The sequence below is a fragment of the Tessaracoccus antarcticus genome, assembly GCF_003688855.1.
Classification (GTDB): domain Bacteria; phylum Actinomycetota; class Actinomycetes; order Propionibacteriales; family Propionibacteriaceae; genus Arachnia; species Arachnia antarctica.
Genome location: NZ_REFW01000001.1, coordinates 628,594 through 686,264, shown reverse-complemented (window position 1 = coordinate 686,264; position 57,671 = coordinate 628,594). Strand labels below are relative to the sequence as shown.

Annotated in this window: 51 protein-coding genes (2 of these 51 only partly in view); 25 read left to right on the top strand and 26 right to left on the bottom strand. The window is 67.3% G+C overall.

What is annotated here, in order from left to right; genetic code table 11:
* The 3 genes from EAX62_RS02895 to EAX62_RS02885 form a co-directional block, all read left to right on the top strand.
* Window positions 1-880 carry the 3' portion of an ROK family transcriptional regulator gene (locus tag EAX62_RS02895; RefSeq protein ID WP_121900141.1) on the top strand. 314 nt of this gene lie to the left of the window's left edge, so 880 of the gene's 1,194 nt are visible here — the last part of the coding sequence; the start codon falls outside the window, past its left edge; it ends in the stop codon at window positions 878-880.
* Window positions 861-2,387 (top strand): sulfatase-like hydrolase/transferase, encoded by a 1,527-nt coding sequence (locus tag EAX62_RS02890; protein WP_121900976.1) that lies wholly within the window; start codon window positions 861-863, stop codon window positions 2,385-2,387. Before EAX62_RS02895 ends, EAX62_RS02890 begins: the two co-directional genes overlap by 20 nt.
* 305 nt (window positions 2,388-2,692) lie before the next feature.
* Window positions 2,693-3,940: an anaerobic sulfatase maturase gene (locus EAX62_RS02885; RefSeq protein WP_121900140.1), complete on the top strand. Its 1,248-nt coding sequence runs from the start codon at window positions 2,693-2,695 to the stop codon at window positions 3,938-3,940.
* Between the two features lie 138 nt (window positions 3,941-4,078).
* Here the strand turns inward: EAX62_RS02885 and EAX62_RS02880 are convergent, their stop codons facing one another.
* Window positions 4,079-5,086 carry a LacI family DNA-binding transcriptional regulator gene (locus EAX62_RS02880; protein WP_199711083.1) on the bottom strand — a complete coding sequence of 336 codons (1,008 nt, stop codon included), beginning with the start codon at window positions 5,084-5,086 and terminating at the stop codon, window positions 4,079-4,081.
* 132 nt (window positions 5,087-5,218) lie between these two features.
* On the opposite strand from EAX62_RS02880, the gene EAX62_RS17055 reads away from it, so the two are divergent.
* The 9 genes from EAX62_RS17055 to EAX62_RS02835 all read left to right on the top strand — a co-directional run bounded on the left by EAX62_RS17055 (window position 5,219) and on the right by EAX62_RS02835 (window position 18,687).
* Window positions 5,219-6,004: a beta-galactosidase gene (locus EAX62_RS17055; protein WP_121900139.1), complete on the top strand. Its 786-nt coding sequence runs from the start codon at window positions 5,219-5,221 to the stop codon at window positions 6,002-6,004.
* Window positions 6,001-7,941 (top strand): Ig-like domain-containing protein, encoded by a 1,941-nt coding sequence (locus EAX62_RS02870; RefSeq protein ID WP_121900138.1) that lies wholly within the window; start codon window positions 6,001-6,003, stop codon window positions 7,939-7,941. The genes EAX62_RS17055 and EAX62_RS02870 overlap by 4 nt, the downstream gene beginning before the upstream one ends.
* 311 nt (window positions 7,942-8,252) lie before the next feature.
* Window positions 8,253-11,573: a beta-N-acetylglucosaminidase domain-containing protein gene (locus tag EAX62_RS02865; RefSeq protein ID WP_121900137.1), complete on the top strand. Its 3,321-nt coding sequence runs from the start codon at window positions 8,253-8,255 to the stop codon at window positions 11,571-11,573.
* Between the two features lie 247 nt (window positions 11,574-11,820).
* The gene (locus EAX62_RS02860; protein ID WP_121900136.1) at window positions 11,821-13,122 is read left to right on the top strand and encodes an ABC transporter substrate-binding protein; all 1,302 of its coding nucleotides are present in this window, start codon (window positions 11,821-11,823) and stop codon (window positions 13,120-13,122) included.
* Window positions 13,119-14,015: a carbohydrate ABC transporter permease gene (locus EAX62_RS02855; RefSeq protein WP_199711082.1), complete on the top strand. Its 897-nt coding sequence runs from the start codon at window positions 13,119-13,121 to the stop codon at window positions 14,013-14,015. The genes EAX62_RS02860 and EAX62_RS02855 overlap by 4 nt, the downstream gene beginning before the upstream one ends.
* Before the next feature lie 8 nt (window positions 14,016-14,023).
* Window positions 14,024-14,860 (top strand): carbohydrate ABC transporter permease, encoded by an 837-nt coding sequence (locus EAX62_RS02850; protein ID WP_199711081.1) that lies wholly within the window; start codon window positions 14,024-14,026, stop codon window positions 14,858-14,860.
* A 120-nt stretch (window positions 14,861-14,980) separates the two neighbouring features.
* On the top strand, window positions 14,981-16,138 hold the full coding sequence (locus tag EAX62_RS02845) for a TIGR04053 family radical SAM/SPASM domain-containing protein (protein ID WP_121900135.1): 1,158 nt from the start codon (window positions 14,981-14,983) through the stop codon (window positions 16,136-16,138).
* Window positions 16,139-16,190: 52 nt separating this feature from the next.
* Entirely contained in the window at window positions 16,191-16,829 is a 639-nt protein-coding gene (locus tag EAX62_RS02840; RefSeq protein ID WP_121900134.1) for a hypothetical protein, read from the top strand.
* A gap of 61 nt (window positions 16,830-16,890) precedes the next feature.
* Window positions 16,891-18,687, top strand: coding sequence for an ABC transporter ATP-binding protein (locus EAX62_RS02835; RefSeq protein ID WP_121900133.1), 1,797 nt, complete (start codon window positions 16,891-16,893; stop codon window positions 18,685-18,687).
* A gap of 76 nt (window positions 18,688-18,763) precedes the next feature.
* Here the strand turns inward: EAX62_RS02835 and EAX62_RS02830 are convergent, their stop codons facing one another.
* On the bottom strand, window positions 18,764-19,222 hold the full coding sequence (locus EAX62_RS02830) for a TY-Chap domain-containing protein (protein WP_147453984.1): 459 nt from the start codon (window positions 19,220-19,222) through the stop codon (window positions 18,764-18,766).
* A 140-nt stretch (window positions 19,223-19,362) separates the two neighbouring features.
* On the opposite strand from EAX62_RS02830, the gene galE reads away from it, so the two are divergent.
* Window positions 19,363-20,352, top strand: a complete 990-nt coding sequence (gene galE / locus EAX62_RS02825; protein ID WP_121900131.1) for a UDP-glucose 4-epimerase GalE — start codon at window positions 19,363-19,365, stop codon at window positions 20,350-20,352.
* Between the two features lie 93 nt (window positions 20,353-20,445).
* On the opposite strand, the gene EAX62_RS02820 is transcribed toward galE, so the two are convergent.
* The 5 genes from EAX62_RS02820 to EAX62_RS17280 form a co-directional block, all read right to left on the bottom strand.
* Entirely contained in the window at window positions 20,446-22,131 is a 1,686-nt protein-coding gene (locus tag EAX62_RS02820; RefSeq protein WP_121900130.1) for a ribonuclease J, read from the bottom strand.
* A 119-nt stretch (window positions 22,132-22,250) separates the two neighbouring features.
* Window positions 22,251-23,840: a peptide chain release factor 3 gene (locus EAX62_RS02815; RefSeq protein ID WP_233557783.1), complete on the bottom strand. Its 1,590-nt coding sequence runs from the start codon at window positions 23,838-23,840 to the stop codon at window positions 22,251-22,253.
* Window positions 23,837-24,271, bottom strand: coding sequence for a MerR family transcriptional regulator (locus EAX62_RS17285; RefSeq protein ID WP_199711080.1), 435 nt, complete (start codon window positions 24,269-24,271; stop codon window positions 23,837-23,839). Before EAX62_RS17285 ends, EAX62_RS02815 begins: the two co-directional genes overlap by 4 nt.
* A gap of 199 nt (window positions 24,272-24,470) precedes the next feature.
* Window positions 24,471-25,004: a metallophosphoesterase family protein gene (locus EAX62_RS02805; RefSeq protein ID WP_267897961.1), complete on the bottom strand. Its 534-nt coding sequence runs from the start codon at window positions 25,002-25,004 to the stop codon at window positions 24,471-24,473.
* Entirely contained in the window at window positions 25,004-25,129 is a 126-nt protein-coding gene (locus tag EAX62_RS17280; protein ID WP_267897960.1) for a hypothetical protein, read from the bottom strand. The genes EAX62_RS02805 and EAX62_RS17280 overlap by 1 nt, the downstream gene beginning before the upstream one ends.
* A gap of 125 nt (window positions 25,130-25,254) precedes the next feature.
* Between EAX62_RS17280 and EAX62_RS02800 the strand changes: the two genes are divergently transcribed.
* The 3 genes from EAX62_RS02800 (at window position 25,255) to EAX62_RS02790 (ending at window position 28,033) form a co-directional block, all read left to right on the top strand.
* Window positions 25,255-26,463, top strand: a complete 1,209-nt coding sequence (locus EAX62_RS02800; protein WP_121900127.1) for a sensor histidine kinase — start codon at window positions 25,255-25,257, stop codon at window positions 26,461-26,463.
* The gene (locus EAX62_RS02795; protein WP_121900126.1) at window positions 26,460-27,113 is read left to right on the top strand and encodes a response regulator; all 654 of its coding nucleotides are present in this window, start codon (window positions 26,460-26,462) and stop codon (window positions 27,111-27,113) included. Before EAX62_RS02800 ends, EAX62_RS02795 begins: the two co-directional genes overlap by 4 nt.
* A gap of 191 nt (window positions 27,114-27,304) precedes the next feature.
* Window positions 27,305-28,033, top strand: a complete 729-nt coding sequence (locus EAX62_RS02790; RefSeq protein WP_147453983.1) for an AAA family ATPase — start codon at window positions 27,305-27,307, stop codon at window positions 28,031-28,033.
* Here the strand turns inward: EAX62_RS02790 and EAX62_RS02785 are convergent.
* The 4 genes from EAX62_RS02785 to EAX62_RS16830 form a co-directional block, all read right to left on the bottom strand.
* Window positions 28,001-29,023 carry an asparaginase gene (locus EAX62_RS02785; RefSeq protein ID WP_199711079.1) on the bottom strand — a complete coding sequence of 341 codons (1,023 nt, stop codon included), beginning with the start codon at window positions 29,021-29,023 and terminating at the stop codon, window positions 28,001-28,003. The two genes, EAX62_RS02790 and EAX62_RS02785, sit on opposite strands and share 33 nt — an antisense overlap.
* Window positions 29,024-29,129: 106 nt before the next feature.
* Window positions 29,130-29,546, bottom strand: a complete 417-nt coding sequence (locus EAX62_RS02780) for a CoA-binding protein (protein WP_121900124.1) — start codon at window positions 29,544-29,546, stop codon at window positions 29,130-29,132.
* 106 nt (window positions 29,547-29,652) lie between these two features.
* Window positions 29,653-30,045 carry a VOC family protein gene (locus EAX62_RS02775; RefSeq protein ID WP_121900123.1) on the bottom strand — a complete coding sequence of 131 codons (393 nt, stop codon included), beginning with the start codon at window positions 30,043-30,045 and terminating at the stop codon, window positions 29,653-29,655.
* Between the two features lie 2 nt (window positions 30,046-30,047).
* Window positions 30,048-30,323, bottom strand: a complete 276-nt coding sequence (locus EAX62_RS16830) for an ArsR/SmtB family transcription factor (protein ID WP_199711078.1) — start codon at window positions 30,321-30,323, stop codon at window positions 30,048-30,050.
* Window positions 30,324-30,417: 94 nt separating this feature from the next.
* On the opposite strand from EAX62_RS16830, the gene EAX62_RS02765 reads away from it, so the two are divergent.
* Entirely contained in the window at window positions 30,418-30,867 is a 450-nt protein-coding gene (locus EAX62_RS02765; protein ID WP_147453982.1) for a CPBP family intramembrane glutamic endopeptidase, read from the top strand.
* Window positions 30,868-30,933: 66 nt separating this feature from the next.
* Here the strand turns inward: EAX62_RS02765 and EAX62_RS02760 are convergent, their stop codons facing one another.
* Window positions 30,934-32,256 (bottom strand): MFS transporter, encoded by a 1,323-nt coding sequence (locus EAX62_RS02760; protein ID WP_121900121.1) that lies wholly within the window; start codon window positions 32,254-32,256, stop codon window positions 30,934-30,936.
* Between the two features lie 12 nt (window positions 32,257-32,268).
* The gene (locus EAX62_RS02755) at window positions 32,269-33,456 is read right to left on the bottom strand and encodes a TerC family protein (protein WP_121900120.1); all 1,188 of its coding nucleotides are present in this window, start codon (window positions 33,454-33,456) and stop codon (window positions 32,269-32,271) included.
* Window positions 33,457-33,590: 134 nt separating this feature from the next.
* Between EAX62_RS02755 and EAX62_RS02750 the strand changes: the two genes are divergently transcribed.
* Both EAX62_RS02750 and EAX62_RS16635 read left to right on the top strand, forming a co-directional pair.
* Window positions 33,591-35,531 (top strand): penicillin-binding transpeptidase domain-containing protein, encoded by a 1,941-nt coding sequence (locus tag EAX62_RS02750; RefSeq protein ID WP_158600480.1) that lies wholly within the window; start codon window positions 33,591-33,593, stop codon window positions 35,529-35,531.
* Window positions 35,532-35,599: 68 nt separating this feature from the next.
* Window positions 35,600-36,235 (top strand): class I SAM-dependent DNA methyltransferase, encoded by a 636-nt coding sequence (locus tag EAX62_RS16635; protein WP_158600478.1) that lies wholly within the window; start codon window positions 35,600-35,602, stop codon window positions 36,233-36,235.
* Between the two features lie 101 nt (window positions 36,236-36,336).
* Here the strand turns inward: EAX62_RS16635 and EAX62_RS02740 are convergent, their stop codons facing one another.
* Window positions 36,337-37,476, bottom strand: a complete 1,140-nt coding sequence (locus tag EAX62_RS02740) for a M23 family metallopeptidase (protein ID WP_121900117.1) — start codon at window positions 37,474-37,476, stop codon at window positions 36,337-36,339.
* A gap of 142 nt (window positions 37,477-37,618) precedes the next feature.
* Entirely contained in the window at window positions 37,619-38,536 is a 918-nt protein-coding gene (locus EAX62_RS02735) for a rhomboid family intramembrane serine protease (RefSeq protein ID WP_233557781.1), read from the bottom strand.
* A 38-nt stretch (window positions 38,537-38,574) separates the two neighbouring features.
* Here EAX62_RS02735 and EAX62_RS02730 point away from each other — a divergent pair, with 38 nt between their 5' ends.
* The gene (locus EAX62_RS02730) at window positions 38,575-39,807 is read left to right on the top strand and encodes a YibE/F family protein (protein WP_121900116.1); all 1,233 of its coding nucleotides are present in this window, start codon (window positions 38,575-38,577) and stop codon (window positions 39,805-39,807) included.
* A gap of 44 nt (window positions 39,808-39,851) precedes the next feature.
* Here the strand turns inward: EAX62_RS02730 and EAX62_RS02725 are convergent, their stop codons facing one another.
* From EAX62_RS02725 to EAX62_RS02715, 3 genes are read right to left on the bottom strand one after another with little or no spacing between them, the layout of a single operon-like run.
* Window positions 39,852-40,421 carry a NifU family protein gene (locus EAX62_RS02725; RefSeq protein WP_121900115.1) on the bottom strand — a complete coding sequence of 190 codons (570 nt, stop codon included), beginning with the start codon at window positions 40,419-40,421 and terminating at the stop codon, window positions 39,852-39,854.
* Window positions 40,418-42,298: a ferrous iron transporter B gene (feoB, locus tag EAX62_RS02720; protein ID WP_199711166.1), complete on the bottom strand. Its 1,881-nt coding sequence runs from the start codon at window positions 42,296-42,298 to the stop codon at window positions 40,418-40,420. Before feoB ends, EAX62_RS02725 begins: the two co-directional genes overlap by 4 nt.
* A gap of 56 nt (window positions 42,299-42,354) precedes the next feature.
* A complete protein-coding gene (locus tag EAX62_RS02715; RefSeq protein ID WP_121900113.1) occupies window positions 42,355-42,642 on the bottom strand; it encodes a FeoA family protein in 288 nt (95 codons plus the stop codon).
* A 104-nt stretch (window positions 42,643-42,746) separates the two neighbouring features.
* Between EAX62_RS02715 and EAX62_RS02710 the strand changes: the two genes are divergently transcribed.
* Window positions 42,747-44,258 (top strand): molybdopterin-dependent oxidoreductase, encoded by a 1,512-nt coding sequence (locus EAX62_RS02710; RefSeq protein ID WP_121900112.1) that lies wholly within the window; start codon window positions 42,747-42,749, stop codon window positions 44,256-44,258.
* A gap of 114 nt (window positions 44,259-44,372) precedes the next feature.
* Here EAX62_RS02710 and EAX62_RS02705 read toward each other — a convergent pair whose 3' ends face one another.
* Window positions 44,373-45,788, bottom strand: a complete 1,416-nt coding sequence (locus EAX62_RS02705) for an MFS transporter (protein WP_199711077.1) — start codon at window positions 45,786-45,788, stop codon at window positions 44,373-44,375.
* A 102-nt stretch (window positions 45,789-45,890) separates the two neighbouring features.
* Here EAX62_RS02705 and EAX62_RS02700 point away from each other — a divergent pair, with 102 nt between their 5' ends.
* Entirely contained in the window at window positions 45,891-46,958 is a 1,068-nt protein-coding gene (locus EAX62_RS02700) for a sodium:calcium antiporter (protein ID WP_121900111.1), read from the top strand.
* On the opposite strand, the gene EAX62_RS02695 is transcribed toward EAX62_RS02700, so the two are convergent.
* The 6 genes from EAX62_RS02695 to folE all read right to left on the bottom strand — a co-directional run bounded on the left by EAX62_RS02695 (window position 46,916) and on the right by folE (window position 52,657).
* Entirely contained in the window at window positions 46,916-48,253 is a 1,338-nt protein-coding gene (locus tag EAX62_RS02695; protein ID WP_121900110.1) for a purine-cytosine permease family protein, read from the bottom strand. The genes EAX62_RS02700 and EAX62_RS02695 overlap by 43 nt on opposite strands.
* Before the next feature lie 135 nt (window positions 48,254-48,388).
* Window positions 48,389-49,120, bottom strand: a complete 732-nt coding sequence (locus EAX62_RS02690) for a helix-turn-helix transcriptional regulator (RefSeq protein WP_121900967.1) — start codon at window positions 49,118-49,120, stop codon at window positions 48,389-48,391.
* 61 nt (window positions 49,121-49,181) lie between these two features.
* Window positions 49,182-49,940: a pyrimidine reductase family protein gene (locus tag EAX62_RS02685; protein WP_121900109.1), complete on the bottom strand. Its 759-nt coding sequence runs from the start codon at window positions 49,938-49,940 to the stop codon at window positions 49,182-49,184.
* Window positions 49,941-49,947: 7 nt separating this feature from the next.
* Entirely contained in the window at window positions 49,948-50,829 is an 882-nt protein-coding gene (gene folP, locus EAX62_RS02680) for a dihydropteroate synthase (RefSeq protein ID WP_233557780.1), read from the bottom strand.
* A gap of 43 nt (window positions 50,830-50,872) precedes the next feature.
* On the bottom strand, window positions 50,873-52,012 hold the full coding sequence (locus EAX62_RS02675) for an NAD(P)/FAD-dependent oxidoreductase (protein WP_121900107.1): 1,140 nt from the start codon (window positions 52,010-52,012) through the stop codon (window positions 50,873-50,875).
* Window positions 52,013-52,075: 63 nt separating this feature from the next.
* Window positions 52,076-52,657, bottom strand: coding sequence for a GTP cyclohydrolase I FolE (gene folE / locus EAX62_RS02670; protein ID WP_267897972.1), 582 nt, complete (start codon window positions 52,655-52,657; stop codon window positions 52,076-52,078).
* Window positions 52,658-52,928: 271 nt separating this feature from the next.
* Between folE and EAX62_RS02665 the strand changes: the two genes are divergently transcribed.
* Window positions 52,929-53,825, top strand: coding sequence for a hypothetical protein (locus EAX62_RS02665; RefSeq protein WP_147453981.1), 897 nt, complete (start codon window positions 52,929-52,931; stop codon window positions 53,823-53,825).
* A 115-nt stretch (window positions 53,826-53,940) separates the two neighbouring features.
* On the opposite strand, the gene mgrA is transcribed toward EAX62_RS02665, so the two are convergent.
* Entirely contained in the window at window positions 53,941-54,978 is a 1,038-nt protein-coding gene (mgrA, locus tag EAX62_RS02660; protein WP_121900105.1) for an L-glyceraldehyde 3-phosphate reductase, read from the bottom strand.
* A 41-nt stretch (window positions 54,979-55,019) separates the two neighbouring features.
* Here mgrA and uvrA point away from each other — a divergent pair, with 41 nt between their 5' ends.
* Complete coding sequence (gene uvrA, locus EAX62_RS02655) at window positions 55,020-57,485, top strand: excinuclease ABC subunit UvrA (protein ID WP_121900104.1); 2,466 nt, start codon at window positions 55,020-55,022, stop codon at window positions 57,483-57,485.
* A gap of 173 nt (window positions 57,486-57,658) precedes the next feature.
* On the top strand, window positions 57,659-57,671 hold the beginning of the coding sequence (locus EAX62_RS02650) for a multicopper oxidase domain-containing protein (protein WP_199711075.1). Its footprint extends 5,849 nt past the window's final position; 13 of the gene's 5,862 nt are visible here — the first part of the coding sequence; it begins with the start codon at window positions 57,659-57,661; the stop codon falls past the right edge of the window.

The window sequence follows — 57,671 nt, the reverse complement described above, 5'->3', positions numbered from 1 at the left end:
CTGGTCCTCGACAACCGCCGTCGACGACCCCCTGGACTGGGACGCCTCCGTGGCCATACTCATGGAACTCGTGGGCAGGGCAACGGCTCCCCCGCGTGCCGGGACCAACAAGCTCCGCCACGCCCTCGTGGGACTGCCCGGGCTCATGCCGTCGTCCCCGCATCACGTGGGCACCGACGAGCGCGACCGCCGCATCGCCGACGTGCGCTCCCGCCTCACCGAGAGTCTGGGCGTGCCGGTGGGAGTGACCGGCAACACAAGGCTGGCCGCGGTGGCCGAGTTCCGGGGCCGCGGCCTCGCCCAGGAGACCCTCATCTACTGCCATCTCTCCCGCGGCGTGGGCGCTGCCATCGTGCTGGGAGGCCACCTGCTGCGCGGTGCCACCAACAGCGCTGGCGAGTTCGGGCACATGCGCACCACCGACGACGGACCCCCCTGCCACTGCGGCTCCCACGGATGCCTCGAGACTCTCGTGGGGACCGATCGCGTTCTGGCGCAGGCGCGCGATGTTCGCCCCGACCTGCAGGACTTCGACGACCTCTGCCGGCGGACGGCCACCGACCCGGCACTGCGGCGTCTGGCCGAGGACACGGCCCGGACCCTGGGGCGCGCCGTCGGCAACATGTGCAACATCATCAACCCCGAGCACGTGGTGCTCGGCGGCGATCTGGTCCGGCTCACGGACGACTGGGATGTCCTGGTCGCGGCGGGACTGGATGACACGGCGCTGGGACAGGTACAGGAAGGCATGAGCCTCTCCACGTCCCTGCACGGCCGACAGGCCGCTTCCCACGGCGCCGGACTGCTTGCTCTCGACCACATCCTGGGTCGGGCGAATCTCCTGGAAAGCGATGGATCCCATGACCCCACCCACCACTGAGCGTCCCCGCAACGTGCTGGTCATCATGACCGACCAACACCGCGTCGACACCATTGGTGCCCTGCTGGCGCCGGGCGCCAAGGGCGTGCACACGCCCAACATCGACCGGTTGGCGGCCGAGGGCTTCGCGTTCACCCAGGCCATGACCCCCACCCCCATCTGCACCCCTGCGCGCACGAGCCTGCTCACGGGTGCCGCCCCGTTCCGGCACAAGGTACTGGCCAACCACGAGTGGAACATCGGCTACCAGACCGAGCTGGACCCCAGCAGCTGGACCTACACCCAGGCCCTGCGGGACGCCGGCTACAACGTCGGGCTCGTCGGGAAGTACCACGTGGGCGAGGCCAACCCGCCCTCGGTCTTCGGCATGGACGACGACTCGTTCGAAGGCGCCACCAACCCCGTGGGCAATCCGCGCTACACGCAGTGGCTCGCGGACAATGGGCTGCCACCCGTGCGCATCACGGACGCGATCCGCGGAACCCTCCCCGGCAACCGACCCGGTCACGTGCTGGCGGGCAGGCTGCAGCAACCTCTGGAGGCCACCTTTGAGCGCTTCCTCACCGACATCGCCATCGGGAAGGTGCGCGAGTACGCCGCCGAGTGGCACAGCAACGCCACCCCCTTCTGTCTTCACATGCACTACTTCGGCCCGCACCTGCCGTACGTCATCCCCGACGAGTACTTCGACCTCATCGATCCCGACGACATCGAGCTGCCGGCGTCGTTCGGCGAGACATTCCTGAACAAGCCCCCGGTGCAGCAGAACTACTCCACCTACTGGTCGGCTGACTCCTTCGACGCCGCCGAGTGGCGCAAGCTCATCGCCATCTATCGCGGCTACGTCGCCATGATCGACCTGGAGGTGGGCCGCCTTCTGGACGCCCTCGAGGAGCAGGGGGTCCGGGAGGAGACGAGCATTTTCTTCACGGCCGACCACGGCGAGTTCACGGGCGCGCACCGCCTCAACGACAAGGGCCCCGCCGCCTACGACGACATCCTCAACATCCCCATGCTCGCCCACGTCCCCGGGGTGTCCCACCACGGCCAGTCGGACGCCTTCGTGTCGCTGCTCGACGTGCCCGCCACCATCATGGAGCTCGCAGGCCTCGATCAGTCGCTGGTGGTCGACGGCCGTTCGCTGCTCCACCTGGCGTGGGATGCACAGACGGAGCCGTGGCGTCGAGACATTGTCACGGAGTTCCACGGGCACCACTTCCCGCTGCAGCAGCGGGTGCTCATCACGCCGGAGTGGAAGCTCGTGGTCAGCCCGGAGTCGGTGAACGAGCTCTACGACAGGGTCAACGACACCAACGAACTGGTCAATCGCCACGGCGACCCCGACGTCGACGACGTCCGCAAGCGCCTTGCCACCTGCCTGCACACCATCCTGGCTGACCGGGGCGACAAGGCGTTCGCCAACTGGATGCTCGCCACCACGGATTTCGACGTGCCCATGACGGCCATCTCCCACCAGGACTACGACGCGGTGGAGGGCAACGACTGACCCCGGGGGTCCTGGGCTCGTGCATTCGCGGGTCATGTAGTGGTTCACCACCGGTGTGGCATTGCCCGCCACACAGCTGACGGCGAGGATGTTGAACTCCGGGCTGGACGCCGAGAACAGCACGCCATGGCGTCGTCGATACCGGTGCCCAACATCCAGGATCACGTCGATGGTTGTCATGGTGGAGTCACTCTCAGTGACGGCTGGGATTCCCTCGCGTGGGCGTTGCCCCACCCCGTCACAGGGGCCCCCGTGCCCGTGGTTACAGTGACACTACAACCGGCCACGAGTGGATGCGAGGACCGATGCGTCGCGACCTGCCGTTCTCCGTGGTGACGAAACCCACGGGCGCGGCCTGCAACCTCGACTGCACCTACTGCTTCTTCCTGTCCAAGGAACTGTTGTACGACGCCGACGGCCAGCGCATGTCCGAGGCGACACTGCGCGCCCTCATCGCCAATCAACTGGACTCGCAGCCCGACGGCGACGTGATGCTGGTGTGGCAGGGCGGAGAGCCCACGATGCGTGGTCTCGCCTTCTACAGGGAGGCGGTACGGCTCGGCAACGAACTCACGCGACCGCAGCAGGTTGTGCAGCACTCGATGCAGACCAATGGCACGCTGCTCGACGACGACTGGTGTGAGTTCCTGGCCGCCGAGAACTTCCTCGTGGGCCTGTCGGTGGATGGCCCGGAGAACCTGCACGACGCCTACCGCGTCAACAAGGCGGGCCGGGGAACCCACACGCGGGTGGTGCGCGGGTGGGAGTTGCTTCGCAAGCACTCCGTCGACACCAATGTTCTGTGCACCGTGAACGCGGCCAATGCCGAGCACGGCGCAGAGGTCTACCGGTGGTTCCGGGATGAATTGGGCGCCACGTTCCTGCAGTTCATCCCCATCGTGGAGCGTGTCCCCGCGGCCGACCTCGCCACGGCAGAGCAGGGCTGGATCGGACCCGACGGTGCACGGCTGCTCTACCGGCAGGCCGGGAATGCCGTGACGTCCCGCTCGGTGACCGGTGAGCAGTGGGGACGGTTCCTGTGCGAGGTGTTCGACGAGTGGCGCGCCCGCGACGTCGGCCGGGTGTTCGTGCAGCATTTCGACACCATGCTGGCCGCCCGCTTCGGCCAGTACTCGCTGTGCGTGCACGCCCCCGAGTGCGGCACCGCGCTGGCGGTGGAGCACAACGGCGACATCTATTCCTGCGACCACTACGTGGAGCCCGGCTTCGAACTCGGCAACATCCACACCGACCGGCTGGCCGAGGTCCTCGTCAGCGACCAACAAGGCAAGTTTGGCCGCTCCAAGCGCACGGCGTTGACGGCGCAGTGTCGTCGCTGCCCCGTCCGGTGGGCCTGCCACGGTGGCTGTCCCAAGGATCGCTTTGCCACCTCCCTCGACGGCGAGGCGGGGCAGAATTTCCTGTGCGAGGGCTACTACGGTTTCTTCACGCACGCCACCGAAGGGATGGAGCAGATGGCAGCTCTGCTGCAGGCCGGACGCGCGCCAGCAGAGGTGATGGCGACCCACGCCATGACCGCTCAGCGCTCCTGAGCGATTCCAGAGGCGCAACTCCCGTGACAGGGCGACCAGCGCTGGAGTTCACACTGCGCTGACGGCGAGGCGACGCCCCAACGGACAGGGGGCTGCCGCGCCAGAGGCGGAGCAGCCCCGTTCAAAGGTGTGGAGGGGTCAACGCCACGGTGGTGCGGTCGATTGACGCACCACCAGGCTGGTGGGCACCAGGTCCACGCCCGGGGGCACGCTGTCGCCCTCGATCCTCCTGATGAGCATCTCCACGCACCGACGGCCCACCTCGTCGAAGTTCTGGTGCACCGTTGTCAGCGGGACGGGGAAGTTGGCCGCCAGGGCAATGTCATCGAAACCCACGACGGAGACGTCCTGCGGGACCCGAATGCCCCGCTCCCCGAGGGCACGCATCAGGCCCAGCGCCATTTCGTCGTTCGCGACGAACACGGCGGTCGCCACGCCATCGTCAGCGATGTGGACACCGGCCCGGTATCCGGATTCCGCACTCCAGTCCCCGATGATGGGCTCCGGCACGGGGCGTCCGTGGGCCACCAGGTACTCCCGCCAGGAGTCAGCGCGTGCAGCAGCGGAGAACGAGTTCTCCGGACCACCCACGTGGTGCACCGTCGAATGCCCCAGGCCCAGAAGGTGATCCATGACGGCACGCGTTCCGCTGGCCTGGTCGGAATCGACCACGGGGAAGCGGTAGGCGGCATTGGAGTCAACGATCACGAGCCGGTCGTACGGAAGCCGGGTCAGGTGCAGTTCATCCGCCGCCTCGATCTCCAGCAGGAGGATGGCCCCATCCACGGCAGCCTCGGACATCCGATGGAAGATGTTGCCCAGGTTCTCGTCGCTGGCTTCGTCAAGTGTCATGACGGTCATGGAATACCCGTGCTGGTTGGCAGATCTGACAATCCCCTCCAGCGTGAGGTAGTTGCCGGTGGACGTCAGGCCCGAGAGGACGACCCCGAGGGACTGGAACGATCCCCGCTTCAGGGCACGGGCTGCCGAGTTGGGCCGGTACCTGAGGTCTTCCATGGCATCCAACACCCTCTGGCGCGTGCCGTCCACGACACCGGGGTGCTCGTTGGCCACCCGTGACACCGTCTGCGGAGACACGCCCGCATAGCGCGCGACGTCGGCCATGGAGACCGATTGCTTTGACATGGGGCTAGTACACCACACGCCACGCAGCACATGATTGCGCAACCGCGTGCCCGTGGGGCATGATGTCCTCCTGCGATGGTTGCGTAATCATACGAGGCTGTCAGAAGGCTGGGAACTCGACGAGGAGTGGTTGTGACGTTTGAAGTGGCCGACGACGGCTTCCGGCTGGACGGGGACCCGTTCCAGGTGATCTCCGGGTCGTTGCACTACTTTCGCGTCCACCCGGATCTGTGGGAGGACCGCCTCATCAAGGCTCGCCAGCTGGGGCTCAACACCATTGACACCTACGTCGGCGTGCGCGGTCGCGGCACCAGCGGTTCGGGCGGCCTCGACACCACCCCGTACGCCCTGAAGATGCAGGACGACGGCGCCTGGCAGTTCCTGCGCCGGGGTGCCGTCGTGGCCAACGGTTCAGCCGCCACAACCGGCTGGGACCCGGCTGCCTGGCACCGGCTCTCCGTCCGTGCCGCCGGCGCCCACATCACCGGATCCATCGATGGCGACGAGGTCTTCTCCTACACCGACCCCAACCCGTACCTGGCCGGTTTCGTGGATCTCGCCAGCGGATTCCACTACACGCAGTTCGACAACCTGCGCGTGGAACAGGTCGAGGGTCACCTCCCCCACTACGGCGAGCACCTCGACAACATGGAGATGAACGACCTGGCCGCGGACCCCGCACCCAAGCTCGTCTTCGACGGTACGTGGTCACACCGCAACGGATTGGGCAGCACGAGTTCCAGCGCTCACGCTCGACGAGCACGTCCGCCGGCGCCAGTGTCAGCTATACCTTCACCGGCTCCGGTCTGGACCTCATCGCCGGCAACGGCTACGCACAGGCCACGTTCGACATCCACGTCGACGGCGACCTCCTGGCCGCCAACGTCTCCACCCAACCCACCGACTGGTTCCAGATGAGCCACTCGCTGAGGGGGCTGGAGTGGGGCAAGCACACCGTCCGGTTCACACAGACCTCCGGCAGCCTGGACATCGACGCTGTCGGCGTCGCAAGCACCCCTGCGCTGGCACCCGCCTCCGCCGGACCGATCGTCGCACCGTTGGCCAACGCGAGGGCAACACAGCGTTCCGACGCCTTCACCGATGACAGCTGGGCGTTGCTGCAACGCCTCATCACCCAGGCGGACCGCGCCGTCACGAACCCCGCGGCCTACCGTCTTGACGGTGAGGGCGTCGAGCAGATCGTGGAAAGGCTGCAGAGGGCGACCAATCCGGAGTTGTCGCGGATCATCAGCCTGGAGAGCCCCCACCTCGCCACATGGCAGGGTGAGGCTCCGGAGCTGCCGGCCACTGTGACGGCGACGCTGGACGACGGCTCCACCCTCCCGGTGGACGTCGAATGGAACGCCGTGGACGATTCCGCCTTCGGCAACGCCTGGTCCGTCGTCGAGATCACGGGCACCCACGGACCGCTGGCCGCCTCGGCCCGCGTCGAGGTCGTGCCGCGCGGCACGGTCGCCTTCGGTGACGTGAACGCCTCCGCCGCCGGTGACCTCGGCCGCAACTCTCCCGCGTGGGTCGCCATCAACGGCCTCGTGGGCGGTCTCGTCAACGAGGCACCGGACCAGGTCCGGGAAGGCGATGCCACGTGGGGCCACTGGGCGCAGACCGCGCAGGGCACCAAGAACATCGCCCCCAAGGGCATCGTGACCGGCCCCTATGACAAGACCACCACCACAGGCATCTCCACGGCCAACGCTGTGGGCGCCCAGGTGGAGTACACCTTCGACCTGGCGGCGGGCGACTACACCATCACCGCAGCCAGCCACACGTGGTGGCCGGGGAATGCCCGTAGTGCCGCTGCGTCCATCGTCCACGACGGACAGAGCACGCCGCTGCGGAGCATCACCCTCGGCGCCTCACACCCTACGGAGGTCATCAGCGGGGACATCACGCTGGCGAAGGACGGTCGTGTGACGTTCATCCTGAAGGCGACCAACGGCCAGTCCCCTCTGTTGTCGTGGGCGGCGGCCGTTCGACACGACGCTCCGGCGACGTACTCGGTGGCCTACGACCTCAACGGCGGCGAGGGCGCCGTGCCCGCACCGCGGACCGGTGCGGCGTGGACGGACGACGGCTTCTTCGCGGATGCGAGCGGGTTGACCAGACCCGGTCACACCTTCGAGGGCTGGAACACGGCTTCCGACGGTGGCGGAATCCCCGCCACGGCCACGACTGCCTACTCGGAACTCGCGGGCGGCGACGTCGGCCAGTTGAGCATCACCCTCTACGCCCAGTGGAAGGACTCCGGGCCCACAGCAGAACCCTCCCCGGAACCCTCCGAGGAGCCGTCCGTCGAACCCTCCCCGGAACCGTCCGTCGAACCCTCCGCGGGACCCTCGCCGAAGCCCACCCAGGGCCCCACGCAGGTGCCGACGGTGACAGTCACGGCACCACCGTCGGTTCGGCCGACACCTGTGGGTGACGTGTACTCCACGCCCGGGTTCCATGTGGTCAACGGGCGCAAGTGGTACACGGCCTGCGAACCGTACTCGCGGACGGTCCGCTGCCGCACCGAGATCTGGGCCACCCAGGTCACGTCCGTCAACGGGGTGTTCGTCACGAGCAACGGTTGGGTGTTCAACAACCTCACCTACCTGCCGCTCATGACCCGCGCGCAGTGGAGCGCCAACCCTCTCGGCCACGCCACGTCGTGGACGGCCGCTGATGGTCGCAGGTGGAAGACGGAGTGCGACACCGTCGCCACCGGTTCCAACGGTTGCCGGTCCTGGGCATGGACCACGTTCGTCGCCTCACGACAGAACAGCAACGGGACGTGGACCCACTTCCACTCGCAGGGGTGGGTGTTCAACAACATCGTGCGTTTCGCACGCTGATCCGCCCCGCCCCGCACTGCTCGGCCCGGCCATCCTCCAGGGTGGCCGGGCCGAGCCCCTTTTCACCGTGCGCAACTCCATGACGCCTTGTGCCTGACCACCTCCAGCAAGCGCCCGCCATCGGCAGTTGCACACCAGTGTCGGCGGATGTGGACGACGTCCACGTCGGTGTGACCCGGCGCGGCGGGTCCGGTTGTGCTGTCGCACCCGTCGACAAACCGGTGACACATTCTGCACACTTCGACGCCCCCGCCCACGATGGTCACCCCCGCGGGGGAGGATGCAGGCACCTTTCCCCCCAAGGAGCCCCCATGAAGAGATCCCTTTGCCTGGCTGTGAGTGCGGCGATGATGGTGGCCGGGTTGGTCACCGGACCGCTTGCCGCCCAGGCCGTCGAACCGGCCAGAGTTCTGCCCACACCCCAGGAAGTCGTCGACACCGGGACGGCGGTCGACCTGTCCGGCGCCGTCACCGTCGTTGCGAAGGGTGACGTGGACGAGCCGTCGAAGCGTGCCCTCGCCGAGGTCCTGACCGACGCGGGTGCCACCGCCACCTGGGCCACCACCGCCCCGGCCACCGGGACAGTCATCCAGTTCGGCACCAGCGACACCGCCACGCAGGCCGTCGCCACCACCCTTGGCGTGGAGAACGCCTCCACCCTGAAGGCCGACGGCTACGTCGTGGCCAACGGGACGAACGGCGGCCGTGACGTGGTCCTGGTGGAGGGCCACGACGCTCCCGGACTGTTCTACGCCGTCCAGACGGTGCGTCAGCTCCTGAACGGCGACGGCGTCATGGCCGCCGCCACCATCCGCGACTGGCCCCTCATGCCCATCCGTGGCGCCATCGAGGGTTTCTACGGAATCCCCTGGTCGCACCAGGCGCGTCTGGACCAGCTCGACTTCTACGGGCTCCACAAAATGAACACCTACATCTACACGCCCAAGGACGACGCGTACCTGCGCACCCAGTGGCGGCAGCTGTACCCCGCTGAGGAACTCGCGCAGCTGAAAGAACTCGTGGACGAGGCCAGGGCCAACCACGTCGAGTTCGTGTTCGCGCTCTCCCCCGGCAACGACATCTGCTACTCCAAGCAGGCCGACTTCGACGCCACCGTCGCCAAGTTCGAGCAACTGCGCGGCATCGGCGTCACCACGTTCTACATCGCGCTGGACGACATCGACCCGTACCTGAAGTGCGCCGAGGACCTTGCCCAGTTCACCTCCTCCGGCTTCCGGAAGCTGGCCGACGGTCAGGCCTTCTACCTCAACAAGGTGGTCAACCAGTACGTGAAGGTGCACGGACTCAAGCCGCTGCAGACGGTCCCCACCAACTACGCCGGCTCCGCACCCGACCCCTACAAGGAACAGTTCGGCCAGCAGGTGGACAAGTCGGTCATCATCCAGTGGACCGGTGAGGGCGTCTTCTCCGACCAGATCACCATGGCCTCCGCCGAACGGGCCAAGACCACCTACGTCACCGACCACCTCTACATCTGGGACAACTTCCCGGTCAACGACGGCCAGCCCGACAGGCTCTTCCTGAACCCGTTCACGGGCCGCGCCCCCACCCTGCACCAGGTCCTCGACGGGTTCACCTCGAACCCCATGGTGCAGTCCTACGCCTCCATGATCGCGCTGGCCGGGTACGGCGACTACACGTGGAGCGGCCCCGGCTACGATGCGGCCGCCACGCAGGCAGCCATCATCGACGAACTGGCCGGTGACGACGCCACGGTCCGCGAAGCACTCGCGGTGTTCGTGGACCTGAACCAGGACTGGCGCCCCTACCGGCCCACCTCACCGCAGGCCCCCGCGCTGAGCGCCGACATCGTCGCCTTCTGGGCCGCCGTCGACGCCGGCGACACCGCCGGCATGAAGCCCCTGCGTGACCGCCTGGCCACCATCCAGGCGCTGCCCACCACGTTGCAGGGCATGGCCACCACCGGGTTCTACGCCGACTCCAAGCCGTGGATCGATGCCGCCTCCGAGTGGGCTGGCGCTGCCGCCACAGCGGTGGACGCCGTCGTGGCCATGAAGGCCGAGGACATGCCCGCCGCCGCCAGCGCCATCCTGGAGTCCGTGTCGCTGCGCGCATCCGCCCGCACCACCATGCGGGTCTCCATGCTGCGGGGCGACACCGTGACACCCAACCAGCTTGTGCCCCGCGTGGGCGACGGCCAGTTCGACGTGTTCCTGTCCCGCGCCTACACCGCCTTCGAGGCGTCGCTCGGCGCCGAACCCGTCGGCGCAGGCGCAGCACTGCCCGCCACGGCGTCCCGTTCCGCCGACCTCGGGCAGTACCAGAACAACGCCGTCACCAACATGACTGACGCCAACGTGTCCACCCTGTGGTGGTCCAACGCAGCCCCCACCACCGACTCGTGGGTCCAGGTGGACCTCGGTGCCACCCAGGCTGTGGGCAGCATCGCCGTCCACCAGGCCGACAGGGACGACGCCGCCGGTGACATGTTCTACCGTGCCGAGCTGCAGTACTCCCTCGACGGGACCGCATGGATCTCCGCAGGCATGTACGACGACACCGTCGTCATCCGCGCCGACTTCGCCGCCCCGGTCCAGGCGCGCTACGTCCGCGTACGCGCCACCGCCCCCAACCCGGGCGGCCAGTGGGTCAAGATCCGCGAGTTCGTGGTGACGGGACCCGTGACCGGGTTCGACACCAACATCGCCGTGGACGCCGGCTCCGCCCCCAGCGGCGCCTTCGACGTGGACGTCGAGACGGCACTGAGGGGTACAGCCGAGGCGGGCAACCACATCACCCGCCTACTGGACGCGCCCCAGACGGGTGGGTCGGTACTCCTCATGGGCACCGCCGCCGGCGCCGTCGAGGTGAAGACGGCCGACGGCTGGGTGAAGATTGGCGACACCGTCGCCGACTCCTCGCTTGGAGCCGTGAACGTCCCCGAGGGGGTCAGCTTCACGGGTGCGCGCATCCTGCTGCAGGCCGGTGAGGTGTCCGTGACGGAGTTCCTCGTGTCCACCCTGACGGCACCCGAGGTCACACCCACGGCCACCGCGACGGCAACAGCGACCACGACCGCCACCGTGACCGCCACAGCGACAGCGACAGCGACAGCGACAGCCACCGTGACGGCCACAACAACGGCCACCGCGACAGCGACAAACACCGTGACCGTCACCCCGAGCGCGACGGCCTCCACGAAGCCCAGCGCCACCCCCACGGTGAAGCCGGTCGACGGGACCACTCTCTACACGACGCCGGGCTTCCACAAGGTCAACGGCCGCGACTGGTACACCACCTGTGAGCCCTACTCCCAGACCACCCGCTGCCGCACCGAGATCTGGTCCACCCAGGTCAGCCTCGTGAACGGTGTTCACATCCAGGAAACGGGCTGGCACTTCAACAACCTGACCTACCTCCCCGAGATGACGAGGGCTGCCTGGGGCAACAACCCGCTCGCGAACCCCGGCACCTTCACCTCCGACGGCCGGGCCTGGCGCACCGAGTGCAACACCCCCGCCACCGGCAGGAACGGGTGCCGCAGCTTCATCTGGGCGCCCGTCACCTCGGCCACCAAGAAGGCCGACGGCACCTGGGCCTACAGCACAACGAAGGGGTGGGTGTTCAACAACATCGTCCGCTTCAGGTAGACGCACCCACCCACCCTCACCCACCAGACGGGGCCCGGCACACCGCCGGGCCCCGTCCTGCATCCACCCGGTCAGCGCCGCGTGCCCCGCCGGCGACAGTGAGGCCCGTCACGCCTCAAAGATCTTCGATGATCGAACAACATGGGGTCCGGGTGCTCCCGTGCCCGTGTTACTTTTCGATCGTCGAGCACAGCGCAGGGTGCTCCCCATCCATGTTGATCGTGAATCCTCCTAGGTCAGGTCCCACATGTCTCCCACCCGACGCACCTTCCTCACCCTCGCAGGAGTTGCCGCAGCACCCGCCGGATTGGCTGGCTGCGGCTTCACCAAGAAGACCCCGGCCCCCCAGGACACCGAGGCCCAAACCCTGACGTTCACGACGTGGGGCACCGACAACGAACTCGCGGGCCTTCGCAAGGTCATCGAACGCTTCGAATCCGCGAACGAGGGGACCAGCGTGGAACTCAACGCCGTGCCCTACGAGCAGATGTTCACCAACATTGACGCCCAGCTGCAGTCGAACACGGCACCCGACATCTTCCGCGTGCCCTACTACACGTTCGGCAGCTACGCCGGGCAGGGTCAGCTCCTCGACCTGAAGCCCCTGCTCAGCGAAGGCTTCGCGGACCGCTTCACCCCCCAGGCGTGGGCTGCCGTCCAGAACAAGGACTCGCCGTTCGGCGTGCCCCACCACACCGACACCTCGGCCATCCTCTACAACAAGGACATGTTCGACGCCGCCGGGATCACGTCGGTCCCGACCACGCTCGAGGAGGCATGGACCTGGGACGAGCTGGAACAGGTGGCGCTGCAGCTGCGGAAGTCCCTGCCGGACAGCAAATACCCCATGGCCTACAACTGGCAGGGCAACGGGGTCACACGCTGGCTGAGTTGGCTCTTCCAGGCCGACGGCCGTTTCCTGGAGGAGGACCTCGTCACGCCGGCCATCGATTCGGAGGCCGGGCGCGCCGCCGTGGAGTTCACGTCGAGCTTCTTCAGACGCAACCTCGTGCCGCAGAACGACTCGGTGAAGTCCACCACGTACGCGAGCGACATCTGGTACTCCGAGACGGTCGCCATGACCTGGGCCGGCGCATTCCTCATCCCGGACGCGGCCCAGACGCTGAAGTTCAACTGGGGCGCCACTTTTGCCCCCCGCAAGGTGCGCGGCGGCAGCGACTTCGGCGGCAACGCCCTGGTGGCGACCGCCGGGACAAAGGTCCCCGAGCTCGCCGCGTCGTTCCTGGAGTTCGTGACGGAGGAGGAGTCCATGCGGGGGTTCTGCGAGGCCGCCTCGTTGCTACCCACCCGCAATGACCTCGTGGAGTCGGGCATCACCTTCACCGAGCGCCCGGAGCTGTCCGAGGTGTTCATCGGCCAGGCCAGCATCGTCCAGGCGTCCGACTCCGGCCAGGTGGCCTCCCCCAACATGGCCGCCATCATCACCGTGCTCAAGGACCAGCTGGAGCAGGCCTTCGTCGGTGGTCAGAGCGTCGAGGACACCATCAAAGGCCTCTCGGAGGGGATCGCGAAGGCAACGTCCGCATGAGCACCGCCGCGGTCCGTGTGCGGGGGCCCCGCGGGGAGACGCTGGCCGCCTACGCATTCCTGTCGCCGACTTTCATTCTGCTGGGGGTGTTCGTCCTGGTCCCCATGGTGGGAGCGCTCATCATCAGTCTCCAGCGCACCAACGGGTTCGGAGCCGGCACCTTCGCGGGCCTCGCCAACTACGACACCCTCCTCCACGACCCCTTGTTCTGGCGCTCAACGCTGAACACCGTGCTGTTCACCGCCATCGTCACGCCACTGTCCATGGCTCTCGGGTTGGGTGCAGCCGTGCTGCTGAACTCCGTGCTGCCGGCGCGGGGGGTGTTTCGCTCCATCCTGATCGTGCCCATGGCGGTCTCCGGTATCGCGACAGCGCTGATGGCCACCCTGATCTTCGACGAGAACAGCGGCATCCTGGACAAGCTGTTCCGCTTCCTGGGGCTGCCTGATGTGGCGTGGCAGTCCGGCGGGGCCGCCGCATTCGTGTCCGTGGTGCTGGTGACCCTGTGGTGGCGCGTCGGCTTCAACATGCTGATCTACCTCGCCGGCCTGCAGGGCATCGGCGAGGACGTCCACGAAGCCGCCCGGCTCGACGGCGCCACGGGTTGGCAGCGCTTCCGCTACATGACGATTCCCCTGGTGGGACCCTCCACGTTCTTCCTGCTCATCATGAACGTCATCTACTCCTTCCAGGTCTTTGACATCATCTTCGTGTTGACCGGCGGCGGCCCGCGCAACGCCACCTCCGTGCTCGTGACCTACGCCTACGACACCGGGTTCGTGACCCGGGACCAGGGCTACGCCGCAGCGATCGGCATGGTGCTGCTGCTCATCATGTTGAGCTTCACGGCCCTCCAGTGGCGCACCAACAAGTCGCGGGACCTCGCGGGATGAGCACCCACATGCGCACACGGGTCCGCAACCGGTCCCGGCGCGGGATGGCCCTGCGGATCGCCCTGGCCGTCATCGTGTCCGCGGTACTGGTCTTCCCCCTGTACTGGATGGTGGTGGTGGCCCTCTCCACCCGCGCCGAACTGCTGGGCGGAGCGCTGAGGCTGTGGCCGAGGGAGCTGACGCTCGCCAACTTCCAGCGGGTCCTGGATTCCTTCCCCGTCGCCACCTGGTTCAGCAACTCGCTCGCCATCTCGTTGGTGACGGCCATCATCGTCGTCGTGTTCAACCTGCTGGCCGGCTACGCCTTCGCGCACCTCCGGTTCCGCGGAGCCACGCCCCTGTTCCTGCTGGCGCTGTCCACCCTCATGATCCCGGTACAGGTCATCATGGTGTCACTGTTCCGCCTGGTCACCTCCATGGGCCTCTACGGCACGTACTGGGCCGTCATCCTGCCGACGGCGGCGTCGGCGTTCGGTATCTTCCTGGCACGCCAGTTCATGCTGGCCATCCCCCGTGAACTCATCGAGGCCGCCCGCATGGACGGCGCCGGCCACATCGGGGTGTTCGTCCGCATCGTGCTGCCCCTGTCCAAGCCGCTCATCGCCGTGCTCTTCTTCATGAGCCTGCTGTCGTCGTGGAACGACTTCGCGTGGCCACTGATCGCCCTGAAACAGAACGACCTCTTCACCCTCCCCATCGGCCTGCTGTACCTGCAGGGCCAGTTCGGTTCCGACTACGGCGCCACCATGGCCTTTGCCCTCATCAACGTCGCGCCCATGGTGGTGCTGTTCCTCATCTTCCAGCGCCACTTCGTCCAGGGATTCGCCCGCACCGGTATCCGCTGAACCCCACGCCCGTCCGGGGCCGACGCGTGGCCGGCCGGGTAGCCCCTGGGACACCCCGCAGTGAGGAGTGTGGAGGACGGTCGATAGCTTGGCAGGCAGTCCCCTCCCAAAGGAACGCACATGAGCACCACGGCTCGCAGCCACCCCGTCGTCCGTCAACTGCACCACGACGTCAACGACCGGCCCCACGTGGTGGTGTGGGAGGTGACGCGGGCCTGTCAGCTTGCCTGCAGGCACTGTCGCGCCGACGCGCAGCCCCTGCCGCACCCGCGTCAGCTGACCACGGCACAGGGCAAGGATCTCCTCGACGACATCGCCGCCTCCGGCATGCCCCGCCCCATGGTGATCCTGTCGGGGGGCGACGCGTTCGAGCGGCCCGACCTCGCTGAGCTCATCGCCCACGGCACCTCCCGTGGCCTGGCCATGTCGCTGTCGCCGTCGGTGACGCCCCTGTTGACCGACGCGAAACTCGCAGAGGTGCGTGAGGCGGGCGTGAAGGCGTTCTCCCTCTCCCTCGACGGAGCCACCGCCGCCACCCACGATGCCTTCCGCGGGTTCCCCGGCACCTTCGACGCCACGCTGGAGGCAGCCACGCTGGTTCGCAAGCACGGGTTCCGGTTCCATGTGAACACCACCATCACCGCAGGCAACGTCCACGAGATGCCAGCGCTGCTGGAGACGGTCATGGGCATGGGCGCGCACATGTGGTACCTGCTGTTCCTGGTGCCGATGGGTCGCGGAACCGACATGCAGCCGCTGGACCCCGACGCCATGGAGGACGTTCTCAACTGGCTGCACGACGTCTCCGACCGCGTCGCCGTCAAGGTCACCGAAGCACCCGCCTACCGTCGGCTGGCCCTGCAGCGTGAGGCGGCCCGCGTGGATCGCACCCCCATGCCCACCACGGGGGAACTTCATGCGCAACTCACCGCTGACACCCTGGCCCGGCTCGGGGAGTGCACAGACCGCCGCGTCCCCAGGCCACCCATCGGGGTCGACGCCGGGCGCGGGTTCGCATTCATCGACCACATCGGCGAGGTGTTCCCCAGTGGCTTCCTGCCCCTGCCGTGCGGATCAGTGCACGAGTCACCGTTCAGTGAGATCTATCGGACGTCGCCGACCATGCAGCGGCTGCGCCGCACCGCGGAGTTCACCGGCAAGTGCGGGACATGCCAGTACAACGCCATCTGCGGCGGCTCCCGGGCCCGGACCCACGCCATGACCGGTGACGCCTTCTCCTCCGATCCCAGCTGCCCCTTTGAGCCATCTCTGGCCTGAGGAACCCCGAGTGCCCATACTGGGGCCAGCACTTCACTCGGCAGGAGATTCCATGCGCACCACTCGCATTCGCACCACCCGTCGGGCGGCCAACGTGGCCGGTGACGTCCTCCTCGTGGTCTGGATCATTCTCTGGTTCCTCGCAGCACGCTCGCTCCGGGAGGCAGCAGGCTCGCTGAGCCAATCCCTCGAACGTCTCGGGAACGCCACCGGCACGGCAGCCGACCGCATCAACGAGGCATCACGGTCTCTCGGCGAGGTGCCACTTGTGGGCGAGCAGCTCGCGGCACCGTTCCCGGGGATCGCGGCATCCCTGCAGAATCTGGCGGACCAGATCACCACCCAGGTGGCATCACTGGGGTTCAGCTCGCAGTGGCTGGTGCCTCTGGTGTTCCTGGTGCCGACGGTGGTCGCCGCGCTCTGGTACATCCCGTGGCGCATCCGACGGGTGCAGGAGACGGCCGCTGCCCGCGGTCTGCTGCTGAGGAACCCCAGCCTCGACCTCTTCGCACTGCGCGCCGTGACCACCGCCCACCTGCGGGGTGTCGCGCGGATCTCCTCCGACCCCGCTGCCGCGTGGAGGGCGCAGGACCCCGTCATCATCAACCGCCTCGCCACTCTGGAGCTGAGGCGGGTGGGCGTGGAGATGGCACCTGCGGTCGCCGGACCACGCACCCCCACCGAGCGCTAGTCGGACACCCTTTTCCCGAGGGTGGACAATGGGGGGTCGCACCCCCGTTCGGAAGCAGGCAATGAAGAGCATCATCAAGATCATGGGCACCGCCCGCGAGCTGTGGCCGTTGTACGTCGGCATCGTCGTGGCCGCTGTCGTGACCTCCGTCGCCGCGCTCATGGCCCCGTTCGTGATCGCCGAAGCCACGAACCAAGTGGTGTCCATCACCACCAAGGGCGAGGGCCAGGTCTCGACGCTGTTGTGGCTGGCGCTGGCGCTGCTGGGCATCATGCTGACCAATTCGTTGGTGTCCAACATCGGCGGCTACATGGGCGACCTGATGAGCACCCGCCTGCGCGTGATCCTGTCGGCCAACTATTTCCACAAGCTGCTCCGCCTGCCGCAGCGCTACTACGACTCCGAGCTGACCGGCACACTCATCTCCCGGCTGAACCGTTCGCTGACGTCCATCACGGACTTCCTGAAGATGTTCGCCAACGGGTTCTTCACCACCCTCATCACCGTCGTGGCGGTGCTGGTGATCTCCGGCATCCACTCACCGTGGCTGGCGTTGATGCTCATCGTCATCTACCCCACCTTCGTGGGGCTGACCGCCCTCACGTCGCGCAAGTGGCAGGTCTGGGAGCGAAAGAAGAACCACCTGTATGACGTCGCCGGGGGTCGCTTCGCCGAGGTCATCGGACAGATGCGCGTCGTGAAGTCGTTTGTCACCGAACGCTCCGAACTGGATGCCTTCACGGCCAAGTACGAAGACACCGTCACCCTGACGAGGGAACAGTCGAAGTTCTGGCACACGATGGACGTGGCGCGGCGCGGGGCCCTCGACGTCGTCTTCTTCGGGCTCTACGCCGTGATCTTCGTCCAGACGGCCCAGGGCACGTTCGACATCGGCACCATGGTGCTCCTCATCCAGTTGGTCAACCTGGCCAAGCAGCCTGTGGAGTCCATGAGCTACCTCGTGGACAGCTGGCAGCGCGCCATCACGGGCAGCCACGAGTACTTCCAGGTGATGGGTGAGCTGGATGAGCCCAACAACCCGCTGGAAGCCAACGCGTCGGCGACGGTGCAGTGGGTGGAGACCGACCCCGTCATCAACTTCGACGACGTCAGCTTCGGCTACGACGACGACGCACTGGTCCTCCGCAACATCAACCTCGCCATCCACCGCGGCGAGAAGGTCGCTTTCGTGGGCGAGTCGGGGGGCGGCAAGACCACGCTCGTGAACCTGCTCATGAAGCTGTATGCCCCCACCTGCGGCACCATCGAGGTGCACGGCCAGTCCGTCACCGAGGTACCCACCGAGGCGCTGCGCCGCGAGATTGGCGTGGTGTTCCAGGACGCGTCCCTGTTCTCCGGCACCATTCGGGAGAACCTGGCCTACGGGCGGCCGGGCGCCACGGATGAGGAACTCACGCGGGCCGTGCGTCGCGCCAACGCGTTGCCGTTCATCAAGAAGCTGCCGGCGGGCTTCGACACCGAGATCGGCGAGCGTGGCATCAAGCTTTCCGGGGGCCAGAAGCAGCGCATCTCCGTGGCCCGCGCGCTGCTGAAGGATGCCCCCATCCTGGTGCTGGATGAGGCCACCTCAGCCCTGGACACCAAGTCCGAACGTCTCGTCCAGGCCGGGTTGGAGGAGCTGATGCAGGGGCGGACGACGCTGATCATCGCGCACCGGTTGTCGACCATTTCCTCGGTGGACCGGATCGTCACGTTGCGTGACGGCCGGGTCGATGAGATCGGCACCCCAGGAGAGTTGGCGCTCTCAGGCGGCATCTACGCGGAGCTCCTGGCGCTGCAGGGCTCGACCTCAAAGATCGACCGTGCCAAGCTCCTGAGCTACGAGATCACCCACTGAGGGCATCCGCTCCGTGAGTGGCGGCGCGACGAGGGATCCGGCATCTCGATGGGGCGCTGGCCCCGAAGCGACCGATTCAGTCGGCCTTGTCCTTGCCCTTGGGTAGGCCGAGGTCGGCCCATTGGAGGTCCTTGTCCTCGCCTGACTTCCAGAACTGCCACCCGACCTTGGGCGGCGACTCCTGCCACGACAGGTACGTGAACCCTTCCGGCTGCTGGACCCCGAAGGACAGGCGCAGAGCATTGATGGACTCCCGCACCAGCGCCTGCTGGGCATCCCTGTCCGAGCCGGCGGGGATGTCTCGACGCCACAACCCGGACCACGTGTCGACGAGTTCCCACCCACGGTCCCGCAGCCTGGGTTCGTCTTCGGGTGAGTCACGGCAGACCTCGGCGCGCAGCACGCGGCCGGCACCGCCTTCGAGGGCTGCGAACTGCATGAGGCAGGCGTTGCTGCGGATGGCGAGATACGCATTGTCGGGCAGTTTCCCGAGGACCTCGGTGATTGCGGGTTCGAGCTGTTTCCAGTCGGCCATGTCCAGCACTCCTCAGTGGTCGTCGATGACTCGCCTCCATCTTGTCAGACCGCGCAACTGGATCGTCCTCTTCACGGGTCCACCCGGCCCCCGCGCAAGGTCGGTCCTAGGATGGAGGCTCAGTCTTTCGAGAGGACAGCATGAAGGTACTCATCACTGGCGGAGCCGGATACATCGGCAGCACCGTGGCTTCGGCCTGCGAGGACGCGGGTCATGACGTGGTCATCCTCGACGACTTCTCCACGGGCCGTCGAGAGTTCGTCGGCGAGCGCACCCTGTACGAGGGTGACATCGCGGACAACGAATTGCTGGATCGCCTCTTCAGCGAGCACACAGTCGATGCCGTGGTGCACTGCGCCGCGAAGATCATCGTCCCGGAATCCGTGGATGAGCCCCTGTCCTACTACGAGAACAACGTCGCCAAGACGCTGACGTTGCTGCAGGCCATGCAGCGGGGCGGTGTCCAACGCTTCCTGTTCAGCTCCTCGGCATCCATCTACGCCCCCGACGAGCACTTCATCGTCACTGAGGCCTCCCCGCTGGAGCCCGGCTCCCCGTATGCCCGCACCAAGTACATGGTGGAGATGGTGATGGAGGACTTTGCGGCCGCCAGCGACGTCCGCATGCTCAGCCTGCGCTACTTCAACCCCATCGGCACCGACCCCAAGATGCGCTCCGGTCAGCAACTCGAGAAGCCCAGCCACGTGCTGGCCAAGCTCCTCGAGGCCTGGGTCAACAAGGAGACCTTCACGGTGACCGGTGTGAACTGGCCCACGCGCGACGGCTCCGGCATCCGCGACTTCATCCACGTCTGGGACCTGGCCCGCGCCCACGTCGCCGCCCTGGAGAACTTCGACAAGGCGACCGCTGACACCAACTACGACAAGTTCAACATCGGCACCGGCAATGGCGTGACCGTCAAGGAACTGGCCGCCGCGTTCGAGGAGATCAGCGGCGACCCGCTGCAGGTGGAGTTCGGCGACTCACGCCCCGGTGACGTCGCCGGCGTCTACACGGTCAGCAAGAAGGCCCATGATGTCCTCGGCTGGGAGGCACAGCTGTCGGAGACCGACGCGGTCCGCGACGCCATCGCCTGGCTGCCCATCCGCAAGGCCATGCTCGGCTACTGAGGCTCGTCGGCACTGCCGACATGCCCTGGAGTGCCGCACCAACGCTCGTCAGGAGGGCCCGCGGGCGCGGGCCCTCCTGACGATGTGACCAACTCAGGCGTCGACGACGATGGCGATGACCACAGGTGCGCGGCGGTGGGTGCGCTCGATGTAGTGAGCCACGGCTCCGCCGATGGTCGCCTCAAGCTGCTCGACGTCGAGCTTGCGCCCAGTGACCTTCTTCAGCGCCCTGGTGACCTCGCCGGCCGCACCGTCGAAGGTGTGGTCGTCGAGCACGAAACCCTTGCTCAGGAACTCCAGCGGCTCAGCCAGGGTGTTGGTGGAGGGGTTGACCAGAGCGAGTACCGTCACGACGCCGCCTTCTCGCAGCAACCGACGTTCCTGCAGCGTGTCCTCGGTGGCGCGGCCGACAGTCTTTCCGTCGACGTAGACCAGATCCGACTGGACCCTGCCGGAGATGCTGGCCCGACCATCGACCAGGTCGATCGTCATGCCGTCCTTGGCCACGATCACGCGGTCAGGGGCAACCCCCGTGCGGATCGCCAGTTCGGCGTTGGCGTGCAGGTGCTTGGACTCGCCGTGGATCGGCAGGACGTTGCGCGGCTTGACGATGTTGTAGCAGTACACGAGTTCACCGGCGCTGGCATGGCCGGAGACGTGGACCTTGGCGTTGCCCTTGTGGACGACCTTGGCGCCGAGATCGGTGAGCTTGTTGATGATCGAGTAGATGGCACTCTCGTTGCCCGGGATCAGGGAGCTGGCCAGCAGCACCGTGTCGCCTTCGGACACCCGGATCTGGTGGTCACCGTTCGCCATCCGCGACAGCGCCGCCAGCGGCTCACCCTGGGACCCGGTGCAGATGAGCGTCACCTTCTGGTCAGGCATGGACCCCAGCTTCTTGAAGTCCACCACCAGGCCGCGGGGGATGTTCAGGTAGCCGAGATCACTGGCGATGCCCATGTTGCGCACCATCGAGCGTCCGACGAATGCGACCTTGCGGCCGTGCGTGTGTGCGGCGTCAAGGATCTGCTGGATCCGGTGCACGTGGCTGGCGAAGCTCGAGACGATGATCCGCCGCGGAGCCGTGGCGAACACCTGGTCGATCGCAGGCATGAGCTCCCGCTCAGAGGTGGTGAAACCCGGAACCTCAGCGTTGGTGGAGTCGGTCATGAAGAGGTCGACCCCCTCCTCTCCGAACCGCGCGAAGGCGCGCAGGTCGGTGATCCGGTCGTCCAGCGGGAACTGGTCCATCTTGAAGTCGCCGGTGTTGAGGACCAGACCGGCCTCGGTGCGGATTGCCACAGCCAGACCATCCGGGATCGAGTGGTTGACCGCCGCGAACTCGAGACCGAACGGCCCCGCCTGGTGGAGGTCACCCGCTGCGACCTGAACGGTCACAGGACGGATGCGATGCTCCTTGAGCTTGGCCTCGATGAACGCCAGGGTCAGCTGGGATCCGATCACCGGGATGTCGGCGCGTTCCTTGAGCAGGTACGGGACACCACCGATGTGATCCTCGTGACCGTGGGTCAGCACAATGGCCTCGATCTGGTCGAGACGTCCGAGCAGCGACGAGAAGTCCGGCAGGATCACATCGATACCCGGCTGGTGATCCTCCGGGAACAGCACCCCGCAGTCCACCACCAGGAGCTTGCCGGCGTGCTCGAAGACGGTCATGTTGCGCCCGATCTCGCCGAGACCGCCGAGTGGGGTGATGCGCAGCGCACCGCGGCGCAGCGGCGGCGGGGCGGAGAGTTTCTGATGATGGGTTGTGGGCATGAGCGTTGAGCCTCCGTGGTGCGGGCCGTTGGGCCCTGGGTTGAATAGTGGTGTGGTCTGTTATGGGTCAATGATGGGATCATGCGCGACGCGGGGAGGTCCGATCCTTGTGGGGCGGATCATCGCGAGACGGCAGATAGTCGTTCGAACACGAGTCCCGGCGCCTCACGCTGCAATGTCTTGAGCCTCCACACATCCCGTACGAGAGCAAGCATTGTGCCATCTGAGCGGCGGGTCAGTTCGATGCCATGGCGGCCGGCCAGCAGCTGGGCATCGGCGTCGGTGGTTCGCCGGGCCAGGGTGAAGCTCAGCGGCTCCATGTGGATCGGGGCGTTGAACTCGTGTTCCATCCGGAAGGCCGCGACCTCGAACTGCAGGGGTCCCACCGCCGCCAGGATGGGAACGGAGTCGCCGCGGGCCTCGGAGGTGAGGACCTGGACAACACCCTCCTTCTCCAGTTGGGCGATCCCTCGGCGGAACTGTTTGGAACGGCCCAGATCGGTCACCCGCGCGGTGACGAAGTGCTCCGGGTCGAAGACGGGCATCGGTGGGAACGTCACCGCCGGTCCGGGGGCATACAGCGTGTCTCCCACCGCCAGGTTGGTGGCGTTGACAAGCCCCACGATGTCGCCGGGGTAGGCGGTTTCGATGGTCTCTCGTGCCTGGCCGAAGACCGACAGCGCGTACTTGGTGGCGAAGGGCCGACCAGAGGTTGCGTGGGTGACGATCATGCCGCGCTGGAACTCACCGGAGCAGACCCGGACGTAGGCGACGTGGTCACGATGGTGGGGGTCCATACCCGCTTGCATCTTGAACACGAAGCCGCTGAAGGGGGCAGCGATGGCGCGCTCGGTTCCATCGTTGTCGACGCGGGCCGACGGTGGCGGCGCGAGTTCGGAGATGACATCCAGGAGCTGTTGCACACCGATGTTCGACAGAGCGGCGCCGAAAAGCAACGGGGTCGTGGTACCGGCACGGAAAGAATCGAGGTCGAGGGGCTCGAGCAATCCGAGGGAGTCGAGTGCCTCGTCGAGATCGGGGCCCACCACCGTCCGGGCCGCGTCCAGGCTGAGGTGCTGCTCATCGGCCAGCGTTGCGCCACCTGATGCGCGCGAGTAGAGCGTCACGTCCTTCGTGCGTGCATCCAGGAGTCCCTGGAAGTGACCCGCTTCCCCGATCGGCCAGGTCACGGGGGTGGCGCGGAGGTTGATCCGTTGTTCGAGTTCGTCACACAGGGCCAGCGCATCGAGGCCCGGCCGGTCCCACTTGTTGATGAAGGTGATGACCGGGACACCGCGGCGCCGGCACACCTCGAAGAGTTTCAGGGTCTGCGGTTCCAGACCCTTGCCTGCATCCAGGAGCATGACGGCAGCGTCCACCGCGGTCAGCACCCGGAAGGTGTCCTCGGAGAAGTCGGCGTGACCCGGAGTGTCCAGGAGGTTGATGACAACGTCCTCGAAAGCGAACTGGAGCGCTGCCGAAGTGATCGAGATGCCCCGCTTCTGCTCCATCTCCAACCAGTCCGAGACCACTCGCGCGCGCCCGTGCTTGCCATGCACGGCCCCGGCCTCGCTGATCACGTGGGCGTGCAGGGCCAACGCCTCGGTCAGTGTGGACTTCCCAGCATCCGGGTGGGAGATCACCGCAATGCTCCGCCGCCGCGAACTCTGCCCCACGACCGCCGTCGCGGCCTTCGTCGGCGTGCTCAACGTGACTGCGCCACGACGCGGGCCTGACGCCGGATCTCCCGACGAAGGCTGCTGGCGAAGCCCTCAGCGGACTCGAGCTGGGAACGCAGGCTCACGCATTGCACTTCGGTGGCACGTCGGAATGTGGCCAGACGCTCCAGCAGGGCCTCGCGTTCCTCGACGTGCGGTGCGTCCGACTCAAGCGCATCGAGCACCCCGAGCAGTTCGCCCATCTCCTCAAGGCTGAAGTCGAGCGGCTTCATCCGCTTGACCAGCTCCAGCCGAGCCACGTCCACCTCGCTGTACAACCTGAACCCGCCCTGGGAGCGGGTCGATGGTGTGACCAGCCCGACTTCCTCGTAGTAGCGGATGGTGCGCAGGGACAGGCCGGTGCGCTCGGCCACCTCGCCGATCTGTTGGTGATTGAGCCCCATGGGCACCCTCCTCTTCATCGGTGTCGAGTCTACCGCCACGGGAGGATGAACATTTCCCCGGCGTGCAGGCCCCGCACGAAAGCCGGTCTGGAATACTCCCGTCACGTCAGACTCACTCCCCACAGGCGTGGATCTACCGAGCACGCGGCCGTCATCCACGCCTGCATGGGGGCCGGGCGACGACCTGCCGGATGGTGTCTGGGACGCCTCCCTGAGCTCAGGAAGGGGTGCCTGTTCGCGACGTGGCACGGGGCGGCCGGGGGATGACATGGATGCGGTGGGACACCACGCTGCCTGAGTCCAGTTCCAACCAGCCGTAGCTGCCCATCGGTTCACGTCGGGGATCGGTGGGCGAGCCGGGGTTGAACAGGTGTGTGCCGGCCTCCACCATGTCCACCGGCGTGTGCGAGTGGCCGAACACGACCATGTCAGAGTCGGGAAACTGGAGGCCCATCCGGCGACCACGACCCTGCTTGGGTCCGGCGATGTGGATCATCGCCACCCGCACACCCTCCAGTTCCAGTTCCTGCTCCAGCGGTGCACCCCAGGCCGCGATGTCGTCGCCGTCGTTGTTGCCCAGCACGGCATGGACTGGCGCGAAGGTGGTGAGCTCGTCGAGGACGTCGGTGGTGCAGACGTCGCCCGCGTGGAGGATGAGGTCGCAGTGTTCCAGCGGCTTCCTGAGCGTCTCAGGCACCCCCCTCCACCTCCGCGGCGCGTGCGTGTCCGACAGCACCAGCACCTTCAGCATCAGAGCGGGTCCGTGGCCTCAGCCCAGAGTTCCCGGCGTTGTTTGGCCCTCCGACGATCCATGAAACTGAAGACGACGGAGGTCGTGGCCACCACTGTGAGCAACCAGAAGAACTTGCGCATCATGTCCGCAACAGTACCGACGGGCGTAGGGGTGGGTCACCCGTGGAACCCCTGATCAGACCCTGGTCCGCCCATGAAGGCCCCCGGTCTGATCCTTCTCCCCGGGCCCGACCTCTAGGCTTGCGGGCATGGTAGGCACCGGCTTGTCGAAGGACCGCCGCCGGATGGGCGTCGACGCGCTCGTGGCGGTGGGCGCGTTTGCGATGCTTGTCGCGCCCATGTGGTGGCTGCGTCCGGCGGACCTGCTGCCCACCATCCTGTGGCCCGGTCTCATGGTGGCGTCGCTGGCGTTCCGCCGCGTGGTGCCGTGGCTTTCGGTGCTGCTGTGCACCGTCGCCGGGACCGGGATGGTGCTGCAACTCGACGGGCCCAGCCCCGCCATCGTGACGGTGCTGGTCATCGTGTACTCCGTCGCACGCTGGTGCGAAGGGCCACTCGGTTGGGCGGTCCTGGCGGTGGGGGCGATCGGCTCGGTGGCGGGTCCCCTGTCGTGGCTGGGGAACATCCCGCTGCAACAGCGGTTCGCCGCCGGGGCGCTGCTGATGACGCTGTGCCTGGCGTTGGTGGCCGTGGCGTACCTCGTGGGGCGCAGGTTGCAGGAAATGCACCGGTCCGACCTCCTGGACCGTGCCCTGGCGGAGGAGCGGTTCACCGCCAGCACCACACGGCTGGAGCAGGCATCCCAGTTGGCCGACGACCGTGCCCGCACCGACGTCGCACGAGAACTGCACGACGTGGTGGCCCATTCCCTCTCCGTGATCGTGGTGCAGGCTGAAGGCGCCAAGGCCATGGCCGCCAAGTATCCGGAACGCTCCGCCGAGGCACTGGACGTCATCGCCCACACCGGGCGCACATCCATCGGGGAGATGCGCCGGATCGTGGCCCTGCTGCGCGGCGAGGAACATGCAGCGTTCGAACCGACGCCCTCGCTGCGCCAGATCCCCGACATGGTGGCGGCAGCGGGTGATCGCATCACCCTGGAGATCCCCGACGACTACCCCGTGGTTCCCGACTCCCTCGGGTTGGCCGTTTTCCGGGTGGTGCAGGAGAGCGTCACGAACTTCCTCAAGCACGCAGGACCGACGGCGCAGGCCCAGGTGACGCTGCGGTTCGAGCCGGATTGCATCGCCATCCGCTCTGTCGACGACGGCGTGGCCGGCACCACCACCATCGACCCCTCGGGCACCGGGGTGCGGGGGATGCGTGAGAGGGTGACGACCATGGGCGGCACGTTCTCTGCCGGTCCTCGGATGGGCGGTGGCTGGCAGGTGTCGGCGCAACTACCCATGCCCGCCCAGTTGGGTCGCAGCTGGCTGCGACAGAAGGAGCAAGCATGATCCGCGTTGTCCTTGCCGACGACCAGGCCCTGGTGCGCAGCGGGCTGCGCATGCTCATCGACGCCGCCGACGACATGGAGGTGATCGGCGAGGTCGGGAACGGGGCGGACGCCGTCGCCATGGTCAGGACCCGCCAGGTGGACGTGGTCCTCATGGATGTGCGGATGCCCGTGATGGATGGCACTGAGGCCACCCGCCTCATCAGCGAGCTCGACGTCGACACCAAGGTGCTGGTGCTCACCACTTTCGACCTCGATGAATACGTCTTCGCGGCGCTGCGCAACGGGGCGTCGGGGTTCATGTTGAAGGATGCGCTGCCCGAGGACCTGCTGGGCGCGGTCCGCATGGTCGCGGGCGGTGCCGCCGTCGTCGCGCCGACCGCCACCCGCCGACTGCTGGACCACGTGGCCGCATCCCTGCCCGACGGCAGCACACCGTGCGCGGACCGTCTTGACGCCCTCACGGAGCGTGAGAAAGAAGTGTTGCTCGAGGTGGCGGCCGGGGCCAACAACACCGAGATCGGCCAGCGCCTGTACATGGCGGAGGGCACCGTGAAGACCCACATCGGCAGGCTGCTCTCCAAGCTGGAGGCCCGCGACCGCGTCGGTCTGGTTCTGGTGGCCCACGAGTGCGGACTCCTGGGTCGCTGAGTCATCCATGGTGTGCATCGCCCCTCCCCGGCGTGGACCACGGACCCGACGAAGCCTCCCCTGAACCACCCTCCTGAACCCAGCTGACACCGGTGGCGCGCAGGCTCCGAGGAACCGGCGGGAAACCCTTCACGGATGCCGTGCACGAGGCCTACCCTGAGGTGATCACACCTGCGAGGGGATGGCAACAGATGAGGAGTTTCGGGATCGAAGTGCGCTGGGACGGCGAGGTCGTCAGCGGGCTGTCCCTCGTGGGGCCACTGCGCGACACCGTTGACGTCGTGACGTTCCGGGAGAATGCGGGTAGCTCGCGGACGGTGCCCGGCCGCTCCACCACCGACGTCGCACGGTTCGAGCGCGATCTGGGGGACGATCTTGCGCTGGACCTCTGGGCCCGGGGCCCCGTCCTGCGCAAGGACGTCGGGCTGACATTCACCGACCCGTCCGACGGCCTCTCCATCTCTTACACGCTGCACAGTTGCTGGGTGTGTGGCTACGGCGTGGTCCCCGACCCGGGCACGGGTGCCGTCGTTGAGTCCCTCAGCCTCAGCGTGGGGCGTTGGGAGCGTGTCATCCCGCCGGCCTCGCTCCGCGCCGAACATCTTGCCGTGCAACGTTCCGCCGAGGTGCGTCGCGTCAACATCGGTGCCCTGATGTCGAAGTATCAGGACCAGACGCCGTCCGTCCTCGACCGCATACTCGCCGAGGCCACACGGAAGGGCGACGTCCTCTTCCTGGACGAAGCCGACGCCCTGTTCGCGAAACGCTCCACCGTGCAGGACTCCCACGACCGATTCGCGCCCGACCGGGTGGACCAGGTGTTGCAACTCCTCTCCGCACACGCCGGCCCCATCGTCGTGGCTGAGAATTCCTCCGCCGACGTGGCCTCAGGCGCGGGGGAAGCAGTCCCGCCCGCGTGAGTTGAACTCGGCACTGATCCCGTCCGCCCCGCGATCGGCGGACAGCAGCACGTGCAGCAGCAAGCGGGCCTTCCGGGGTGACAGGTCTCCCGCCATGACGGCGCCGCGTTCAATGAGGTCTGCCTCCGAGCCCGGGTAGCCGTAGATCGCGGTGGCGGTGCCGCCGCTGGCGGTGCGTGACGCCACCACCACGCTCACCCCGTCCGCGATGGCGGCGGAGACCGCGTCGGCGGCGGACGCTGACATGTGACCCACCCCTGACCCTGCGATGACGATGCCCCTGTATCCGGCCTGGTGCGCCGTCGAGATGAGCCGGCCGTCCTCACCAAAAGCCGCTTCCAACAACGCCACGTCGATGGGGCCGGCTGTGGGGACGGGGAGCGCTGCGGGGCGCTGCGTCGCGGGGCTCCACTGTCGGCGGAGCGTTCCCTCGACGATGCGCCCCACCGGACTGAAGCCCGGCGACTCGAACGCCTGCATGGTCATGGACGACGACTTCGTCACCCTCGCCGCCAGGTGGACGGTGTCGTTCAGGCAGGTCAGCACACCGATTCCGCGGGCCAGGGAGGAGCTGGCCGTGATGGCGGCTGCCAACAGGTTCGCGGGTCCGTCGGCGCCGGGCATCATGGCCGAACGCATGGCCCCGGTCACCACGATGGGGGCCTCCTCGTCCCACAGCAGGTCAAGGAGGTAGGCCGTCTCCTCCAGGTTGTCGGTCCCGTGCGTCAGCATCACGCCAACAGCCCCGGCCGCGACGGAGCGTCGCGCGAAGTCGAGCGCACTGAGTACCTCCGCCACAGTGATCGACGGCGACGGGATGTTGCAGATGTTTTCCACCCACAGATCCGCCACATCGGCGAGCCCCGGGGCCGCGGCCACGAGGTCGTGTGCGTCAAGGCCCGGCCGCACGGGGGCATTGGGTGCGGCAGGGGTCATGGCGATGGTGCCGCCCATGGCTCCGATGGCGATGACGGGCAGGGTGGTGGACACGAGGACTCCTCAGGATCGAGCGGAAACAGGCAGCGTCCCGGTCCGTTTCGCGAGCGTACTGTCCGGCTCCGCACGGTGGACACCTCTGGCGCGGCTGATCGGGCCCTCAGACGATACCCAACCGAGGTGCCTCGATGGCGGGGCAGGTGTCCATGACCACGTCCAGCCCCGCCTTCCGGGCCCGCGCGGCTGCGTCCTCGTCGATCACACCGAGCTGCAGCCACACCGCCTTCGCGCCCACGGCGATCGCCTGGTCCACCACGTCACCGGCAAGCTCCGAACGGACGAATACGTCGACGACGTCGATGGGACCCGTTACCTCCGCGAGCGTGGCGAACCCCGGGGCGCCGTGCACGGACTCGGCCTTGGGATGCACCGCAACAATGTCCATGCCGAGCTTCTGGAGGTAGCCCGCAATGCTGTACGCGGTCCGATCGGGATTCTGGGACAGCCCCACCACGGCCCAGCGCCCGCGGGTGCTCAGCAGTCGGCGGATGAGGTCCTGATCGTTCGTGTGTGCCATGGCACCAGAGGGTACTCCCGCAGTTGGCTCGGGCGGCTGGGTCGGCCTGGTCACTGCGTGCCGCTTGGCGTCGATGACCGACGGCGGTGCGGGACCCCCTGCGTGCTCATTGGGGGCTGACGAGCTGGATCAGGTTGCCGCACGTGTCGTCCAGCACAGCCGTCACCATTCCACCCATGGAGGTGGGTGCCTGGGTGAAGCGCACACCACGCTGCTCGAGTTCGGCGTGGGCGGCGGTGACGTCGTCGACGGCGAACGACGTACAGGGGATGCCGTCGGCCACCAGTGCGGACTTGAACGCCTTGGCCGCGGGGTGCTCGTCGGGTTCCAGGAGCAGTTCCACAGCGTTGCCGTCCGTCGTGTCGCCCACCGTCAGCCAGCGGTGGCTCCCGAGGGGGACATCCGTTCTGGGGACGAATCCCAGCTGCTCGGTGTAGAAGGCCAGGGCCTTCGCCTGATCGTCGACGAAAACGCTGGTGATGTGCAGCCGTGCGCGCATGATCACTCCTTTTTGGTGAGCCACCGCGTCGCGAGCTCGCGGAGCGGTTCGATGTTCAGGTGGTGGACTTTGGTTCGTCCGTCGCGGTGCGAGCGGATGAGTTCTGCAGCCTCCAGGACACCAAGGTGTTGAGAAATGGCCTGCCGGGTGGATGTGTTGCCGTGTTTCATGGTCAGCCGTGAGCAGATCTCGAACAGCGTCTGACCGTCCCGGTCCACGAGCTCGTCCAGGATCTGGCGACGCGTCTGGTCCGCCAACGCCCGGAAGATGTCCACCACGGGTACACAATAGGCAAGTGAAATATTGCATGTCAACAGGCACACGAAAGGAGTTTGATGCAGCCTCGTGGGCGTTCCAGCTCCATCCCTGGTGATGGCAACCCTCCCCGCGCCACTGGCAGCCGTGCTGGGCCTCCAGCTTCTCGGTGCCGCTGGCGAGGAAATCGGTTGGCGCGGGGTGGTGCAACCCCTGCTGGAGAGACGCTTCACCGTCATGGTCAGCGGTGTGATCACCGGCCTGCTGTTCGGACTGGGACACTTCTACGTGCTCCCCGCGGCGGGCGCCCTCGCGTACGGCGTCTTCGTGGTATCCGCCGTGGGGATGTCGGTGAGTCTGGCGGTGGTGACGGCCGGTCGTGCGTTGATCCCACGTATCGCTCTGGCGACCTGCTTCCACTGGCTGGTCAATTCCGCCATGCTTCTGCTCTTCTCCGACGGCGACGTAAGCCTCCTGTGGACCATCAACCTCGCCATCGCGGCCGTGGCAACCGCTGGTGGAGCGCTTCTGCTGTTCATGTCTGGCCGCCGTGGCGAATCTCACTGAGCCACGGGCGTGACATCGAGTCCCACCGATGGGTCGCGGTTTCTCCACCGTGTCGTCGCCGGTGGTTCAGCGACCGGTGAGGTCCTCGGTGCCCTTCTCGAAGGTTGCGGTGCCGATCCGACGGGCCAGTGCAGTGAAGACGAGCGCCACGGCCGCATACCCGAGCGCCATCACCGCGAATCCGACTGCGCTGAGGCCCGTGTCCGGGAGCGTCACGGCTGCGATCACGGCCGCCACGACGAACGCGGAGTTGAATGCCATGTCGTAGAACACGAACACCCTGCCCTTGTACTCCTCGTCGATGTGCGCCTGGACGACGGTGTCGACGCAGATCTTGAACGACTGCACCGCCACGCCGATGAAGAAGGATGCGACGAAGAGCACCCACATGCTGGGCCAGGCCACGGGCAACGCCTGCGCCACCATCCCGACACACAGCACGAGGATCGCACTGCGGAGCAGGCCCAGCCGGCGTGCCAGGACCGGCACCACCACGGTGCACACGATGAACCCGGCACCGGTGGCCAGCCCCCACAGCGTGAGATCGCCCAGCGCCTCATCGGGATCGGTGTTGAAGTAGTTGCGGATCGCCAGGATCACGGTGACGCTGAACAGCCCGAAGAGCAGTCGTGTGAAGAACATCGACACCAGACCGAGCTGCGCGGCGGGCCGGGTGCGCAGGTGTTGCAAGGCGACGCCGAGTCCGCGCCAGACCTCACCGGGCGTGCTGCGCGGCTGTCCGGGCTCCGGGCCCAGGGCGTCGCGGTGGAAGCCGCGGGCCACCATGACCGAGCCAGCGAACAGCACGGCCGCCACCCAGAACACGACGGCGTCGGCCCGGTTGGCTCCCAGCACGGGGCCCAGCCCCACGCGGGCACCGAAGCCAAGGACGGCCCCGATCACCACACCCAGCGGCCCCACGGTGGGGATGATCGACGATGAGGTCAGGTACTCGTCAGGCTCGACGGTGTACTGCAGCCCCGCGGACAACCCGGCCAGCATGAACCGGTTGACGCTCATGGCCACCAGCAGCGCCCCGTAGAACACCACCTGCCAGCCGCCGCCGGTGAGGCCGAACGCGATGAGGCCGCCGATGAGCAGCGCCAGGCAGGAGCGGATGATGTCGGAGGTGACGGTGACCTGGCGCCGGGACCAACGGTCCAGAAGCGTGGAGACGAACGGTCCCAGCACCGTGAACGGCATCAGGGTGATGGCCAGCACCCCCGCGATGGCCCACGCGTCCGGCTGGCTCTGCGGGGAGAACAGGACGTAGGAGGCCATGCCCACCTGGAGTGTGCCGTCGCCGGCCTGGCTGAGGATCCGCAGGATCAGCAGTCGCCGGAACGGCTCGTGCCTCCACAACCGCCGGAGGGCGGGACCAATCTGCATGCCGTGGGCGTCCTAGGCGTTCTTGGATTCGTCGTGCAGCTTGTGGGCGCGCTCCAGCGCCCAATCCGCGCCGGTGTCCGACAGGACCCGCTTGATGAGGTCGTGGTCGAAGCCGCTGAGGCGTTGTTCACCGGCCTGGATCTTGGCCCACTGCTCGTCCCGCTCGGCTGCGTCGCGCTTGTACTCGGTGTGGAGGTAGGCGTGCGCCAGCCGGTCCAGTGACCCGACGACACTCGTGACGCGCCCCCGCTTGCTGTAGAGGCTGATGAGCACAGTGATGACCAGCAGGCCGATGATGACGGGGAGCGACGTGGCGGCAGTGAAGGTGAACACGTCCACGTTCTCGCCGCCGTTGATGAACGGCAGTTCATTCTTGTGGAGCGCCTCGAGGATGAGCTTCACACCAATGAAGGCCAGCACGAGCGCCAGTCCGTACTTGAGGTAGATGAGGCGGTCCAGCAGCCCCTCGATGAGGAAGTACAGCTGCCGCAGTCCCATGAGCGAGAACGCCGTCGCCGTGAAAACGATGTAGACGTCGGTGGTCAGCCCGTAGATGGCCGGGATGGAGTCCAGTGCGAACAGCACGTCGGTGCCGCCGATGGCCACCATCACCAGGAGCATGGGGGTGAGGACGCGCCGCCCGTTCTCGTAGGTGAACAGCTTGTCGCCGTCGTAGTGGTCGGTGGTGCGCAGGTACTTCTTGGCCAGACGAATGATGAAGTTGTTGGCCTCGTCGTCGCCCTCCTTCTCGGGTGCCAGGAGCTTGCCCGCGGTCAGGAGGAGGATGAGGCCGAACAGGTAGAACATGAACGAGAAGTTCTCGATGAGTGCCTTGCCGGCGAAGATGAAGGCTGTGCGCGCGATGAGCGCGAACACGATACCGAACAGCAGTACCTTCTGCTGGTCGATGCGCGGCACGGCGAAGCTGCCCATGATCACCAGAAACACGAACAGGTTGTCGACGCTCAGCGCCTTCTCGGTGATGTAGCCGGCGAAGTACTCCGATCCCATCTGCGGTCCACCGAACAGCAGCACGGTGAGGCCGAACACGAGCGCCAGTGCCACGTAGATGCCCGACCAGATGGCCGCTTCCCTGATGGTGGGCTCGTGAGCCTTGCGCACGTGGAAGAAGAAGTCGAAGGCGAGGAGGCCGATGATCACCAGGATGGTGAGTCCCCAGATCCAGAGGGGTTCAGTCAACGTGGGACGCTCCTATATGAGGCCGGGGGATGGTCGCCGGTGCGGGTCAAACGGCGCCGCCGAGTGCACGAACGCCCAGCTCAAGGGTAACGGGTGAGATCGGCCGTACCAGACCACCGGTAGCATCGGGCACGATGACTCTAGGAGGAAAGCCGATGCAACGACGTGGCTGGATCGCAGCGGCATTGACCGTGGGACTCCTCGCAGCAGGGTGCAGCCCCGGCGGTGGGGACGGATCACGGGGACCCACCCCCGGAGTCGAGTCCACATCGGCCATCAACCTACCGGCCGCCGACGCGCTGACCAAGGCACTTGCTGCCGCACTCACCGCCTTCGACGTCACGTTGCTCCCCGTTGAGGATCCGGCGGCGGCGCAGGCCGAGCTGGTGTCGATCTTCGCCGGCATGGACGGCATCACCCCCACGGTCACCGTCGGCGGCATCGACTACTCCCCCACAGATCCCTCGGCACGCGCCAAGCTGACGTTCACCTACGCCTTGGGCGAGCAGGGGTGGACCTACGACACGGTCGCGCCGCTGAAGTTGGTGGACGACAAGTGGAGGATCGAGTGGACTCCCACGCTCATCCACCCGCAGCTCACCAGCGACTCCCGGCTGCGCCACCAGCGGAAACTCCCCCGCCGTGCCGCCATCAACGACAACCTGGGCCTCGCGCTGGTCGAGGAGCGGACGCTGTACCAGGTGGGCATCGACAAGTCGCAGGTCCCGGAAGCCGAGTGGGCCGCCTCGGCGGCGCAACTTGCCGCCCTGGCCGAGGTGGACGCTGTCCAGTTCCAGGCCAAGGTGGCTGCCGGCGGACCCCGCCAGTTCGTGGTTGCCCGCACCATGACGCAGGAGGAGATCTCCCCCGACGTCGGGAAGGTCAAGGGCGCCCAGGTGGTGCCCACCACCGCCATGGTGCCTGTCAGCGACACGTTTGCCGCGAGCCTCCTGGGCATCGTCGGCGCCCCCACCCCGAAGATGCTGGCCGACAAGAACGCCGACGTCTTCTCCAGCGACACCGTCGGGTTGAGCGGACTGCAGGCACGCTATGAGAAGCAGCTGCGCGGCGTTCCCGAGATCCGCGTCGACCTCGTGGGACGCAAGACCGACGACGACGCCACCGCCGGTGACGCCTTTGAGGAGGAGAACCTCTTCCTTCAGGACGCCAGCGCCCCCGTGGCCGTGGACCTGAGCCTGGACCGGGATCTTCAGACCAAGGCCGAGACCGTCCTCTCCACGCAGCCCGGCCTCGCAGCGCTCGTGGTCATCAACAACAGCGACGGCGCGCTCCTGGCCGCGGCCAACTCACCGGCGGCCGGCACATTCCCACAGGCAACGTTCGGCAAGTTCGCGCCCGGCTCCACCTTCAAGGTGGTGTCCTCGCTGGCGATGCTGCGCGGCGGCCTGACCCCGGCCTCGGCCGTGAAGTGCCCCGCCAACCTCACGGTGGCGAACAAGACGTTCAAGAACTACTCCGACTACCCGGCCAGCAAGCTCGGCTCCATCACCCTCATCCAGGCGCTGGCGAACTCGTGCAACACCGCATTCGCGGCGGCCGCGGGGAGCGTCACACCTGAGCAGCTGCACGCCGCCGCCGGCAGCCTCGGTGTGGGCACCGACTACGACGCCGGCTTCACCACGAATTTCGGCACGGTGGAACCCAACAACAGCCCCATCGACAGGGCTGCGAGCATGATCGGCCAAGGCCAGATCACCATGTCGCCCATGGGCATGGCAGCCGTCGCGGCAAGTGTCGCCAGCGGGAAGACCACCATCCCGTGGCTCGTCAAGGGCAAGCAGGCCACGTCCACAGCCCAGGCCCTGACCGCGCAGGAGGCCACACAACTGCAGCAGATGATGATGGCCGTCGTCACGGACGGCTCGGGCCGCTCGCTGGCGGGGCTCATGAAGGGCGCCAAGACCGGGACGGCCGAGTACGGCACGGTGGGGGCCTACAAGACGCACGGCTGGATGATCGCCTGGAACGACAAGGTGTCCGTGGCTGCGTTCGTCGAGGAGGGCGTCTCCGGCTCCACGTCGGCAGCCCCCCTCATCAAGGCGCTGTTCTCCTGAGCCGGACCGGACACAACGACCGCCGCACCTCCTCCGTCGGTGGCGACACGGGGGACACGTATGCGGGGGTGACCCAGCGCGTTCGGGCAACCTACGACGCTCTCGCAGACGCCTACGACCATCTGGTGGGCGATGTCAGCGTCGAAGCACCCATCGACCTGGCCATGGTGCAACTGCTCGTCGACCAGGTGGGGAACTCCACAGGCGCCTCGATACTGGATGCCGGATGCGGCGCCGGCAGGATGATGGCACACCTCCACCATCTCGATCCCACCGTGGTGCTCACGGGGATCGACCTGTCCCAGGGGATGGTCGCGCGGGCCCGGACCCATCATCCGTCGCTCCGGATCGATCAGGCCGACCTGGCGCTGTTGCCGTTCGCCGAGGACACGTTCGACGGCGTGCTCTCCTGGTACTCGATCATCCACACGCCACAGCAGGCCCTCGAGCGCATCCTCTCGGAGTTCGGGCGCGTTCTGCGTCCCGGCGGAGCGCTCCTCCTCGGGTTCCACGTCGGTGCAGGCGAACGCAGGATTCACCACGCGTACGGACGCGACCTGGAACTCACCGTGCAGATGCATGAAATCCAGGTCGTCAGGAGCTCTCTGGAAGGTGGCGGATTCCACATGCGGGCCAGTCTGGAACGCGAAGCCCGAGCCAGCGAGAAGGGACCCCAGGGGTTCCTTCTCGCCACCCGCGGGTAGACAGAAGCACACACGTCCCGCGGGATGGTCGGCAGCTGCACGTCAAGCACAGCAGAACTCCCCCGGCGCGTCCTGCTGGGACCGCCACCCCCCGCACGTGGTCAGGCGCTGAAGCGCACCATGTTGTTGAACACCCACTCGTTCTTGGTGGTGAAGCGGTAACCACCCGACGACTTCGCAGTCGCCGCCGTCGTCGTCACCCACACGTAGCTGCGGCACCCGTTGCGGCCCGTGGCCCCGGAGTCGCAGTCAGTGCGCCATTTGCGGCCGTCGGCAGCGGTCCAGCCACCGTTCACGTCATTTTTGTTTCCCAGCGGGTTGTCGGCCCAGAGTTCACGAGGGGACTCAACGTAGGTCAGGTTGTTGAAACCCCAGCCCTCCTGCAGGGCGAAGCTGCCCCTGCTGCCGGTGACCTGGGAGGCCCAGATGTCCGTACGGCAGCGCTGGGTCTGCGAATACGGCTCACACGTGGTCTTCCACGCCCGACCGCCCACGGTGTGCTGACCCGGGGTTGTGTAGAGCTCGCTGGCGGGGATGGTGTCGTGGTCCGCGATGACGGGTCGCGAGGAGCCCCGGTTGGGGGCAGCTTCGCGGTCACCCAGTGTGGAGGGGTTCACGATGTTGTTGACGAGCCGTGGCACGGCGAGGCACGCGCGCCGGGCATCGGCCACGACCGCACCGTCGCCGTTGCGGGTCCAGTGGCCGCAGTAGGCGCGGGACCCGGAGTGGATGGTGTAGCCGCCCAGCGAGAGGCCGTTGATGGGCTGCTCCACCCCGTTGCGCTGCAGGGTGAGGTGGACGTGGCGGAAGGTGCCGCGGCCACAGGTCTCGGAACCGGGCATGGCCGTCATACCCACCTTCTCCCCGGCGACGACGTGGTCTCCGTCGCGAAGGTCGGAGGGGACGCCGCGCAGGTGGTAGTACATGGTCTGCCAGCCATCGGCGTGGGTGACGGTGACGAAGCAGCGGGAGAAGCCGTTGGCACTGCCCACCTTGACGACACCGTCGGCAGCGGCGACGACGGGGATGCTGGCGTTGTTGGCAGCACCGAGGTCGATGGAACTCAGCGTGCCGCTGGCAAAGGTGTGTGGGCCCCCCGCCTGGACGCTGGCCCCCCACTGCACCGGCAGGGCCATCCGAAAGGTGGGAAGCGATGCGGCGCTCGCCTGCGGGACCACACCGACCAGCATGCCGACGGCTGATGCCACCAGCGCCGCTCCCAGAATCCTCAGACTGCGCACGGTTTCCCTCTTCCTTGAGATGTCTGGCACGAGACTATGCAAAAAAGTGCCCGACAACCTAACGAAAGCTGAGAAAAAACCAAGCCTGACGCGCCGGTGCGCTCAAGATCGCTCACTCAAACTGAGAGATGCGCCCGAAAACTCAGGTCAACAGCGTGACTTTCGCCACCATGGCCGCCAGTGAGACGGCCGCGATCAACCCCACGAGTGGCAACTGCCACTGCTTGCGGTACTGCTTGGGGAGGTGGATGAGTGCTGCTGTGACCACGAGCCCACCCACGAGTCCACCGAGGTGACCCTGCCACGAGATGTAGCCGGCACCCACCACCGTGATGACGACGTTGGCCCCCAGCAGGATGAGGATCTGCCGCACATTGCCGCCGTGCTTGCGCGCGACCAGCAGGAAGGCACCCAGCAGCCCGAAGATGGCGCCGGATGCGCCCATCGTCGACACGTACGGGGCGGAGAACAGCATGACGAACGCGGACGCGGCCAGCGCGGACACCAGATAGAGGGCCAGGAACCTCACCCGGCCCAGCAGGCGTTCAAGCTGTGGCCCGAGGATCCAGAGGGCGAACATGTTGAAGGCGATGTGCAGGACCTCGGCATGTGTGAAGGCGCTGGTGAGCACCTGCCACCACGCACCGCTGGCGACGCCATCCACCCACGGCAGCCCCGTCGTGGCGCACTGCGCCTCGTTGATGAGCATGATCCGGTTGTCCGTGGTGGGGCCGCAGTAGCCGGCCGGGGTGATGGCCAGCAGGTTGAACACCTTCCCGAAGGCGCCACCCGTCAGCAGAACCGCCGCCCAGACGGCGACGTTGATGCCGATGAGGGCGATCGTGGTGCGGCGCGGGTCAGCGCTGCGGGTGCCGCCGTAGGGCAGTTCCGCCTGCCGTGTCTCCCGCTGGCCACGGGAGACGCACTCGGGGCACTGGAACCCGACGGACGACGGGATCATGCACTCGGGACAGATGGGGCGGTTGCACCGCTGGCAGAGGATGCGGGTGGGCACTCCCGGGTGTCGATAACAGGCGGGGGGCGCGGAGGGTTCTGCCATGCGCGCAAGGGTACCTGCGGCCAGTAGTGTGGTGCCCCATGGGTCATGGTCACTCCCACTCCGCCGCCCACGCGGCCGTGGAGGTCGGGGCACGCGCTCGAAACGCCCTCGTGGCATTCCTCGTGATGCTGGGGGTGCTGGCCACGGCCGGGCTCATCTGGCTGTGGCCCGACAGCACCGCCCTGGCCAATGCCGTCGACGTCCCCTTCGACGCTCCGGGCGTCACCTACGAAGAGGCCACCATTCGCGCGGTGACGGACGGGTGCCCGTCGCAAGAAGGCAGCGGCTACGCGGCCCCGTGCCAGAGCGCCAGCGTCGAGTTGACGACGGGTGAGGACGCAGGCCGGGTCGTCGAGGTGGAACTGCAGGGCCCGCAGGCGCAGGCCGGCTTGCGGGCGGGTGACTCCATCGAGGTGGCACGCATCCCCACCGACGACGGACCGCTGTACTCCTACTCCGGCACCAACCGGCTTCCCACACTCCTCATCATGGGGCTGCTCTTCGTGGTGTGCGTCCTGGCCGTGGCCCGGTGGCGGGGTCTGTTCGCCCTCCTGGGGCTGGGTTTCGCCGGCTTCGTCCTGCTGGGCTTCATGCTGCCGGCCCTCATCACCGGGAAACCCGGCATGGCGGTGGCGCTGACAGGTTCCACGGCCATCATGTTCGTGGTGCTGTACGTGGCCCACGGGGTGTCCATCCGCACCTCCACCGCGCTCGCGGGGACCCTGTTGGGCCTGGCCGTGACCACCGGTCTCGGCAGCCTGGCCGTCGGGGCCGCGCGGCTGTCCGGGTTCGCTGACGAGCAGGACTACGACCTGGCACAACTGGTGCCGGGCCTGGACTTCCAGGAGCTGCTGCTGTGCGCCATCATCATCGGCGGGCTGGGTGTGCTGAACGACGTCACCATCACGCAGAGCTCGGCCGTGTGGGAGCTGCGGGCAGCCGCGCCGGAGATGAGCCGTGCCAGGATCTTCGCGTCGGCCATGCGCATCGGACGCGACCACATCGCCTCCACCATCTACACCATCGTGTTCGCCTACGCCGGCGGTGCGCTGACGGTGCTCCTGCTCCTGTACTTCACCAACCGTGAGGTCATCGACCTGTTCGGGGTGGAGATGTTTGCCGGCGAGGGGGTACGCACGTTCGCCAGCGCCATCGGCCTGGTCCTCTCGGTGCCCATCACCACCGGCATCGCGGCGATGACCGTCGCCCCCGCACGGATTCCGCCTTCGACGCCGCGCCACATTGACCCGCACGCCCCGCTCCCGGTCTGAACACCGGAGCTGGACCCGCCATCCACCGTCCGCAATCGCTGGCGTCAGGTCCGCTTGAGGAGGTGCAGCGGCGACCGGGGACGAGGAGCGGCGGAATGGCTCGACGCCAGCTTCGACACCTCACGCAGACGGGGATAGCGGGCACGCAACGTGACCTCCACGCGGTCGTGCAGCGTCTGCCCCTGGGCGGGGCAGTCGGCACAGGCGCCCCCGAAATCCAGGACCACGGCGTCGATGGTGGCGTCAACCACCGAGATCTGGCCTCCGTGGGAGGTGATGAAGGTGAACAACTGACCGTGCACGACATCGTCTGCAATGAAGCGCAACAGGTCCGCGGAGCCATCGGTGACGTCCCAGCCGTCGGCGTCGACGCCAGCGACCACGGCGTCGCGGATCCGTGGTCCCCGGTCTGTCCAGGTGTGCTCTGGCGCCAGCCACGTCCAGACGGAGCCGCGCTCCACGAACATGCGGGTGATGACGCCGTATTCCATCATGGGGCCCAGTGTCCCGGCAGCATGCAGCACCTCGCCGACGGGAAGGTCACCGGTGTCGACCACCCAGCGGATGGCCTGCGGCTCTCCGGTGACGGCCTCCGGATGGATGGGCTTCCTCATGCCATGCCTCCCACCACGAGTTTCGCGAGCCACGCCATGAGCCAGGCCAACCCGCCCATGTACACAAAAGCGATGACGGGCCACTTCCAGGTGCCGGTCTCCCGGCGCATGACGCCCAGTGTGGACATGCACTGCAACGCGTAGACGAAGAACACCAGCAGCGCCGCGACGGTCGACGGGGTGAACACCTTCTCCCCCACGTGCGCGCCATCCGTGTGCGTCATGTTCGTCAGTGCCGCCACCGGGTCGTCCGGATCCTCGGCTGCGGCCACCTGGCCGAGCGTGGAGACGAACACCTCGCGGGCCGCCAGGGAGGACAACACGCCCACGTTGATGCGCCAGTCGAAGCCCAATGGTTCGAAGACCGGAGACACGGCCCGTCCGATACCCGCGGCGATCGAGTTGTCGATGACGAATGCCTTCACCGCCACCTCGTCGCGGCTGTCGATGCCGGCGCGCTGGAGGTCGGCGTCGGAGCGCAGCGGAAAGTTCAGGAGCCCCCACAAGATGATGGTGGTGAGCATGATGATGCTTGTGACCTTCTTGAGGAAGGCCTTGCAGGCGTCCCACACCGACACGGCGATGGTGCGCCCCCGGGGGAGGCGGTAGGAGGGCATCTCCATGTAGAACGGCAGCCCGACGCCGGAGCGGCCGATGATCTTCTTGAAGAACCATGCCGACAACATGGCCGAGATGGCCCCCAGCAGGTACAGCCCGAACATGATGGCGCCCTGCGCGCCGAGCGGACCGAAGCGCAGATCACCGGGCACGAGCATGCCGATGAGCAGCACGTAGACGGGCAGGCGTGCGGAGCAGGTCATGAGGGGGGCACCCATCATGGTGGCGATCCGGTCCTTGGCCGACGGCAGGGTCCGGGTGGCCATGATGCCGGGGATGGCGCAGGCCATGGAGCTCAGGAGTGCGACGAAGGCCCGCCCCTCCAGTCCGGCCCAGCCCATCACCCTGTCCATGAGGAAAGCGGCACGCGAGAGGTAGCCGCTGCCCTCGAGCAGGGAGATCAGAAGGAACAGGAGGGCGATCTGCGGGAGGAACACCAGTACCCCGCCCACACCCGCAAGCAGGGCGTCGGCCACGAGACTGGACAGCCACGCCACGGGGATGTTGGCACGGGCCACCCCACCCAGCCAGGCGAAGAGCGTCTCGATGCCGTCCTGCATGGGGGCGGCCACACTGAAGATCACCTGGAAGAACGCCATCATCGTGACGAAGAAGATGACCGTGCCCCACACAGGGTGCAGGAGGACGCCGTCGATGCGGCTGGTGCGCTTGTCGGAGCCGGGCGCGCGGAACGATGCGGAATCCAGAACGGAGGTGGCCCAGTCCGCGACGCCCGAAGGGTCGGTGGGTGGCGGCAGCATGGGCTTCGGCCAGGAGGCGACGTCGCCCATGGACTCTGACAGGCTCGCGACGCCCCGCTTGTCGCCGGCGATGACGGGGATGAACCGGACACCTGTGGCGCGGGAGAGAGCCAGGACGTCGACGGAGCCTCCACGGCGGGCCAGTTCGTCGGTGAACGTCAGCACCACGGTGATGGGGTGGGGCAGCTGTTGCACCTGCGCAAGGAGGCCCAGGGATCGGCGCAGGTTGGTGGCATCGAGCAGGACGATGAGTCCGTCCAGCGGTTCGTCGCCACTGGTACCCGCCTCGAGGACCGTCGCCACCACCTGCTCGTCAGGGCTCATGGGGTCCAGGGAATAGGTGCCGGGGAGGTCCTCGATGGTGACGTGGGAGTCGTCGTCGAGGATGTGCCTGCCCTCGTACCTGGCCACCGTGACGCCGGGGTAGTTGCCGGTCTTGGCACGCAGGCCCGTCAGGGAGTTGAAAAGAGTGGTCTTGCCCGCGTTGGGGCTGCCCACCAGCGCGAACCGCGGGGGTGCCGTGCCAACCCTGATGGGTGGCTCGGCGTGGCAGCTCACTGTTGCTCCACGACGATTCTGCTGGCCTCACGCTTGCGCAGCACGATCTCGGAACCACCGACGTTGAACACCATGGGGTCGCGCATGGGGGCTCTGCGGACGAGGGCGGCCACCTGACCCGGGGCGAATCCGAGGTCGAAGAGGCGGCGGGAGATCTGGTCATCGCTGGTGAAGCCGATGATCTTGGCGGGACAGTCGCAGCCGAGCTCCGCAAGGCTGCATGTCTTTGCCCGGCCGCCGGCGGCCACGCACTGACGCTGTCCCAGGTGCTCCGCAAGTGTCATGGAGAAAAGTTAGCACAGCCTAACCTGTGCAAATAATAGGGGGTCCCTCTTGCGCAAATCAGCCGCTGGCCGGATGTTTGTCGTGCAAACGTAAAGTACTTCCCATGGGACACGCGAGGCAGGGCACAGCCGGGGTCTGGGGATTGGCTGCGGCCCTCGTCGGGGTACTCGCAGGACAGATCACCTCCATTTTCACGGGCCCCTCGTCGTCGCCGATGGATGCGGTGGGCAGTTTCGTCATCGACCTGACTCCGGCCCCCGTCAAGGAGTGGGCGGTGGCCACCTTCGGGACTGGCGACAAGGCTTTCCTGCTCGTCGTGATCGCCATTGCTGTGGCCGCACTGGGCTGGGTCGCCGGCGTCCTGCAGCGACGCACCGGCTGGGTGGGTGCGGTACTGCTGGGTGCGCTGGGTCTGGGCTCGGGGCTCATCGCCACCACCCGTGCGGCGTCCTCGCCCACGAGCATTCTCGCCGGCATGCTGGCTGCACTGGTTGCGGTGTGGGTGCTGCGCTGGGGAATTGGGCGGCTGCGGGCCCTTGAAGAGGCCACCAACGCTGACACCACGGAACCGAACCGCCGCTTGTTCATGATCGGCGGCGCTGGCGTCGCCCTGGGCGGGCTGGGGTTGGCCGCGGTGGAGGGCATGGTCCGTCCCGCGGCCGTCGGCGTCCCACCCATCGCGTTGCCCACCCCCACCACCACCTCCACGCTGGCGCCGGGTCTGGAGACCACCATCAGTGGACTGTCGCCGCTGCGCACCCCCATCGAGGACTTCTACCGCATCGACATCGCCCTCAGCGTCCCCCGACGCGAGGCCGCGGACTGGGAACTCGTCATCGACGGCATGGTCCGCAACCCCTTCACCATCACCTTCGACGAACTGCTGGCCATGCCCATGGTGGAGCGGGACGTCACCCTCACCTGCGTCAGCAACCCCATTGGCGGACCCTACGTCGGCAGCACACGGTGGCAAGGGGTCCTGGTGGCCGACATCATCCGGCGAGCGGACCCCGAGGCCCGTGCCGAGCAGATCCTCAGCTCTGGCGCCGATGGTTTCTCGGCCTCCACACCACTGGGCGTGATGCTGGACGGTCGCGACGCGATGATCGCCGTCGCCATGGACGGGCAGCCCCTCACCCGGGTGCACGGCTTCCCGGCCCGCCTCCTCACCCCCGGCCTCTACGGCTACGTGGGCGCCACCAAGTGGCTCGAGAAGCTGACCCTGACCACGTTCGACGAGGCACAGTCCTACTGGACGAAACGCGGATGGGGCGAGCAGGGCCCCGTGAAGACGGCCACCAGAATCGACGTCCCCGGCAACGACCTCTCCGCGGGGGATGCCACCATCGCTGGCGTCGCGTGGGCCACGCACCGTGGCATCAGCAAGGTGGAGGTCCGCGTGGACGACGGCCCCTGGCAGGAGGCCACGCTCGGCGAGGACGTCGACGCCGACTACTGGAGGCAGTGGCACCTGCCCTGGAAGGCGGAGTCCGGAACGCACCAGCTCACGGCCCGTGCCACCGACGGCAAGGGTGAGGTCCAGACAGACGTCGTCCAGGACGTGCTGCCCGACGGCCCCACCGGCTACCACGTGCGAACCGTTCAAGTGAAGTAATCGCTTCGCCCTCCACCGTGAGGCCGTCGTCCCGCGCACCCAGGGTGTAGGCATGCCACCCACATCCGGAGCGGGGGCGTGGTCACCACCCAACAACCCGACGCGCGGGTGGGGCTAGAGGCCGAGGCCACCATCGCCTGGCGCACGTCCGGCAGTTTCGGGCGGAGCAACGCAGGGGGGCCGGGCCGGGGTGGCCAGGCAGATAACGACTCCCACGCCGCAGACACCCGCCAGTACCCAGAACACCGGGGTGGGGTCCGTGGGGAAGGCGGCGGCCAGCATTCCGCCGACGATCGGTCCGGCCACGCCGCCCAGCCGCCCGAACCCGGCGCACCATGCGACCGCGGCCGCACGCATCGATGTGGGGTAGTAGTTGGCGACGAAGCCGTAGATCAGCGTCTGCGTCCCCGACGTCCCCATCCCGACCACGCCGATGACCACGAGCAGGAGCCCGATGAGGTCGGGACTGTGGGTGGCGGTCACGAGCAGGATCCCGAGACCCCCGACGGTGAAGAAGCCCGCGATCACCGGGCGGGCGCCCCACCGGTCAGCCAGCGTCGAGCCGAAGAGCCCGCCCACGACAGCCCCCAGGTTCAGCGCCAGCAACAGCGCCAACGAGGCGCGGGACCCGAGCAGCGGCCCCGTCAGTTGCGGCAGCCACGTGTTCAGCGAGTACACGAGCAGCAGTCCCGTGGCACTCAGCATCCCGAGCAGGATGGTGGGCAGGAGGAACCGCCGCCCGATGAGACCGGCGAATCCGACCCGCTCCTCAGCGATCAGACTCCCCACTGCCCCGCTGAGGTCCCGTCGACTGCGCGACTCCAACCACACCGGCGACTCCGGCAGCTTGAACCACGCCACCGGCAGCAGCGTGATCAGCGGAAGAGCACCCAGCAAGAACAGACCACGCCAGCCGAGTGGCTCCAGCAGCAGGATGGCCGCCAGAGCCGACAGGGTGGAGCCGAGCGGCACACCGCTGTAGACAACGGCGTTGGCCACGTTCTTGCGGCCCCTGGGTGCGAACTCCGACACCACGGCCGCTGTGGTGGCCACCAGCGCGCCGATCCCGAGACCCGTGACGAACCGCAGCGTCCCGAACATGACGGCACTCGTGGACAGGGCCGTCAGCGCCATGCCGATGGACAACCAGGCGATGGACACCAGCATGGGTCGACGGCGACCCACCCGGTCCCCCACTGCACCCACGAGCAGCGCCCCCACGAGGACACCGAACAGCGCGCAACTGCCCAGGACCCCGCCCAGCGACGCCGCTTCCCCGATCGCCGACTGCATGGCCGGGGTGAGGGCGCCGGGTTCAACACCCGCCGACGCCGTCAGCGCCGCCTGGCTCTCCGCGGACAGTGCCGAGTGGATCAGGCCTCCGGGCTTGCGGAACTCCGGCATGACCGCGCCGTAGACGACGAGGTCGTAGCCGTCGAACACCAGCCCGGCCAGCGTGATGCCCAGGACCCACCACAGCGTCGAGTGGGGTCTCGATGTGGCTGTTGCTCTCCCCGACTGGAATGTCACGGTCAGAGGCTGCCACAGCTGGGTCCTCCCACCCCGCGGTGCCCATGAAAAAGGGGATCCCGGACCATATTGTTCCACCCGTATGCGCACTAATATTCATCAATGACGCTGTTGCCGGAATTGCCGTTCTGGGCGGAGGTGCTGGTCTTCGTCGCAAGCGCCGCCATCATCTGGGTGGCGGGCATCTGGTTGTCCAAGTACACCGACGTGCTGTCCAGTCGACTCCACCTGGGTCAGGCGTTGGGAGGACTCATACTTCTCGCGGTGGCGACCAACCTGCCCGAGATCGCCATCACCTACAGCGCCTCGGCCAGCGGTCACGTGGACGTCGCGGTGAGCAACATCCTGGGGGGTATCGCGATCCAGACAGTTGTTCTCGTCGCGCTCGACGCCTTCGGCGTCCGTGAGAAACGGCCCCTCACGTACCAGGCCGCCAGCCTCACCCTGGTCATCGAGGGCGCGGTGGTCCTGGCCGTCCTGGCGGTCGTGGTGATGGGCACCCAACTGCCCGCGGACCTGGTGTTCTTCCGGCTCTCACCCGACGTCGTCCTCATCGCCGCCGTGTGGGTTGCCGGCCTCGTGCTGACAAAAAGGGCCGCCAGAAAGCTGCCGTGGACGGGCAACGGTGAAGCACCCGACAGTCAATCCAGGCCACGCGGGCACTCGCAGGAAGCAACAGCTTCCAAGGCCAAGGGGACGAGCACCGTCAAGGCAGTCGCGGTGTTCGCAGCCGCCGCCCTCGCGACACTGGTCGCCGGCGTCCTGGCCGAGGAGAGCGGCACGGCTGCTGCCGACCACGTGGGCCTCTCGGGCGTCCTGTTCGGCGCGACGGTGCTGGCGGCGGCCACCTCCCTGCCGGAGCTCAGCACGGGCCTGACGTCCACGAAGGCCGGTGATTACAAGTTGGCCTTCGGTGACATCTTCGGCGGCAACGCCTTCCTCCCGGTGCTGTTCCTGCTGGCGGTCCTCGTCTCCGGCACGTCAGTGTTGCCGGGGGCGCATGCGTCAGACATCTACCTCACGGGGCTGGGCGCGTTGCTCACGGTGGTCTACATGGCAGGACTGGTGTTCCGGCCGGCCAAGCAGCATGCCCGGCTCGGAATCGACAGCATCGCAGTCCTGGTGCTCTACCTGGCGGGCGTCGCCGGATTGATTGCACTTTCCGGCTGAACCGTCGTCCCTGAGGCCGCCTTCTGCGGACCCTCGATGGCGAGGTAGACGACGAAGCCGACCAGCAGGCCCACGACGGCGTCCGACAGCACCGGGACGAACTGGTGCACGATCAGGGCGACGAGCGCGCCGGCCCCCCAGGCGATGAATGCACTCGCACGAACCCTGCGCTGGGGCCGGTTCCTGAGGCGCTTGGCGAGGACGATCTGGTCGGCGATGAGGATGGCACCGAGCGGCGGAACGATGACCCCGAGCAGCGCGAGCCAGCTCACGTAGTAGTGCCAGGCTCCCAGCACCGCCGCCGCAAGGCCGACGGCGCCCAGGATGAGCGTGAGCAACCGCATCTTGGATCGCGTGATGTGTGACCAGCTGAGTGCCCCGTTGTAGAGGCAGTGCGTGCACACCGAGCCAAGGTTGATGATGACGAAGACGACGACCAAAACGTTGAGCAACCAGTTGTTGGGCCCGGTCAGGATGGGAGTGAAGTCCCCACCGTTGACGGAGGCGTTGGCGATGAGTCCGGCTGCGACGGCCACGCCGCCGCCGACCTGCGCCACGAGGCTCGCGAAGGGGAACGCCGTCGCCGTCGCGATGACTCCCTGCCGGCCGTTCTTCGACCAGCGGGTGAAGTCGGCGGCCATGGTGCCCGAGTCGAGGAAGGTGGCCATGATGGCCGTCACGGCGATGCCGAACGTCATGCCACCACCCACACCGGGGTAGGACACGACCTGGCTGAAGTCGTTGGTCTGCGCCCCGATGACCAGGGCGACCACGAGGGCGACGACGAACAACGGCGCAGCGAGGCCGCTCAACAGGGACAGCGCCTTGAAGCCGACGAACGTGACGGCGATGAAGGCGATGCCGACGATGAACGCGACGAGTGGCTCATTCCAACCGAACGAGTTGTGCAGGGCCGACCCCGTGGCGCCTGTGTTGAAGGCAAACCACCCCACCACGATCGTCGCGAGGAAGCCGGAGGCGATGGTGTAGCCGACTGTGCCGAAAGTCTCGGTCGTCTGCAGCGCGAAGTTCTTGCCCGTCTGCCCGGCGCGATAGCTGAGGAGTCCCACGTACACGGCCATGATGATGTTCGCGACGATGATGGCGGCGATTCCGGAGCGGAAGCCCAGTGCGGCGACGACAAGGCCGCCGGGCACCGCGTTCGTGAGGATCATGGGGAAGCCGATCCAGACGGCGGACACCGTCAGGAGGGACTTGCGGTGCTCCTGGGGAACCGGCTCGTGCTCGAACTCGGACTCAAGGTGTGGCGTGTCGTTGGTCACAGGTGTCGACATAGGGGTTGCCGTTCTCTCGATTGGCTCGCGCAGAGGTCAGGCGGTAGCTCTCCTTGAGGCACTGTTGCCTCTGAAGCACCTGGACCGGCGAGTGCGTGAGCCCCGCACCGATCAAGGTAGATGGTATACCTTCTGCTATCCACGACTTGGGATGGGCCCCCGCGCAGCAGACGCCGTTCCCGCTGGTTGCCCCATCCTCACCGTCACGCAGCACTGCCCGGGGGCGGGAGTGAGCCGCGCCTCACTGTCGTCCGCCCCCATCCCCTCCAGGAGACCTCCGATGAAGTCGAGGTTGAGGCCGCACACGAGTTGCGGGTGCCGGGCGACAGCTTGGTGGAACGGACAGTTGCGCAGGATGAGGTCCCGCCCCGCCGTGACTGGCTCGTAGCCGCACGAGTGCAGAGCTGTCACCACGTCCTGATGGTCTGCGTGCTGGCGACCGATCGCGAGGCCGGCATCCCGCGCCACCCGACTGACAGCCTGCTGCACCGGCTCCGCTGTGACGGAGGCGGTCGCGACGGCGTCCGCCAGCACCGTGCTCAGGAGGTCGTAGTGCCGGGGCGGCAACGCCACGGCGATCTCTGCATCGTTGCGCCGGTAGTGCTTGCTGGGGCGCCCCGATCCCGGCCCCGTCCTGCCGGTGAGCTTGTGGAACTCCGTCACCAGGAGACCGCCGTCCACAAGCTTGTCGAGGTGGAACTTCGCGGTGTGCAAGGGCAGGCCCGTCCCCTCGGCCGCTTCCTCGCGGCTGACAGCGCGACCCCTATCCACGACGTACTCGTAGAGCTGACGCCGCGTGGGCTCGGCCAGGAGTCCGACGCGGGCAACGTCGCCCTGCGGATCCGCCCGGGGCTTATCGGCAGGCATCTCGCTCACTTTCCAAAGGATACATTTTTCGACAAAAAGGCGCTCTGCGTTCCCAGGTCATCTACGCACCCCTGGGGGCCGCCCTGGTGTAGCGAAGCAACAGCTCGTCATCCGCACGAAGCACCCCGACGAGCCCCATCCCGGTGGGAGCGGGCCTTTGCGTCCGCGCAATGCGCCCGGCATCCCCTGCCACCACGGTCGGGGCGAGCGTGAGGCACAGTTCGTCCACGGCGCCCGCGGCGAGGAATGCCCCGAAGAGGCTCGGTCCGCCCTCGGCCTGGACATGGAGAAGGCCACGGGTCGCGAGGTCGTCGCGCACGCGGAGCGGGTCGAGGTCTGACTCGCCGGCGTCGACGACGTGGGCCACCGCCGCCAGTGCAGTCCGTCGACCAGGCGGAGCCTCGGCCACGGTGTAGATGATGGGACGAACGGGTGCGTCGGTGAAGATCGGTGAGTCCGGGTCGAGGTCCAGGCGACGGGTCACGAGGACGAAAACCGGGTGCGGTGGCATTCCACGCGCCACGCGCCACGCCACCGCCTCCTCCCCCAGTCGCATCGCCGCGTACCCCTCCTGGCGAGCCGTTCCGGCGCCCACCAGGACGGCGTCCGCCGCCCGCCGCTGCAGGTCGAACACGCGATGGTCGGCGTCGTCACCCAGCCCACCCGAGCGCCCGTCGCTGGTGGCCGCACCGTCGATGCTGCTGACGAAGTTCATCCGCAGCCACAGGCGCTCCGCAGGGAAGGCGTAGGCCTCGAGCAGTGCATCATCGTCGAGATCGTCGTCAGGGGTGGGCCAGAGTCTGTCAATGCGCGTGGTCATGGGTGCCTCACACGTTGTGGGTGGGATGGGTGTTGTGTTCGAGCCGCACCGGGGGCCTCATGCCCAGGATGGCCTCAATCATGCGCACCGCGTCCACGGTGGCCTCGACGTCGTGCATCCGCACGATCCGGGCACCGCCCAGGATGCAGACCGTCATCGCCGCCAGGGAACCGGCCAGCCGTTGCCCCACAGGGCGGTCGATCGACTCACCGATGAAGTCCTTGTTCGAGACCGCCGCGAGCAGCGGCAGTCCGATGTCGGCGATCTCACCGAGCCGCCGGGTGAGCTCCAGGGAGTGCAGCGTGTTCTTGCCCAGGTCGTGGCCGGGGTCGATGATCATCTTGCCCCGTGGGATCCCGGCGGCCTCCGCCCTGGCGACTCGTTCAACAAGGAATGCTCGGACCTCGCCCACCACGTCGTCGAAATGAGCGGCCGGCTTCTCCTGACGGGGTGCACCGAGACTGTGGCAGACGATCAGGTGCGCCTTCCCGTCCGCCACTACAGCGGCCATGTCCGGGTCACCCAGGCCGCTGGTGTCGTTGATGACGGCGGCGCCCGCCTCGATCGCGGCTCGCGCGACCTCGGCCCTCACCGTGTCGACGGAGATGACGATGTCGGTGCGCGCCGCCGTGACGGCGGCAATCACCGGGGCCACCCGGTCAATCTCCTCCGCCACGGAGACGGCCGGCCCGCGCCCGAAGGGCACACCACCGATGTCCACCCAGTCCGCGCCGAGATCCGCCGCCCTCACCACACTCTCGACGGCCCGGTCGAACGCGAAGGTTGCCCCGCGGTCATAGAACGAGTCGGGCGTCCGGTTCACCACGGCCATGACCGCGACCTGCCGGTCGAAGTCGAACTCAACGGGGCCGATGCGCTGCAGGTTCACTCTGGGTCCTCTGACGTGTGGGGGCGCGGGATGACTGATCTCATCAACGGGCGGTGCCAATGCTGTCGCGGATGACGTCGGAGGCATCCCAGTCGTTGGCATGCATTGCCGCGACCACCGTCCCGCTCCTGATCCAGAACGCGCGGAACGCGTCGCCCTCGAGCACCTTGGTGGGTCCTTCGATCTCCACGTGGTCGTAGCCTTCGGGTCCGACGTTGCCCACGTACTCCATGCCGAGGTCGTACTGGTCGGTGAAGAAGTAGGGCTGGCGGTCATACTGCTCGTGGGCGCCGAGCATGTTGCGGGCTGCGATCTTCGCCTGCTCGATGGCGTTGTCCCAGTGCTCCACCCGGATGCGTCGGCCCAGCAGCGGGTGTTCCTGATTGGCGATGTCACCGACGGCGAACACGTTCGCGTCGGAGGTGCGCAGGCTCGCGTCGACGAGGACGCCATTGTCAACCGCCAGTCCAGCCTCCTCCGCCAGGGATACGTTGGGGGTCACGCCAATGGCGGCCACGATCACGTCGGCACCTGAGAGGTCCGCGGGAGTCGGCCTCGAGCCCAGGCGCAGGTCGACGCCATGGCCACGATGCAGATCGGCGAACAGGGTTGCGACTTCCGGCCCCAGAACGCGCTCCAGAGGCAGGTCTCCGGACTCGAACACGGTCACCTCGGCTCCCGCCTGGCGGGCGGCTGACGCCACTTCAAGACCGATCCATCCCCCACCCACAATCGCCACGTGGGCGCCGGGCTTGAGGGACTTGCGCAGCGTGATGCTGTCATCGATCGTCCTCAGGGTCATGCTCGGGCCGACTCCACCGCCCATGTCCAGCACCCGCGGCGTGGCACCGGTCGCGAGAAGGAGTTGCTCGTAGGGGATGTCGAGGGGTTCACCACCACCCACGGGTTCGGCATGAACCACCTTTGACGCCAGGTCGATGCGGGTCGCGAGCATTCCCAGCCTGAGGTCCACGTCCTCGTCGAAGTACCAGGCCTGGTCGTGCACGAGCGCCTCATCGAACTCCTGCTCACCCATGAGGAATCCCTTGGACAGCGGCGGGCGCTCATACGGGAGGTGCTTCTCGGCACCGAGAAGAACGATCTCACCCGAGTAGCCCTTCTCCCGCAGCTCCGTGACAGCCGTGGCGCCAGCCAGACCCGCGCCAACTATGACAATGCTCATGGTCGAACTCCTCCTGTGTGGGTAACGAGTCCCCACCCACTCTGTTGGTGGGTCAGGTGTTGATCAGTGCGCTGCACCATTCACCAGTGCGAAGAACTCTGCCCGGGTCGCCGGGTCGCTGCGCAACGACCCCCGCAGGGAGGACGTCTTGGTGCTCGCATGCTCCGACCGTACGCCGCGCAGGGTCATGCAGGAATGGGTGGCCTCGACCACCACACCCACTCCTCGCGGTTGAAGGTGGCTCTCCAGTGCTTCAGCCACTTGGAGCGTCAGCCGTTCCTGCGTCTGCAGTCGACGCGCGAAGTGTTCGACGATCCGCGGCAGTTTGGACAGGCCCACGATGAGATTCGCGGGGAGGTAGGCAACGTGCGCGACACCCACGAACGGCAGCAGGTGGTGCTCGCACAGCGACTGGACGGCGATGTCGCGGACCACCACCATTTCGTCGTAGCCCTCAACGTTCAGAAACGTCGTGAAATCGAACGGGCGGGGAGTGAGCATCTCCGCGTACGCGGTGGCGAAGCGATGCGGCGTGAGCGCAAGATCGGGGCGGGACTCGTCAGAGGGGTCCACCCCCAGGGCCCGCATGAACTCGGCGCCCGCCGCCGCCGCAGCCCCCAGATCCCTCTCCGGTCCTTCTGGCAGGATCGCCGCCCGCCCCGGCACTCCGTCGGTGGTCGAGGTGGCCACGGCCTTCAGGGAGGGGGCGGCGCGTGGATCGTCGTCTGCGTTGAACGTGGACTGCGTGGATGGCAAAGACACGATGGCGACCCCCTTGTTCGGACCAGCTCCCCCACTACTTCTCCACACCAGTGAACACCCGGACAACTCTTAAGTCAATGGATTTATCTTTTGGAATCTTTGCGCGACGCTTCACAGGGGGCCCACTCGGGGTCACACGTCCATACACTGAGCCATGAGACTTCCATTCCGCCTCCTGACTGCGGCGTTCGCACTCACTCTCACCACGACTATGGCAGGGGCCTTACCCGCTGCCGCCGACATCCCTCCCGTCAAGCGGGTCTCCTGTCCCAGCGTTGCCGAAATCAACCGGGCCCGGCCACCCTCGGAGGTGGAGAAGAGAACCCTCGTCAGCCTGGAGGCCACCCCCACTCAGTGCGCCTATCGGGTTCAGGGCGTCACCGAGGGGGAGAACCTGTCCTTCGGGTTCGTGGACGGTGTGTCCACACCCAAGCAGGCCGAGGACCAGCTTCGCCAGGAGTACGCGGACACCTCCATCCTCTTCTCAACGACGCCACTGCCTGCGCTTGGGGCGGGGGCCTTCGCCTTCTCCGATACCGGACCGGGAGCCCTGTACTGGCAGCTGTCCCCCGGTGCGGTTGCCGCCATGGGCAGCAACCTCCTGTGGCAACTCGACGAATATGTGGCCGTCGCCAAGCTCTTCCGACCCATGATGGAGGTGTACACGATCCCCGGGGCGCACACCGTCAACGGCCGGCAGTGGCGCACCGCCTGCGAGGGCTACTCCGCCACGGCGCGGTGCCGCACCGACATCTTTGCCACGGTGATCAGGAAGACGCCCTCCGGCTACGTCAAGGTCAACGGCTGGGCCTTCAACTCCCTGACCTACCGCTGGTCCGACCGTGCGTTGTGGACTGCCAATCCACTCGGGAGGACCGGCAGCTGGACCAGCGCGGAAGGACGCCGGTGGCGCACTGATTGCGACACCGCCACGACCGGCCGGGGCGCCTGCCGCAGCTACCTCCTCACCACCGTCATCGACTTCAAGGGCGGCAAATACACCCGGGCCGACGTCTGGGTGTTCAACAACCAGGTCCTCTTCACCACCTGAGGGGCCCCGTCGCGGGGCGCCGAAGGATCAGCACTGCCCCTGCGTGAACTCCGACACGAGGAGGTGCGGCTGCATCATCGATCCGGCCGCACCTCCTCGTGTCACACGATGCAGGTCAGTGCTTCGCGGACTCCGCCCACAGGTTGATGCCGGCGTCCTTGGCATGCTGGTCGATGCGCGTGAGTTCGTCCTCGGTGAAGTCAAGGTTCTGCAGGGCACCCAGGTTCGCCTCCAGCTGGGCCACGGAGGAGGCGCCGATGAGCGTCGTCGTCATCCGCTCGTCGCGCAGCACCCAGGCCAGCGCCATCTGGGCCAGTTCTTGGCCGCGTTCCTCGGCGATCGCGTGCAGCGCCTTGATGTGCGCGAGCGTCTGCTCGTTCAACTGGTCCTTGGAGAGGGACCCCTCGCGCGCCATCCTGGAGTCCTCCGGGATGCCGTTGAGGTATTTGTTGGTCAGCAGACCCTGCGCGAGCGCTGTGAAGGCGATCATGCCCATGCCCTCTGCGTCGCAGGCCTCCAGCAGATCCGGCTCGATCCACCGGTTCAGCATCGAGTAACTCGGCTGATGAATGAGCAGTGGGGTGCCGAGATCACGGGCGATGGCAGCAGCCTCGCGCGTCTTGGTGGCTGAGTACGACGAGATGCCGACGTAGAGGGCGCGACCGGAGCGCACGGCCGTGTCGAGCGCCATCATCGTCTCCTCGACGGGGGTGTCGGGGTCGAAGCGGTGCGAGTAGAAGATGTCGACGTAGTCCAGACCCATTCGCCCAAGGGATTGATCCAGGGACGCCAGCATGTACTTGCGACCGCCACCGCCCTGCCCGTAGGGGCCTGCCCACATGTCGTAGCCGGCCTTCGACGAGATGACCAGTTCGTCGCGGAACGGCGCCAGGTCCTGCTTCAGGATGGTGCCGAAGTTGATTTCTGCCTGGCCGTACGGCGGGCCGTAGTTGTTGGCGAGGTCGAAGTGGGTGATGCCGGCGTCGAACGCACGATGGACGATGGCGCGCTGGGTCTCCATCGGCTTGTCGTCGCCAAAGTTCTGCCACAGCCCCAACGAGATCAGGGGCAGCTGCAGCCCGGAGCGGCCGCACCGGCGGTAGGGCATGCGGCCGTCGTAACGGTCAGGGTCAGGTACATAGGTCGGGTACATGTCCCCCATCCTGCCACCGGTGACCGTCTAGGGTCGGGCACGTGACAGAGGCAACGGTGGACGGATCGGTGCACGTGCGGGGCGCCACGGAGAACAACCTCCAGAGCGTCGACGTGGACATCCCGCGCGACGCGTTCGTGGCGTTCACGGGCGTGTCCGGCTCGGGCAAGTCGTCGCTGGCTTTCGGGACGCTCTACGCCGAGGCGCAGCGCCGCTACTTCGAATCGGTGGCTCCCTACGCCCGGCGCCTGCTGCAGCAGGTGGGTGCGCCGCACGTCACCGAGATCACGGGACTGCCTCCGGCCGTGGCGCTGCAGCAGAGACGCGGTGCGCCCAGTTCGCGCTCCAGCGTCGGCACCATCACCACCTTGTCCAACCTGCTGCGGATGCTGTACTCGCGCGCCGGCACCTACCCGGCGGGGGCGCCGCGCCTCGAGGCCGAGTCCTTCTCCCCCAACACCCCCGCCGGCGCCTGCCGCCGCTGCGACGGACTGGGCGTCATTCACGACGTCACGGCGGAACTGATGGTGCCCGACCCATCCCTGAGCATCCGCGAGGGGGCGATCGCCGCCTGGCCGGGCGCGTGGCAGGGGGCGAACCTGCGCAGCATCGTCAACGGCCTGGGCATCGACATCGACACCCCCTGGAAGGCCCTGACCCAGAAGGACCGCGACTGGTTGCTGTTCACCGACGAGCAGCCATCGGTGTTCATTCGGCCGCAACGCGACCGGATCGATCACAGCTACCAGGGCAAGTTCTGGAGCGCCCGGAAGCACATCATGCACGTGCTGTCCGACGCCACGAGCCAGCAGATGCGTGAACGCGCCCTCCGGTTCACCGAGAGCATCACCTGCCCCGACTGCCACGGCAGCGGTCTGCGGCGGGACGCGCTGGCGGTGAGCGTCGCCGGCCGCACCATCGCCGAGGTCAACGCGTTGCCCCTCAGCGACGTCGTCGCCCTGCTGCGGCCCGTGGCGGAGCAGGCCGGGGCAGCCGCGGCCACGTCGTCGGCCAGCTCCGGCGAGGCCACGGAGGTGGCCGTGCGGATCGCCGCCGACCTGCTGGCCCGCATCGAAGTGCTGCTGGGTCTGGGCCTGGGGTACCTGAGCCTGGGCCGTCGCTCGACAACGCTGTCTGCGGGCGAGGCACAGCGCCTGCGGATCGCCACCCAGCTGCGCTCCGGCCTGTTCGGGGTGGTGTACGTGCTCGACGAGCCGTCCGCCGGTCTGCACCCGGCCGACGCCGAACCGTTGCTCGACGTCTTGGACCGCCTCAAGGCTTCCGGTAACTCCCTGTTCGTCGTTGAGCACGACATGGACGTGGTGCGGCGAGCCGACTGGATCGTGGACATCGGGCCAGGGGCCGGGCAACACGGCGGCCGGGTGCTCTACAGCGGCCCCGTCGCCGGACTGGAGGATGTGGCCGAGTCCGCCACGGGCCACCACCTGTTCGGACGAGCCGAGCCCCTGGCCCACGAACCGCGGCCCCCTCACGGCTGGCTGCGGCTGCGGGGCGTCACCCGCCACAACCTGTCGGACCTGTCCGTGGACATCCCGCTGGGTGTCCTCACGACCGTCACGGGCGTCTCGGGGTCCGGGAAGTCGACGCTGGTCAGCCAGGTGCTGGCCGAGGTGGTGCGTCGCTGGCTCGACGTCGCCGCAGAGGAGGAGGATGACGCGGAGATCGACGTCGCCGTCAGCGACGTGGCAGGTCTGGAAACGTTCAGCCGGCTCGTGCGCGTGGACCAGCGACCCATCGGCCGCACCCCTCGCTCGAATTTGGCCACGTACACCGGCATGTTCGACGCCGTCCGCAAGTTGTTCGCCGCCACCGACGAGGCGAAGGCCCGCGGCTGGGGGCCCGGCCGGTTCTCCTTCAACGTGGCCGAGGGCCGCTGCCCCACGTGCCAGGGAGAGGGCTTCGTCGAGGTGGAACTGCTGTTCCTGCCCGGCACCTACGGTCCCTGCCCCACCTGCCACGGCGCCCGCTACAACCCGGAGACCCTGGAAGTGACGTGGCGAGACCGCACCGTCGCCGACATCCTGGGCATGACCGTCGATGAGGCGGCCAGTTTATTCGCCGACATCGTCACCGCATCCCGCAGCCTGGAAACACTGCGCGACGTGGGCCTCGGCTACCTGCGGCTGGGGCAGCCTGCCACGGAGCTGAGTGGCGGCGAGGCGCAGCGCATCAAGATCGCCACCGAACTGCAGCGGGCACGACGCGGTCACACGCTGTACCTGCTGGACGAACCCACCGCCGGGCTCCATCCCTCCGACGTCGCCCTCCTGATGCGCCAACTCCACCGCCTCGTGGATGCGGGCAACACCGTGGTTCTGGTGGAACACGATCTGGATGCGGTGGCCTCCGCGGACTGGGTCATCGACCTGGGTCCCGGCGGCGGGGTGAACGGCGGGACGGTGGTGGCCTCAGGTCCGCCGCTCACTGTGGCTGCCAGCACCCGAAGCGTCACGGGCCCCTACCTCGCCCGCCGACTAGGGGCCTGACGCACAGGATTCACGATGGGCCACCGTGGGAATGGCCACAGGTCCCCTCGCGAATGAGCCCTGAGAAACTTTATTATTATTTTTCTCAAATAGTGGCCTGATCTGCTACTTCGGGTAGTAGCATCCGAAATGCGGTCATTGTTGACCGTTTTCACATACTCGGGGGAGTTCTCATGCTGCACAAAT

What these genes read in the sequence shown, in the direction of transcription:
- EAX62_RS02890 (WP_121900976.1), top strand. Translation starts at nt 861, where the DNA reads ATGACCCCACCCACCACTGAGCGTCCCCGCAACGTGCTGGTCATCATG.
- EAX62_RS02885 (WP_121900140.1), top strand. Translation starts at nt 2,693, where the DNA reads ATGCGTCGCGACCTGCCGTTCTCCGTGGTGACGAAACCCACGGGCGCG.
- EAX62_RS02880 (WP_199711083.1), bottom strand. Translation starts at nt 5,086, where the DNA reads ATGTCAAAGCAATCGGTCTCCATGGCCGACGTCGCGCGCTATGCGGGC.
- EAX62_RS02870 (WP_121900138.1), top strand. Translation starts at nt 6,001, where the DNA reads ATGAGCCACTCGCTGAGGGGGCTGGAGTGGGGCAAGCACACCGTCCGG.
- EAX62_RS02865 (WP_121900137.1), top strand. Translation starts at nt 8,253, where the DNA reads ATGAAGAGATCCCTTTGCCTGGCTGTGAGTGCGGCGATGATGGTGGCC.
- EAX62_RS02860 (WP_121900136.1), top strand. Translation starts at nt 11,821, where the DNA reads ATGTCTCCCACCCGACGCACCTTCCTCACCCTCGCAGGAGTTGCCGCA.
- EAX62_RS02855 (WP_199711082.1), top strand. Translation starts at nt 13,119, where the DNA reads ATGAGCACCGCCGCGGTCCGTGTGCGGGGGCCCCGCGGGGAGACGCTG.
- EAX62_RS02850 (WP_199711081.1), top strand. Translation starts at nt 14,024, where the DNA reads ATGCGCACACGGGTCCGCAACCGGTCCCGGCGCGGGATGGCCCTGCGG.
- EAX62_RS02845 (WP_121900135.1), top strand. Translation starts at nt 14,981, where the DNA reads ATGAGCACCACGGCTCGCAGCCACCCCGTCGTCCGTCAACTGCACCAC.
- EAX62_RS02840 (WP_121900134.1), top strand. Translation starts at nt 16,191, where the DNA reads ATGCGCACCACTCGCATTCGCACCACCCGTCGGGCGGCCAACGTGGCC.
- EAX62_RS02835 (WP_121900133.1), top strand. Translation starts at nt 16,891, where the DNA reads ATGAAGAGCATCATCAAGATCATGGGCACCGCCCGCGAGCTGTGGCCG.
- EAX62_RS02830 (WP_147453984.1), bottom strand. Translation starts at nt 19,222, where the DNA reads ATGGCCGACTGGAAACAGCTCGAACCCGCAATCACCGAGGTCCTCGGG.
- galE (WP_121900131.1), top strand. Translation starts at nt 19,363, where the DNA reads ATGAAGGTACTCATCACTGGCGGAGCCGGATACATCGGCAGCACCGTG.
- EAX62_RS02820 (WP_121900130.1), bottom strand. Translation starts at nt 22,131, where the DNA reads ATGCCCACAACCCATCATCAGAAACTCTCCGCCCCGCCGCCGCTGCGC.
- EAX62_RS17285 (WP_199711080.1), bottom strand. Translation starts at nt 24,271, where the DNA reads ATGAAGAGGAGGGTGCCCATGGGGCTCAATCACCAACAGATCGGCGAG.
- EAX62_RS02805 (WP_267897961.1), bottom strand. Translation starts at nt 25,004, where the DNA reads ATGCTGAAGGTGCTGGTGCTGTCGGACACGCACGCGCCGCGGAGGTGG.
- EAX62_RS17280 (WP_267897960.1), bottom strand. Translation starts at nt 25,129, where the DNA reads ATGATGCGCAAGTTCTTCTGGTTGCTCACAGTGGTGGCCACGACCTCC.
- EAX62_RS02800 (WP_121900127.1), top strand. Translation starts at nt 25,255, where the DNA reads ATGGTAGGCACCGGCTTGTCGAAGGACCGCCGCCGGATGGGCGTCGAC.
- EAX62_RS02795 (WP_121900126.1), top strand. Translation starts at nt 26,460, where the DNA reads ATGATCCGCGTTGTCCTTGCCGACGACCAGGCCCTGGTGCGCAGCGGG.
- EAX62_RS02790 (WP_147453983.1), top strand. Translation starts at nt 27,305, where the DNA reads ATGAGGAGTTTCGGGATCGAAGTGCGCTGGGACGGCGAGGTCGTCAGC.
- EAX62_RS02780 (WP_121900124.1), bottom strand. Translation starts at nt 29,546, where the DNA reads ATGGCACACACGAACGATCAGGACCTCATCCGCCGACTGCTGAGCACC.
- EAX62_RS02775 (WP_121900123.1), bottom strand. Translation starts at nt 30,045, where the DNA reads ATGCGCGCACGGCTGCACATCACCAGCGTTTTCGTCGACGATCAGGCG.
- EAX62_RS02765 (WP_147453982.1), top strand. Translation starts at nt 30,418, where the DNA reads ATGGCAACCCTCCCCGCGCCACTGGCAGCCGTGCTGGGCCTCCAGCTT.
- EAX62_RS02760 (WP_121900121.1), bottom strand. Translation starts at nt 32,256, where the DNA reads ATGCAGATTGGTCCCGCCCTCCGGCGGTTGTGGAGGCACGAGCCGTTC.
- EAX62_RS02750 (WP_158600480.1), top strand. Translation starts at nt 33,591, where the DNA reads ATGACTCTAGGAGGAAAGCCGATGCAACGACGTGGCTGGATCGCAGCG.
- EAX62_RS02735 (WP_233557781.1), bottom strand. Translation starts at nt 38,536, where the DNA reads ATGGCAGAACCCTCCGCGCCCCCCGCCTGTTATCGACACCCGGGAGTG.
- EAX62_RS02730 (WP_121900116.1), top strand. Translation starts at nt 38,575, where the DNA reads ATGGGTCATGGTCACTCCCACTCCGCCGCCCACGCGGCCGTGGAGGTC.
- EAX62_RS02725 (WP_121900115.1), bottom strand. Translation starts at nt 40,421, where the DNA reads ATGAGGAAGCCCATCCATCCGGAGGCCGTCACCGGAGAGCCGCAGGCC.
- EAX62_RS02715 (WP_121900113.1), bottom strand. Translation starts at nt 42,642, where the DNA reads ATGACACTTGCGGAGCACCTGGGACAGCGTCAGTGCGTGGCCGCCGGC.
- EAX62_RS02710 (WP_121900112.1), top strand. Translation starts at nt 42,747, where the DNA reads ATGGGACACGCGAGGCAGGGCACAGCCGGGGTCTGGGGATTGGCTGCG.
- EAX62_RS02700 (WP_121900111.1), top strand. Translation starts at nt 45,891, where the DNA reads ATGACGCTGTTGCCGGAATTGCCGTTCTGGGCGGAGGTGCTGGTCTTC.
- EAX62_RS02695 (WP_121900110.1), bottom strand. Translation starts at nt 48,253, where the DNA reads ATGTCGACACCTGTGACCAACGACACGCCACACCTTGAGTCCGAGTTC.
- EAX62_RS02690 (WP_121900967.1), bottom strand. Translation starts at nt 49,120, where the DNA reads ATGCCTGCCGATAAGCCCCGGGCGGATCCGCAGGGCGACGTTGCCCGC.
- EAX62_RS02685 (WP_121900109.1), bottom strand. Translation starts at nt 49,940, where the DNA reads ATGACCACGCGCATTGACAGACTCTGGCCCACCCCTGACGACGATCTC.
- EAX62_RS02675 (WP_121900107.1), bottom strand. Translation starts at nt 52,012, where the DNA reads ATGAGCATTGTCATAGTTGGCGCGGGTCTGGCTGGCGCCACGGCTGTC.
- EAX62_RS02665 (WP_147453981.1), top strand. Translation starts at nt 52,929, where the DNA reads ATGAGACTTCCATTCCGCCTCCTGACTGCGGCGTTCGCACTCACTCTC.
- mgrA (WP_121900105.1), bottom strand. Translation starts at nt 54,978, where the DNA reads ATGTACCCGACCTATGTACCTGACCCTGACCGTTACGACGGCCGCATG.